Annotated in this window: 39 protein-coding genes and 1 tRNA gene (1 of these 40 running past the window's edge); 25 read left to right on the top strand and 15 right to left on the bottom strand. The window is 50.4% G+C overall.

All coding sequences use genetic code 11. The features are described 5' to 3' along the window. The 8 genes from RDO88_RS08310 to RDO88_RS08275 form a co-directional block, all read left to right on the top strand. Positions 1 to 808 carry the 3' portion of a 6-bladed beta-propeller gene (locus RDO88_RS08310; RefSeq protein ID WP_307758932.1) on the top strand. Its footprint begins 515 nt before the window's first position, so only the last 808 of its 1,323 coding nucleotides appear in the window; its start codon lies beyond the left edge, outside the window; its stop codon occupies positions 806 to 808. Between the two features lie 548 nt (positions 809 to 1,356). Then, entirely contained in the window at positions 1,357 to 1,614 is a 258-nt protein-coding gene (locus RDO88_RS08305; RefSeq protein WP_307758931.1) for a TIGR04149 family rSAM-modified RiPP, read from the top strand. 178 nt (positions 1,615 to 1,792) lie between these two features. Beyond that, positions 1,793 to 3,115: a 6-bladed beta-propeller gene (locus RDO88_RS08300; protein ID WP_307758930.1), complete on the top strand. Its 1,323-nt coding sequence runs from the start codon at positions 1,793 to 1,795 to the stop codon at positions 3,113 to 3,115. Positions 3,116 to 3,127: 12 nt separating this feature from the next. Beyond that, entirely contained in the window at positions 3,128 to 4,369 is a 1,242-nt protein-coding gene (locus RDO88_RS08295; protein WP_307758929.1) for a glycosyltransferase, read from the top strand. Between the two features lie 28 nt (positions 4,370 to 4,397). Then, positions 4,398 to 5,846 (top strand): radical SAM peptide maturase, encoded by a 1,449-nt coding sequence (locus tag RDO88_RS08290; RefSeq protein WP_307758928.1) that lies wholly within the window; start codon positions 4,398 to 4,400, stop codon positions 5,844 to 5,846. Between the two features lie 17 nt (positions 5,847 to 5,863). Continuing rightward, on the top strand, positions 5,864 to 7,090 hold the full coding sequence (locus tag RDO88_RS08285) for a TIGR04150 pseudo-rSAM protein (protein WP_307758927.1): 1,227 nt from the start codon (positions 5,864 to 5,866) through the stop codon (positions 7,088 to 7,090). Between the two features lie 16 nt (positions 7,091 to 7,106). After that, entirely contained in the window at positions 7,107 to 9,317 is a 2,211-nt protein-coding gene (locus tag RDO88_RS08280) for a cysteine peptidase family C39 domain-containing protein (RefSeq protein ID WP_307758926.1), read from the top strand. A gap of 3 nt (positions 9,318 to 9,320) precedes the next feature. Beyond that, a complete protein-coding gene (locus RDO88_RS08275; protein WP_307758925.1) occupies positions 9,321 to 10,301 on the top strand; it encodes an HlyD family efflux transporter periplasmic adaptor subunit in 981 nt (326 codons plus the stop codon). A gap of 28 nt (positions 10,302 to 10,329) precedes the next feature. On the opposite strand, the gene RDO88_RS08270 is transcribed toward RDO88_RS08275, so the two are convergent. Continuing rightward, the gene (locus RDO88_RS08270) at positions 10,330 to 11,049 is read right to left on the bottom strand and encodes a phosphoribosyltransferase family protein (RefSeq protein WP_307758924.1); all 720 of its coding nucleotides are present in this window, start codon (positions 11,047 to 11,049) and stop codon (positions 10,330 to 10,332) included. Between the two features lie 172 nt (positions 11,050 to 11,221). Between RDO88_RS08270 and RDO88_RS08265 the strand changes: the two genes are divergently transcribed. From RDO88_RS08265 to topA, 4 genes are all read left to right on the top strand, one after another. Continuing rightward, a complete protein-coding gene (locus RDO88_RS08265; RefSeq protein ID WP_307758923.1) occupies positions 11,222 to 11,749 on the top strand; it encodes an NUDIX domain-containing protein in 528 nt (175 codons plus the stop codon). 114 nt (positions 11,750 to 11,863) lie between these two features. Further along, the gene (locus tag RDO88_RS08260; RefSeq protein WP_307758922.1) at positions 11,864 to 14,908 is read left to right on the top strand and encodes a tetratricopeptide repeat protein; all 3,045 of its coding nucleotides are present in this window, start codon (positions 11,864 to 11,866) and stop codon (positions 14,906 to 14,908) included. A 14-nt stretch (positions 14,909 to 14,922) separates the two neighbouring features. Next, positions 14,923 to 16,581, top strand: coding sequence for a TonB-dependent receptor (locus tag RDO88_RS08255; RefSeq protein ID WP_307758921.1), 1,659 nt, complete (start codon positions 14,923 to 14,925; stop codon positions 16,579 to 16,581). 93 nt (positions 16,582 to 16,674) lie between these two features. Beyond that, complete coding sequence (topA, locus tag RDO88_RS08250) at positions 16,675 to 19,026, top strand: type I DNA topoisomerase (RefSeq protein WP_307758920.1); 2,352 nt, start codon at positions 16,675 to 16,677, stop codon at positions 19,024 to 19,026. A gap of 104 nt (positions 19,027 to 19,130) precedes the next feature. Here topA and RDO88_RS08245 read toward each other — a convergent pair whose 3' ends face one another. Together RDO88_RS08245 and RDO88_RS08240 are read right to left on the bottom strand one after the other, a co-directional pair. Beyond that, complete coding sequence (locus RDO88_RS08245; protein WP_307758919.1) at positions 19,131 to 21,599, bottom strand: hypothetical protein; 2,469 nt, start codon at positions 21,597 to 21,599, stop codon at positions 19,131 to 19,133. Positions 21,600 to 21,857: 258 nt separating this feature from the next. Next, positions 21,858 to 22,001: a hypothetical protein gene (locus RDO88_RS08240; protein WP_307758918.1), complete on the bottom strand. Its 144-nt coding sequence runs from the start codon at positions 21,999 to 22,001 to the stop codon at positions 21,858 to 21,860. A gap of 30 nt (positions 22,002 to 22,031) precedes the next feature. Between RDO88_RS08240 and RDO88_RS08235 the strand changes: the two genes are divergently transcribed. Continuing rightward, positions 22,032 to 22,970: a hypothetical protein gene (locus RDO88_RS08235; RefSeq protein ID WP_307758917.1), complete on the top strand. Its 939-nt coding sequence runs from the start codon at positions 22,032 to 22,034 to the stop codon at positions 22,968 to 22,970. A 78-nt stretch (positions 22,971 to 23,048) separates the two neighbouring features. Here the strand turns inward: RDO88_RS08235 and argS are convergent, their stop codons facing one another. Together argS and RDO88_RS08225 are read right to left on the bottom strand one after the other, a co-directional pair. Beyond that, positions 23,049 to 24,869 carry an arginine--tRNA ligase gene (gene argS / locus RDO88_RS08230; RefSeq protein ID WP_307758916.1) on the bottom strand — a complete coding sequence of 607 codons (1,821 nt, stop codon included), beginning with the start codon at positions 24,867 to 24,869 and terminating at the stop codon, positions 23,049 to 23,051. A 267-nt stretch (positions 24,870 to 25,136) separates the two neighbouring features. Then, entirely contained in the window at positions 25,137 to 25,403 is a 267-nt protein-coding gene (locus RDO88_RS08225; protein WP_307758915.1) for an HU family DNA-binding protein, read from the bottom strand. Positions 25,404 to 25,612: 209 nt separating this feature from the next. Here RDO88_RS08225 and RDO88_RS08220 point away from each other — a divergent pair, with 209 nt between their 5' ends. The 4 genes from RDO88_RS08220 to secDF all read left to right on the top strand — a co-directional run bounded on the left by RDO88_RS08220 (position 25,613) and on the right by secDF (position 31,450). Continuing rightward, complete coding sequence (locus tag RDO88_RS08220) at positions 25,613 to 26,347, top strand: rhomboid family intramembrane serine protease (protein ID WP_307758914.1); 735 nt, start codon at positions 25,613 to 25,615, stop codon at positions 26,345 to 26,347. Next, entirely contained in the window at positions 26,328 to 27,218 is an 891-nt protein-coding gene (locus tag RDO88_RS08215; RefSeq protein WP_307758913.1) for a rhomboid family intramembrane serine protease, read from the top strand. Before RDO88_RS08220 ends, RDO88_RS08215 begins: the two co-directional genes overlap by 20 nt. Before the next feature lie 8 nt (positions 27,219 to 27,226). Further along, positions 27,227 to 28,324, top strand: a complete 1,098-nt coding sequence (locus tag RDO88_RS08210; protein WP_307758912.1) for an endonuclease/exonuclease/phosphatase family protein — start codon at positions 27,227 to 27,229, stop codon at positions 28,322 to 28,324. A 132-nt stretch (positions 28,325 to 28,456) separates the two neighbouring features. After that, positions 28,457 to 31,450: a protein translocase subunit SecDF gene (secDF, locus tag RDO88_RS08205; protein ID WP_307758911.1), complete on the top strand. Its 2,994-nt coding sequence runs from the start codon at positions 28,457 to 28,459 to the stop codon at positions 31,448 to 31,450. A 305-nt stretch (positions 31,451 to 31,755) separates the two neighbouring features. Here secDF and RDO88_RS08200 read toward each other — a convergent pair. Next, a tRNA-Arg gene (locus RDO88_RS08200) sits at positions 31,756 to 31,827 on the bottom strand. A gap of 160 nt (positions 31,828 to 31,987) precedes the next feature. On the opposite strand from RDO88_RS08200, the gene RDO88_RS08195 reads away from it, so the two are divergent. The 3 genes from RDO88_RS08195 to RDO88_RS08185 all read left to right on the top strand — a co-directional run bounded on the left by RDO88_RS08195 (position 31,988) and on the right by RDO88_RS08185 (position 36,582). Further along, on the top strand, positions 31,988 to 33,838 hold the full coding sequence (locus RDO88_RS08195) for a 2-oxoacid:acceptor oxidoreductase subunit alpha (RefSeq protein ID WP_307758910.1): 1,851 nt from the start codon (positions 31,988 to 31,990) through the stop codon (positions 33,836 to 33,838). 19 nt (positions 33,839 to 33,857) lie between these two features. After that, a complete protein-coding gene (locus RDO88_RS08190; RefSeq protein ID WP_075318090.1) occupies positions 33,858 to 34,862 on the top strand; it encodes a 2-oxoacid:ferredoxin oxidoreductase subunit beta in 1,005 nt (334 codons plus the stop codon). Positions 34,863 to 34,944: 82 nt separating this feature from the next. Then, positions 34,945 to 36,582, top strand: coding sequence for an alpha-galactosidase (locus RDO88_RS08185; protein ID WP_307758909.1), 1,638 nt, complete (start codon positions 34,945 to 34,947; stop codon positions 36,580 to 36,582). 68 nt (positions 36,583 to 36,650) lie between these two features. Here the strand turns inward: RDO88_RS08185 and RDO88_RS08180 are convergent, their stop codons facing one another. From RDO88_RS08180 to upp, 4 genes are all read right to left on the bottom strand, one after another. Then, positions 36,651 to 38,123 (bottom strand): arylsulfatase, encoded by a 1,473-nt coding sequence (locus RDO88_RS08180; RefSeq protein ID WP_374043928.1) that lies wholly within the window; start codon positions 38,121 to 38,123, stop codon positions 36,651 to 36,653. A 193-nt stretch (positions 38,124 to 38,316) separates the two neighbouring features. Next, a complete protein-coding gene (locus RDO88_RS08175; protein WP_307758907.1) occupies positions 38,317 to 40,290 on the bottom strand; it encodes a RagB/SusD family nutrient uptake outer membrane protein in 1,974 nt (657 codons plus the stop codon). A 31-nt stretch (positions 40,291 to 40,321) separates the two neighbouring features. Next, on the bottom strand, positions 40,322 to 43,462 hold the full coding sequence (locus tag RDO88_RS08170) for a SusC/RagA family TonB-linked outer membrane protein (protein ID WP_307758962.1): 3,141 nt from the start codon (positions 43,460 to 43,462) through the stop codon (positions 40,322 to 40,324). 854 nt (positions 43,463 to 44,316) lie between these two features. Then, complete coding sequence (upp, locus tag RDO88_RS08165; RefSeq protein WP_307758906.1) at positions 44,317 to 44,976, bottom strand: uracil phosphoribosyltransferase; 660 nt, start codon at positions 44,974 to 44,976, stop codon at positions 44,317 to 44,319. Positions 44,977 to 45,086: 110 nt separating this feature from the next. On the opposite strand from upp, the gene RDO88_RS08160 reads away from it, so the two are divergent. The 4 genes from RDO88_RS08160 to RDO88_RS08145 all read left to right on the top strand — a co-directional run bounded on the left by RDO88_RS08160 (position 45,087) and on the right by RDO88_RS08145 (position 49,616). Beyond that, on the top strand, positions 45,087 to 46,196 hold the full coding sequence (locus RDO88_RS08160) for a S41 family peptidase (RefSeq protein WP_307758905.1): 1,110 nt from the start codon (positions 45,087 to 45,089) through the stop codon (positions 46,194 to 46,196). A gap of 263 nt (positions 46,197 to 46,459) precedes the next feature. Beyond that, entirely contained in the window at positions 46,460 to 48,067 is a 1,608-nt protein-coding gene (gene pckA, locus RDO88_RS08155; protein ID WP_307758904.1) for a phosphoenolpyruvate carboxykinase (ATP), read from the top strand. A 493-nt stretch (positions 48,068 to 48,560) separates the two neighbouring features. Further along, a complete protein-coding gene (locus RDO88_RS08150) occupies positions 48,561 to 48,944 on the top strand; it encodes a DUF6565 domain-containing protein (RefSeq protein WP_307758903.1) in 384 nt (127 codons plus the stop codon). 24 nt (positions 48,945 to 48,968) lie between these two features. Next, entirely contained in the window at positions 48,969 to 49,616 is a 648-nt protein-coding gene (locus RDO88_RS08145; RefSeq protein WP_307758902.1) for a nitroreductase family protein, read from the top strand. Between the two features lie 174 nt (positions 49,617 to 49,790). On the opposite strand, the gene RDO88_RS08140 is transcribed toward RDO88_RS08145, so the two are convergent. After that, positions 49,791 to 50,000, bottom strand: a complete 210-nt coding sequence (locus RDO88_RS08140; protein ID WP_307758901.1) for a winged helix-turn-helix domain-containing protein — start codon at positions 49,998 to 50,000, stop codon at positions 49,791 to 49,793. Positions 50,001 to 50,192: 192 nt separating this feature from the next. Next, entirely contained in the window at positions 50,193 to 51,995 is a 1,803-nt protein-coding gene (gene typA, locus RDO88_RS08135; RefSeq protein WP_307758900.1) for a translational GTPase TypA, read from the bottom strand. Between the two features lie 158 nt (positions 51,996 to 52,153). Between typA and rpsO the strand changes: the two genes are divergently transcribed. Beyond that, positions 52,154 to 52,423 carry a 30S ribosomal protein S15 gene (rpsO, locus tag RDO88_RS08130; RefSeq protein ID WP_021846818.1) on the top strand — a complete coding sequence of 90 codons (270 nt, stop codon included), beginning with the start codon at positions 52,154 to 52,156 and terminating at the stop codon, positions 52,421 to 52,423. 167 nt (positions 52,424 to 52,590) lie between these two features. Here the strand turns inward: rpsO and RDO88_RS08125 are convergent, their stop codons facing one another. The 3 genes from RDO88_RS08125 to RDO88_RS08115 form a co-directional block, all read right to left on the bottom strand. Beyond that, a complete protein-coding gene (locus tag RDO88_RS08125; protein WP_307758899.1) occupies positions 52,591 to 55,101 on the bottom strand; it encodes a glycoside hydrolase family 95-like protein in 2,511 nt (836 codons plus the stop codon). Positions 55,102 to 55,107: 6 nt separating this feature from the next. After that, complete coding sequence (locus RDO88_RS08120) at positions 55,108 to 55,794, bottom strand: hypothetical protein (RefSeq protein ID WP_307758898.1); 687 nt, start codon at positions 55,792 to 55,794, stop codon at positions 55,108 to 55,110. A gap of 82 nt (positions 55,795 to 55,876) precedes the next feature. Beyond that, positions 55,877 to 57,517 (bottom strand): RagB/SusD family nutrient uptake outer membrane protein, encoded by a 1,641-nt coding sequence (locus RDO88_RS08115; RefSeq protein WP_307758897.1) that lies wholly within the window; start codon positions 57,515 to 57,517, stop codon positions 55,877 to 55,879. Positions 57,518 to 57,671: the final 154 nt, after the last annotated feature.

Below are 57,671 nucleotides of genomic sequence, written 5' to 3'. Positions count from 1 at the left end.
TCGTTTCAACGATTGTTTGTATGTGAGTGGTCACTTGCCGACCTTTACGGCGAACAAGGATTCTTTATTTGCGTTTGCTGTGCTGGACAGTAGCTTTCAATTCCGGCGGATGTTCAAGAATCCTTCCTACATCGGCCGGGAAGAAGAGATTATCAAACATCAGCCGGACATGAAGAGGTTTTTCAATTATTGGCAGGAATATGCACCTAGTATTGATTTCTATGCCAACGAGCTGACTCTCAAGTTTTCAGACACCGATACTATCTATCGTTACGATTCTTCCCAAGAATGTCTGATTCCTCAGTATGCAATTAAAAGCAATGAAAAGAAAGGAGACTACGGAGCTACTCACCAATGGTTCAAAGAACGGAGTGCTTTTGACTATTGGACACTTTCCCGCTATACCCCTTCGAAAGATTTCATTTATCTGTTCGGGAATAAAGGAGGAGAAGCCTATCTCTACCGGTATGAAAAATCAAACGGACAAGTGAGTCTATTGAAGCGTAAAGGTGAAATCCGGGAACGGGTTATTCCCGGTTACAACAACAATTCTCCTTTTCGAAATTTCAGAGGTGATTTTTCATTCAACAACGACTTGTGCGGAGGAAAGTTTACAGTCAGATACCGTTCGGAAGGTAAATACTGGACGCAAGTGTTCATGCCCGGAGAAGACGAGGTGGACATAGAAAAGATTCGTACAGCAGAAGTCAAGGACGCTCCAATGCGCGACCGTTTCGTAAAGGAGCTGGAGAATCTGCGGGACAACGAGGACAGTAATCCGCTGCTGATGATTGTGACACTGAAATAGCATAAATATGAATGTATCTCTTTGAAATTGTATATGTAATTAATGTTAATGCTTGAACGTTTTAAGGAGTAGATATTGCATATTCCAAAACAAATGCCTAAATTGAAACCGAAGTATTAAAATCATATTATTATGGCTTCTATTCCCTTTAAACCAAGTGTCATTCCGATGCGTAACGATCGGGAAAGTACTTTGCGGGTTATCAGTCCCATGTTTGGGAAGTCCTGTGGGGAGTTAGAAGCACTGGCGGTGAATGAAGGTTCCGATGACGGCGGTCCGAAACGGGAGAATATGATACGTTCCTGTCAGAGAAAAACCATACAATACCCCCATCTATTTTCTTATATAAATTACCTGTCTTTACGGTATCCCCAAAACGGTCGGGATGCTTGGCTCCTAAAAATGTGACAGGTATATAGAATTTCACTTGTCAAAATTGTCTAAATAGAGGTCGAATTCCTCGAAAAGAGTCTTCTATCGTATATAACACCATCTGGGATGGTTTATATAAAAATAACCTTATTATTAACACTAAAAACGTTTCAATCATGAAAGAAATCAACAAGAAAATTAAGCTCACGCAGCTTAACAAAGTTGTTCTCAGTGAGAAGGAGCTCAACCGCTTGTTGGGCGGTGAAGAAGAGAAATGTTGCATCTGTCACGACAGAGGGAGTGCAACAATCTATGAAAACCATGATGCAAACTTGGAAGGTGGCACCAGTGGTTTGGTTCCAGGAGATGGAGGTGGAGGATGGGCTGCTGGTGCCTTTAAAGATCCTACTCCTTCGGGAAACCCTAGATCGTAAGCGTACAATCTGTGAGGAAATATAGAATTAGGATATAGAGGTAAGTAGTGTTTCTATAACGCCTTAATATCTTTGATTCTATATCCGGTTGAATGAGTCTGTTCCATAAATTTCAAATTGAATTTTAAGTTTATGGGCAGATTCTTTCTAATGGAGTAATTGTTAAATCATGATTATTATGAAGTGCTATTTTATATTGTTATTATCTATCATTTCTATAGGTTGTTCTTCTCACAAGCAAAAGGACAATCAATCCCAATCTGTCCTCCCTGTCATTAATTTGTCTGATAATATACAGGAAGTAAAGTCTCTTCCGCTCAGCGATGTGGCGGAAAGGATCGAGTTCATATCATTGGAACTAACAGACAAGTCTTTGGTTGGGGAAATCGATGGTATGTATGTAAGTGAACATCATATTTGGATAGGGCAGAATCATGATGGAAGAATTTTACGTTTTTCGCGGGAAGGCAAGTTTCTTAATAGTGTAGGTAAAAAAGGACAGGGACCTGGAGAGTATGTCCTTCTTAAACCTTATTCTCCTTTTTTGATTAATGAAAAAAGAAAGGAAGTTTATGCCATTACCTCTTTTCAAGGCGTGCTAGTCTATGATTTTGACGGGACTTTCAAAAGGAAACAAGCAAATTATCAAACTATTTACCAAAATGAAACTTGTTCTGCGGAATGTCAGTATTTCACGTTCAATGATGCATTCTTCGCCAAAGGCAGTTTACCTACTTTCTCTACAAACAAGGATTCCTTGTTTGCGTTTGCCGTGTTGGACAGCAGTTTTCAGTTCCGACGGATGTTCAAAAATCCTTCCTACATCGGCCGGGAAGAAGAGATTATCAAACATCAGCCGGACATGAAGAAGTTTTTCAATTATTGGCAGGAAATAGAACCAAGTACAGACAGCTACGCCAATGAGTTGACAATCAAATTCGCTGATACCGATACTGTTTATCGTTACGATTTTTCCCAAGAATGCCTGACTCCTCAGTATGCAATTAAAAGCAATGAAAAGAAAGGAGACTACGGAGCCACTCACCAATGGTTCAAAGAACTGAGTGTTTTCGACTATTGGAGAATTTCTGGCTATATTCCTTCGAAAGATTTCATTTACCTGTTCGGGAATAAAGGGGAAGAAGCCTATCTCTACCGGTATGAAAAGTCAAACGGACAGGTGAGGCTGTTGAAGCGTAAAGGTGAAATCAGGGAACGGGTAATTCCCGGTTACAACAACAATTCTCCTTTTCGAGCTTTTTATGGTGATTTTTCATTCGACAACGACTTATGCGGAGGGAAGTTTACAGCCAGATACCGTTCGGAAGGCAAATACTGGACGCAAGTGTTCATGCCCGGAGAAGACGAGGTGGACATAGAAAAGATTCGTACAGCAGAAGTCAAGGACGCTCCAATGCGCGACCGCTTCGTGAAGGAGCTGGAGAACCTGCGCGACAACGAGGACAGCAATCCGCTGCTGATGATTGTGACACTGAAATAAATAGGTAGAAAGATGAGATATTTGTATATTTTTGACAGCCATCAGTTTTCTTCCCAGTGCGGAGTGGGGACTTATGTAAAGGAATTGTTGAAGCTTGTATCTCCTTGGGAAGGTATGGCTGCCTATAGGGTCATGTTCAACACCCAAGCGGAGAAAGCAATGGTATGTACCTGCAAGGGAACAGACTACATTCTGATGCCCCGGACAATTCATGGCGACCCTTTTGAATGCGAGGATGACTTTTTGTCTCTCTTCGCTTCCTTTATTGAAGAGGAAGAAAATAGCATTTTTCTATACAATTACATCCCTTGTGAGAAATTCCTTCGGAAGACCAAAGCCCATTTCCCAAAGGCCAAGCATCTCTGCGTGGTACATGATTTGAATTGGACATCCCATTTGCAGGGTGATGACAAAAAACTACGCAAAATATTGGCTAGAGAGGATAGTAAAAATTTTATAGAGGCAAAAGTCAAGGATTTGTATCAAAGGGAAAAAGATCAATTTGAACTGGCCGATTGGATTGTCTGCCTGTCCGAAGACACCTTGCGGGTCCTGCGGGAAGTATATCGGATCTCCGATGAAAAAATCACCCTGATACCCAATGGCTTTGTTACGGGAAAAAGACGGATGTCCGGACAGGCCAGAAGCAAATGCAGGCAACGTTATCATTTGGGAGAACAGGAGAAGGTGTTTCTCAGTGTCGGACGTATCGGAAAGGCCAAAGGGGTCTTTGCTTTTCTGAATGCGTTCAAGGAAATTCTGAAGAAGGAGCCTGACTGTCGCTGGGTCATTGCGGGAGAGGTAGGCCGGGCGGCCGACCTTTTGCCTTGTGCACAAGAAGCGGTGACCCGCATAACCCTGGTCGGGTATGTGGGGAAAGCGGAACTTGCCGAGTGGTATCAGATGGCCGATATCGGGATTGTGGCTTCTTATACCGAGCAATGTTCGTATGCCGGTCTCGAAATGATGAGTTACGGACTTCCGGTGGTGGCTTCCGACGGTTTCGGTGTACGTTGCATGTTTCAGGATGGGGTCAATGCGTATGTGGCATCCATCGGGAAACGCGAAAAGCCCCGCCATTTTGAACAAAACCTAAGGGAAGAAGTGCTTCGGCTGTGGAATGACAAGGCCGGACAGAAAAAGTTAAGAAGCAATGGGTACCGCATCCTGCGGGAACGCTACTCATATGCCCAAATGGAAAAATTGTATCGGTCTGTTTTTGACCGTCTGTTTTCCGCCTCGCTTGATAACTAAAATGTTTACTATAAAATGAACGAATATCATGAAACCTGCAACGACCTTGATTCCGACAAAAGACCATCGGTATGTCTATTCTGACCAATTACGTTACTTTTTATTTGTACCTCCGGAATTGGAACGGATTATCAAAGAAGGTACCGTTCCTGCGGATGCCGATGATTATTATGCCCGCAAATTCCAATTTCTGAAAGAGGCTCGTTTTTTTGAAGAGACGCATACCGGTTTTCAGACAGAGTATCCCGCCGAACGGATCAAACAGAATATCGCCTGCCTGAGGCAATTGTTGATTGAAGTGACAGACCGGTGTAACCTCCGGTGCAAGTACTGCGGTTACGGAGAGCTTTACTTCAATTACGACAAGCGTGACACGCGTAACCAAAGTTTCGCCAATGTAAAGGTCTTGATTGACGAACTGGCCCGGCTATGGCAATCGGATTACAATGTCTCTTATCAGAATACAGTAGCGATCGGTTTTTACGGAGGCGAACCTTTGCTGAACATGAGACTGATTCGGGAAACCATCGCATATCTGGAATCTCTGTGCCTGAAAAATCTGAAGTTCCGGTTCAATATGACTACCAATGCGGTACTGTTGGACCGCTATATGGACTATTTGGTCGAAAAGGATTTCTTCCTGCTGATTAGTTTGGACGGTGATGAATACCAGAACAGTTACCGGACGGACAGGAAAGGGCGCTCCTCCTTTCCCAAAGTCAGGGATAACATCTTGAAGCTGAAGAATACCTATCCGGATTTCTTTGAGAAGAATGTACACTTCAATGCAGTACTGCACGACCGGAATTCGGTGGAAGGTTGCCTGAACTACATTCATGAGACTTTCGGGAAAGCTCCTCGCATTTCGGAACTGAACACAAACGGCATCGCCCCGGAAAAGCTAGAAGAGTTCAGAAAGATGTTCAACTCACGTTATGACGGTTTTCGAAAAGTCTTGGAAGAGCAACCGGAAATCAAAGAAAAATTTGAAATGGAAGATGCCGCTTCCATCGAATACCATTCTGTCATCATGAACTACGGCGGAAATAGGTATAAGACGTATGTAGATTTGTTCGAACCGGTTGCGGAGAAAAAAATAATTCCGACGGGGACTTGCCGCCCTTTCGAACGCAAGTTGTTCCTGACCGTGAACGGGAAAATCCTACCTTGCGAACGAATTGGACAGGAACATGTATTGGGCTGGGTGAAAGATGGCACCGTACAACTGGATTATGAAGCCGTTGGAAGGTATTACAGTTCTTTATATCAAAAGATTATCAGGAACTGCATACATTGCCAGTTGAAAAGAAGTTGCGGACAATGTCTGTTGTTATTGAAAGAAAAAGACGGTAAACTGACGTGTCCCTACATACAGACGGACGAAAGGCTGCGTGCAACTTTTTCCGCCTTCCTGTCGTATGCAGAAAAGAATCCCGGCGACTATGAACGGCTGTTGTCCTCCATTATTGTAAGTTAATCCAAACATTGTCTGTCATGAAACACTGGTTTTATCTGGAACCCTATACGTTCCTGTTCCGCAACGGCCACGAAGCGGTCGTTTACAATACTTTGAACGGGGCTTACCTGAAATGTCCCGAAGTACCCGAAATCGAGCATATTCTGGACGTGTGGGACGACGCGGCCAACGGCTATGGAATCCTGCTGGACGAGACAGACCTGAAAAAGCAGACGGTACGTGACTTTATACACGAAGTGAGGGATACTTTTTCGGGCGACTGCGTGGAGCACGTGTCGGGCACGGCATTGCCTTATCTGTTCAAACCCACTCTCTTCCTGAACGTGGAAATCCGTGTGAAGGAAGAGAAGGAGAAAACATCACTGGGAGAACACATTCTGGAGAATCTGAACGAAGTGACTCTCTTCTTCTCCGGAAAGTGCAACAAGGGATGCAGGGAATGCTCCGCCTATTTCCGGCAAATGGATCATTGCACCGTGTTCGAGAGGGAAGAGGAACTTCCGCGGGAAACGTATGTCCGCCTTCTCAGGCAACTCCAGCAGACCGGCATACAGAAAGTGAATTTCTGTGCAGGAGGAGACCCGATCGCGAATCGGAAATGTGTTTCGCTCCTGTCCGAATTCTCCCGGTCAGCGTTCAAAAAGCATCTATGGCTGGACGGTGCCTTCCTGAATGATGCGTACATCGATTTGAGTCAAGCGACCGACAGCGTGCTGGAGGTGTCGGTATGTCCGTCCCGGGACGGGGACTGGACACGCTGGATTCAGGAATGGCAGTATCCCGGCATCCGGTGGAAAGTACTTGTGACGGACGAGGCGGACATGGAACGCATCGCCCATGCGGACATCCCGGAAACGGTATCCATGCAGATTTATCCGTTCTTTACCGGAACGAACTGGGATTTCTTCCGGGATTATGTATTTGTCAACAAAGAAGACCTGTTGGCGGAACCGGTCAGCCGAAAGACAATTTTCCGGCACCGGGCGTTGAACGACCAGTTCTTCGGCAAACTGTACCTGACCCCCGAAGGAGATATCTATCCGAACATGAACGGACATCCGTTGGGGAATATCCGGGAAATGGCCCTGAAAGAGGCTGTATACAAGGAAATCGCGGAGGGGGCATATTGGCTGAAAACCCGTCATGAGGCTGAACCTTGCAGGAACTGTGTGAACAGAGACCTGTGCCCGTCCATTTCCAATTATGAACTGGTGACGGGAAAGACGGACTTGTGCCGCATCTGAAAGAAAGGGGGCAGGAATGAACCGTTTCTCTTTCCCTCATTACGCCCAGCTTGACTCCATGGACTGTGGCCCGACCTGCCTCCGCATGATAGCGAAGTACTACGGGCGGAGTTATGCCTTGCAGACTCTGCGGGAGCGGAGCTACATCACGCGGCAGGGCGTGTCCATGCTGGGCATCAGCAAGGCCGCGGAGAGCATCGGGTTCCGCACGCAGGGGGTGCGCATCACGCTGGAGCAACTGGTGGAGGAGATGCCGCTGCCCTGCATTCTACACTGGAACCAGCGGCACTTCGTGGTGTGCTACGGCATCCGGGGGAAGGGAAGGAAAAGGAGGTTCCTGATAGCGGACCCGGCCAAGGGAAAGTATGAAATGGACGAGGAGGGGTTCCGCAAATGCTGGGCCGTGACACGGGAGGGCGGCGCGGAGAGCGGAACGGCACTGGCGCTGAGTCCCACGCCCGAGTTCTTCGGGATGGAGGACGACCGGCAGAAACAGGAAAAAAACTTGGGATACTACCTGCGCTACCTGTCGCCCTACCGGGCGCAATTGCTGCAACTGGTGACGGGCATGCTGCTGGGGAGCGTGTTCGCGCTGATACTGCCCTTCCTGACACAGGCGGTGGTGGACCAGGGCATCAGCCACAACAACCTGGACCTGATAGGGCTGATACTGGTGGCGCAACTGGTGCTGGCCGTGACGCAGACGGGGGTGGGGTTCCTGCAAAGCTGGATCTCCCTGCACATGAACACGCGCATCAGCATCACCCTGATATCCGACTTCCTGATGAAACTGATGAGGCTGCCCCTGCACTTCTTCGACACGAAGCACATCGGGGACATCCTGCAACGCGTGGGGGACCACAGCCGCATACAGACCTTCATGACCGGAAACACGCTTGCCACGCTCTTCTCCTTCTTCAACTTCATCGTGTTCGCCTGCATACTGGCCTGGTATGACCTGGCCATCCTGGGCGTGTTCCTCGCGGGGAACACGCTTTATGCACTCTGGATTGTGTTCTTCATGCGTTACCGGCGGCGGCTGGACAACGCGCGCTTCGCCCAGGCGGCCGCCAACCAGAGCAACATGGTGCAGATGGTGACGGGCATGCAGGAAATCAAGCTGAACAACTGCGAGAGGCAGCAGCGGTGGCTGTGGGAGAGCATACAGGTGAAGCTTTTCCGGATAAGCATCAGGAGCACCGCACTGGGGCAGGCGCAACAGGCGGGGTCGCTCTTCTTCAGCCAGACCACGGGCCTGCTCATCTCCTACCTGTCGGCGCGGGCGGTGGTGCAGGGTGAGATCACGCTGGGCATGATGATGTCCGTGAGCTACATCATCGGGCAGCTGTCGGCACCCGTCAGCCAGGCCATCGGCTTTGCGCAGTCGCTCCAAGATGCCAAGATCAGCCTGGAGCGGCTGAACGAGATACACAACCGGGAGGACGAGGAACAGGCGGCGGGGGAACGGCTGGACACGCTGCCCGACTACGACGCGCTCCGGCTGGAGGGCGTGTGCTTCAGCTACGACGGGGCGGACAGGGACTACGTGCTGGACCACCTGAACCTCACCGTGCCAAGGCACAGGGTGACGGCCATCGTGGGGGCGAGCGGGAGCGGCAAGACAACGGTGGTGAAACTGCTGATGGGCTTCTATCCGCCCGTCAGGGGACACGTGCGGGTGGGGAACACCGACCTGGGCGACCTGGACCCGCACCTGTGGAGGGCGCATACGGGGGCGGTGATGCAGGACGGGTTCATCTTCTCGGACACGATCGCCCGGAACATCGCGGTGGGCGTGGAGGAGATAGACAAGGAACGGTTGCTCCACGCCGTGGAGACTGCCAACATACGGGAGTTCATCGAATCGCTCCCGCTGAAGTACAACACCCGCATCGGCATGGAAGGCAACGGCATCAGCCAGGGACAGCGACAACGATTGCTGATAGCCCGGGCCGTCTACAAGAACCCGGAGTTCCTGTTCTTCGACGAGGCGACCAACGCGCTGGACGCGAACAACGAGCGGGTCATCATGGAGAACCTGAACACATTCTACCGGGGGAAGACCGTAGTCGTGGTGGCCCACCGGCTGAGCACGGTGAGGCACGCGGACCACATCGTCGTGTTGGACCGGGGCAAGGTGGCGGAACAAGGCACGCACGAGGAGCTCACGGAAAAGAAAGGTGCTTATTATACGCTGGTGAAGAACCAGCTGGAACTGGGAGGATAGGCTATGGAAAAGGAGCGGAAGACGGAAAATGACATCGAACTCCGGAGCGAGGAGTTCCAGGAGGTGCTGGGGCGGATGCCTTCGTGGATGCTGCGGTGGGGCATGGGCCTGCTGGCGGTCGTGGTGGTCCTGTTGCTGGCAGGAAGTGCCCTGTTCAGCTATCCGGACACGGTAAGTACGGTCTTCACACTGACTACCCAGGACCCTCCCGCCTACCTGCCGAGTAAGGCGGGAGGACGGATAGGCCGTCTGTACGTGCAAAACGGGCAGGCGGTGAAGCGGGGGGACTGCCTGGCTACGCTGGAGAGCACGGCCCGCACCGAGGACGTGCTGTACCTGCACGAACGGTTGAAGGCGTGGAAACGGGAGGGGGCCAGGCCGGAACTGGCCGACCGGCTGCTGACGCGAAACCTTCCCCAGCTGGGAGAGGTGCAGGGTGCCTATTCCTCCTGCCTGACGGCCTGGGACAACTACCTGCAACACATGGGGGAGAACCGCAGCTACGAGACGCAGCTGCTGAACGCGGTGGCCCTGCTGGACGCCGCCCTGGCCGAATGGGAAAGCACCTATCTGCTGACGGCCCCGACGGACGGGACGGTGGCCTTCATGCAGCTGTGGAAGGAGAACCAGCTGACCACGGCGGGGGAGACGATGTTCGTGGTCGTTCCGCAGCGGGAGTCCGCCCCTGTGGGCAAGGCATCGCTGCCCATGCAGGGGTCGGGGAAGGTACGGGTGGGGCAGCGGGTCGTCGTCCGGCTGGATGCCTTTCCGGAACAGGAGTTCGGCTTTCTGGAGGGGCTGGTGGAAAGCATCTCGCCCGTGCCCGACGAGGAGGGGAACTTCGTGGTGGAGGTGGCCTTGCCCCACGGCCTGAAGACCCACTACGGCAAGGAACTGCCGGTGATGAAGGTGATGAGCGGCACGGCGGATATCGTAACGAAGGAAAGGAGCCTGTTGCAGCGGATATTGAAGATAAAAAGGTGACAGTCATCAGAAAAACTTCAACGTATGGTCACATCCCCGCCTTGGCCAGTGTCAGCACACTGATACGCAGCCCCTCAATACCTGCAAAGGCATCGGCACAGGCGGTTATGGTAGAGCCTGTGGTCAGCACATCATCAATCAGCAGAAGATGCTTGCCGGCATAGCGTTCCGGATGGTCTACCCGAAAAATGCCTGCCACATTCTCCCAACGCTCGTAGGCAGACTTGCGGGTCTGGCTTTGCGTATGCACCTGCCGCCTCACTGCCGAGACATCCACCGGAATGCCCGTCACAACCGAAAGCCCTTCTGCCAGACACTCGCTCTGGTTATAGCCACGCTCCCTGCGCTTGAGCGGATGCAGCGGCACTGGGACCAGGCAGTCTATCCCATCGAAGAAGCCGCTTACCTTCAGTTCTTCGGCCATGAACCGCCCCATGATGCGCCCCACATCCTTGCGTCCGCCATACTTCAACAGATGCAGGATGTGACGGAAATCGCTCCCTTTGTGATAGAGGAAAAACGAGGTGGCACGCTCCAGCGGCACCTTTCCCCAGAATTCTTTCTCTACCGGATTGTCGCGCAACAGATGCCAGTTCGTACGGGGCATGTCCATGTTACAGCGGAAGCAAATGCCCTCTTCACCTTCCATCAGCCGCGTGCCACACACGACGCACATCCGCGGGAACAACAGATGAAGCGCCGAACGGAGCCAAAGGCCTATCGAACGTCCAGCCAACACTCTTTTCATATCTTCCGATTTTTCTTTTTTACAATTCTTCCTTCCGGCGGATGTAACCCGCCGTTCCTACTAAAAACAATCAAAAGTACAGGTTTGGCATACATTTACCAAAGAAAATGGAAGAAGATTTTACGAATTGCTTACCTTTGTGTCCGATATGGAACTTAAAGACTGATATTCAATGGCAGAACACCCTCTTTCCCAATTCAGGTATTGTCCCAAGTGCGGTTCTTCCCGCTTCGACATACACAACGAAAAGTCCAGGCAGTGTGCCGACTGCGGATTCGTTTATTACTTCAACCCCTCATCGGCTACAGTAGCCTTTATCGTCAACAGCCGGGACGAACTGCTGGTGTGCCGTCGTGCAAAAGAACCGGCCAAAGGGACCCTCGACCTGCCCGGCGGCTTCGTTGACCTCTACGAAACAGGCGAAGAGGGCGTCATACGCGAGGTGAAGGAAGAGACCGGACTGCAGGTAGTACGCACCCGCTATCTTTTTTCGCTACCCAATCTTTACGTATATTCGGGGTTCACGGTCCATACACTCGACATGTTTTTCTGCTGCGAGGTGGAGGATACCCTGCACTACAAGGCGATGGACGATGCCGCCGCCCTCTTCTTCGTGCCGCTGAAAGACATCCGTCCCGAAGAGTTCGGACTTGGTTCCATCCGCCGCGGACTACAATTATTTCTGGACAAACGCCCCTGAGATACTAAAAAACATCAACAGAGCAAACAAATGACGGACAAAAAACGTACTTTTGTATGCGACGGTTATCCGAACAGAACCCAAATAACATACTAATTTCCTATTTGAAAGACAATGAAACACCGATTTTCACGCATATTATGCACCGCCCTCTGCTGCGCTCCCCTATTGGCCGCAGCACAGACACACGGGCAAGGCACTACGCCACAGCAACTCTTCCGCGAAGGGAAAAACCTGTTCCAGCAACGGGCCTACTCCGCCGCCATCGCCCCCCTGCAGTCCTACATCCGGCTGACTGATGCAGACGGCAACCAGCCTCCACAGGCTGGCGACCGCCAGGAGGCTGAATACATGCTGGTGTGCGCCGCTTACGAGACCCGCGATTCCCGGAGCAACGAGCTGTTGCGGGCTTTTCTGGAAGAATATCCCGACACGCCCCATGCCAACCGCATCCAGGCACTCATAGCCTCCAACTATTTTTTCCAGCAGGATTATGACAACGCGCTGGCCATGTTCAACTCCGCCGACCTGGAAAAGCTGGCCGACGAAGAACGCGACGACATGACCTACCGCAAAGCCACCTGTTACCTGAAGACAGGCAACGTGCAGGAGGCCGCCATCTGGTTCGAGACCCTGCGCAGCACCAGCTCCCGCTACGAAGCAGACTGTACCTACTACCTGGCTTACATCCGCTATACCCAAGGACGCTATGACGAAGCCCTGAAAGGTTTCCTCGCCTCGCAAGGCAACGCCAAGTACGAAACGCTGGCTCCCTACTATATAGCCGAAATCTACCTGCTGAAGCAGCAATACGACAAGGCCGAGATTGTAGCGCAGAACTATCTGTCGGCCTATCCCAATGCCTCCTACGTAGCCGAGATGCACCGCATCGAGGGTTCGGCAGCCTACTACATGGGGCGCTACCAGAAAGCCGTGGAAGACTTCAAGGCTTATACGAACAGCCTCAACGGTGAAAGGCCACGGCGCGATGCCCAGTACATGTACGGTCTGTCGTGCTACCACTGCGGTATCTATACCCAAGTGCCGCAACTTCTGGGCGATGTGACCACAGCCGACGATGCCCTGTCGCAGAATGCCTGGCTGCATCTGGGTCTTGCCTACCTGAAGATGGCCGACAAGAACAAAGCCCGCATGGCCTTTGAACAGGCTGCGGCCTCCAACGCCGACGCTACGGTCAAGGAACAGGCCGCCTACAACTACGCCCTGTGCATCCACGAGACATCCTACTCTGCCTTCGGCGAATCGGTCACCGTATTCGAGAAGTTCCTCAACGATTATCCCAACTCACAATATGCCGACCGTGTAAGCGACTATCTGGTGGAGGTCTATATGGAAACCCGCAGCTATGATGCCGCCCTGAAGTCCATCAACCGCATCCAGTCGCCCACACCGGCCATCCAGAAAGCCAAGGTGCGCATCCTCTTCCAGCTGGGTACGCAGTCTTTTGCCAACGCCGACTTCCCCACAGCCATCGATTACTTCAGCGAATCGATTCGCACAGGGGCCATTTTCGGCCGGCAGGGAATGCAGGAACAGGGTATGGCCGCCTACTGGCGAGGCGAATCCTACTACCGTCTGGGACAAATGCAGCAGGCTGCCGATGACTTCAACCGGTACCTGAAGAACTCGCCCGACCGCAGCAGCGAGATGTATGCGCTGGCCTATTACAACCTGGGCTACATCGCTTTCCACAAGAAAGACTATACCACGGCCGAAAACCGCTTCAACAGCTACATCCAGCTGGAAAAAGGTGAAAACCCGACAGCGCTGGCCGATGCCTACAACCGTTTGGGCGACTGCTGCCTGCACGCACGCCGATTCGACGAGGCCAACCGATACTATACCCGTGCCGAAAGCATGGGAACGGCATCGGGCGACTACTCCTTCTACCAGTTGGCTCTGGTAGCCGGCCTGCAGAAAAACTACAGCACCAAAATCGACCTGCTCAACCGCCTCGCACAGAAGTATCCCACTTCGCCCTACGCCGTCAATGCCCTTTACGAGAAAGGACGTTCGTATGTGCAGAATCAGGAGACCCGTGACGCCATCGCCACCTTCAGCGAACTGCTGTCCAAGTATCCCGACAGCCCGATAGCCCGCAAGGCTGCCGCTGAAATTGGTCTGCTCTACTACCAGAGCGAGGACTATAACCGCGCCATCGAAGCCTACAAGCTGGTAATCACCCGCTATCCCGGCAGTGAAGAAGCCCGTCTGGCCATGCGCGACCTGAAGTCCATCTATGTGGACGCCAACCGCGTAGACGAATTTGCCGCCCTGGCCTCGCAGATGCCCGGACAGATTCGCTTCGAAGCCAGCGAACAGGACTCGCTGACCTACATCGCAGCCGAGAAGGTCTATATGAAAGGCGACATCCAGCCGGCCAAGACCAGCTTTGAACGCTACCTGCAAAGTTACCCGGAAGGCGCCTTCGGCCTGAACGCCCATTACTACCTGTGCCTCATCGGCAAGGAACAGAAGGATGACGATGCCGTTCTGCTCCATGCCGGAAAACTGCTGGAGTATCCTGACAGTCCGTATGCCGAAGAGGCCCTGCCCATGCACGCCGAGATCCTCTTCAACCGCCAGCAGTATGACCTGGCCCTGGCCGACTACAAGCAGCTGCAGGCCCGCGCCACCAACGACAGCCGCCGCCAGCTGGGTGCTACCGGCGTACTGCGCTGCGCCGTGCTGCTGAAAGACGATGTGGAAACCATCCATGCAGCCACCGCCCTGCTCGACGAAACCAAGCTCTCGCCCGAACTGAAGAACGAAGCCCTCTACTACCGTGCCAAGGCATACCTCAACCAGAAAGCCTGGCAGAAAGCCGTAGCCGACCTGAAACCGCTGGCCGAAGACACCCGTACCCTCTATGGTGCCGAGGCCAAATACCTGCTGGCCCAATACCTGTACGACAACGGGGACTATGCCGCTGCCGAAAAGGAAGTACTTCAGTTCATCGAGCAAAGTACACCGCACGCCTACTGGCTGGCACGCAGCTTCGTGCTGCTGTCCGACGTCTATGTGGCGATGGACAAGAAGCTCGACGCCCGCCAATACCTCCTCAGCCTGCAGCAGAACTACCAGGCCGACGACGATATAGCCGGTATGATTGAAGAACGATTGGAAAAACTGAAATAAACCCCTTGACAAAGATGAAAACGATACAATATCTCTTGGGAGGCATGTGCCTGGCCGCCCTGCCCGTAGCCCTGCAGGCACAGGAACAGAAAAAAGACACGACCCTGGTACGTACCGTGGTAGTGGAACAGGAATACAATCCCGACATTATGGATGCGGCGAAGGTCAACGTACTGCCCCGCGTCGAACCTCCTGCGGTCAGCAAGAAAGCCGTGGCCTACGACGAAAAACTGATGCCCGCCACCCGCATACCGGCCGGCCTCATGCAGCCCTATACCGGACAGGAAGCACAAGAGAAAGCGACTGCCGGCTATGCACGCCTGGGCTATGGCAACAACAATAACCTGGACCTGCAGGCTGCCTACCGGTTCGCCCTGACGGACCTAGACCGGCTGAACCTGCAGCTGGGCATGGACGGCATGAATGGCAAGCTCGACATGGGCGAAGGGCAGGAGAAGTGGAAGTCGCGCTATTACCGCACTCGTGCGGGCGTAGACTACCAGCACCGCTTCCGCAACCTGGACTTCAATCTGGGCGGCCACTTCGGGTTGAGCAACTTCAACTTCATGCCCGGATGGGAGGACAGCAAGCAGAAATTCACCGCCGGCGACGTGCACCTCGGCCTCCAGAACCGCAACAAAGACCTGGCACTGGACTATGCCCTGGAAACCAACCTGCTGCTCTACCAGCGCCAGCATGACCCGGCAGCTGCGGATGCCGGCGAAAGCCTGGTACGCACCAAGGCCGAAGTGAGCGGCGACATCTCGGACGGGCAGCTCATCCGCATCGGTTTCTACATGGACAATGCGCTCTACCGGAAAGCCGAATTTGACAACTGCACATCCATCGGACTGAATCCGGCCTACCGCTTCCACAATGACGACTGGCAGCTGACGCTGGGGGCGCATGTCGACATGGCCTTCGGGTTCGGCAAGCAGTTCCGCGCCGCTCCCGACGTACAGGTGCAGTACAACTTCTCGGACAGCTACCTGCTTTACGCACAGGCCACCGGCGGCAAACGGCAGAATGACTTCCGCCAACTGGAAAGCTACAATCCTTACGGCCAGCTCTACAACCAGCTCGACGCCACCTACGAACAGCTGAACGCTGCCATCGGCTTCAAGGCCAGTCCTGCCGACGAGCTTTGGCTCCACGTGTATGGTGGTTATCAGGACCTGAAGAACGACCTTTTTGTAGGGATCGACTACTCCGTAGGAGGCCCCGAATCCAACTATCGCCTACTCCTCAACCAAGCCGATGCCCGCAACATTTACGTAGGTGGTGCGCTGGACTACAGCTACAAGCAGCTGTTCGGTTTCCATGCCTCGGCCGTCTACCGCAACTGGAGTACTCCGACCGAGGAAAGCGCCGCATACGCCGAAAGCATGATACTGGGCTTCAAGCCTGCCCTCGAAGCAGATGCACGGATAGACGTACAGCCTCTGTCGGCTCTGCGCTTTTCGCTGGGTTACCGTCACATCGGCCGCAGCAAAGTGGAAGGTGAACGTGCCGACGCCGTCAGCGACCTCTACCTGTCGGCCCACTACGAGCTGTTCCGCAACATTCTGGTATACGCCCGCCTCAACAATCTGCTGAATAAGGATTACCAGTATTACGAAGGCTGTCCCGCCCAAGGCATAAACTTCCTGGGAGGCGTCAGTTTCCGTTTTTAGCTTTTTTTCTTTATATAATTAAGGTGGGGAAATTGTTTTTTCCTACTTTTGCGGGCGGAATCTGCGGGGCACGTCCGCAATAAACAAGAATTTATGCAGAAGAATTTAGTCATAGTCGAGTCACCGGCCAAAGCCAAGACCATCGAAAAGTTTCTGGGGAAGGACTACGAAGTCCTCTCCAGCTATGGTCATATCCGTGACTTACGGAAAAAAGATTTCAGCATCGACGTCAACAACCACTTCGAGCCGCAATACGAAATCCCGGCAGACAAGAAGAAGCTTGTTGCCCACCTGAAGGAGGAAGCCGCCAAGGCCGAAACCGTCTGGCTCGCATCCGATGAGGACCGCGAGGGAGAGGCCATCGCCTGGCACCTGTACGAGGTGCTGGAGCTGAAGCCCGAACACACGCGGCGCATCGTCTTCCACGAAATCACCAAGAACGCCATCCTGCGCGCCATTGAGAACCCGCGCCAAATTGACCTAAACCTGGTAGACGCCCAGCAGGCACGCCGCATCCTGGACCGTATCGTAGGTTTCGAATTGTCGCCCGTCCTGTGGCGCAAGGTGAAACCCGCCCTCTCGGCCGGCCGTGTACAGTCAGTGGCCGTGCGCCTCATCGCCGAGCGTGAACGCGAGATTCAGGCCTTCCACAGCGAAGCGGCCTACCGTGTGACGGCCGTCTTCCCCGTGCCCGACGCCAACGGCAAACTGGTGGAAATGAAAGCCGAACTGGAACATCGTTTCAAGACCAAGGAAGAGGCACGCCGTTTCCTTGAGAGCTGCAAGGATGCCACCTTCACCATCCGCGACATCGCCACGCGCCCGCTGAAGAAGAGTCCCGCTCCCCCCTTCACCACCTCGACCCTCCAGCAGGAAGCAGCCCGCAAACTGGGTTTCTCGGTGGCTCAGACGATGATGGTGGCACAGAGCCTCTACGAATCGGGACACATTACCTACATGCGTACCGACTCGGTGAACCTCTCCGAGCTGGCCATCAACGCCGCCCGTGAGACCATCACCGCCAAGATGGGCGAACGTTACCTGCACTCGCGCCATTTCACTACCAAGACCAAAGGTGCACAGGAGGCTCACGAGGCTATCCGCCCCACCTACATGGAGAACGTCAAGATAGAGGCCACCGCACAGGAACGCCGCCTCTACGACCTGATATGGAAACGTACGCTGGCCTCGCAGATGGCCGAAGCCGAACTGGAAAAGACAACGGTGACCATCGGCCTGAGCAACACCGGCGAAGAATTTACCGCCGTGGGCGAAGTCGTGAAGTTCGACGGTTTCCTGCGCGTGTACCGCGAGTCGCACGACGATGAAGCCGAGGGCGACGACGTGGCCGGCCTGCTGCCTCCGCTCACACAGGGACAGACGCTGGACTACAGCAACGTGACCGCCACCGAACGCTTCACCCTCCAGCCGCCCCGCTACACCGAAGCCAGCCTGGTGCGCAAGCTCGAGGAACTGGGCATCGGACGTCCGTCTACCTACGCGCCCACCATCTCGACCATCCAGCAGCGCGAATATGTGGTGAAGGGCGAAAAGCCGGGTAAGGAGCGCAAGTACGACGTACTGACACTGGAAAAAGGAAAAGACATCACCGAAGATACCCGCACGGAGCTGACCGGTGCCGAGAAGTCCAAACTGCTGCCGACCGACATCGGCATGGTGGTGAACGACTTCCTCACCGAGTACTTCCCCGACATCCTCGACTACAACTTCACGGCCACCGTCGAGAAGCAGTTCGACGAGATTGCCGAAGGCGAAACGAAGTGGACCACCGTGCTCGACCGCTTCTACCACAAGTTCCATCCCTCGGTAGAGAAGACCCTCGCCGCCAAGAACGAACACAAGGCCGGCGAACGCTTGCTGGGCACCGACCCCGCCAGCGGCAAGCCCGTATCGGTAAAAATCGGCCGCTTCGGCCCCGTGGTACAGATAGGTAGCGCCGACGATGGCGAGAAGCCCCGCTTCTCCCGCCTGGAGAAAGGCATGTCCATCGAAACCATCACGCTGGACGAAGCCCTGAAGCTCTTCCGCCTGCCCCGCACACTGGGCGAATACGACGGAGCCGAAATCAAGGTAAGCAGCGGCCGCTACGGTCCCTATGCCCAATGGAAGACGATGTTCGCCTCCCTGCCCCAAGGAACCGATCCGCTGACCGTCAGCCTGGACGAAGCCGTGGCCCTCATCAAAGAGAAGCAGGAAGCCGAAGCCAAGCGCCACATCAAGAAGTTCGACGAAGAGCCTGAACTCGAAATCATGAACGGCCGCTACGGTCCCTACATCGCCTACAAGGGCAGCAACTACAAGATACCCGAAGGCATCACGCCCGAAGACCTCAACCTGCAGGCCTGCATGGACCTCATCAAGCTGCAGAGCGACCCTGACAAACCCAAGGCACGCCGCGGCAAGACGGCCCGCAAAAAGGCATAAGGCCTACAGCCCTATAAAATACGGACGGCGCAGAAGATAGGAAAGGGAGCTTATTCCCTTTACTTTTCTTCTGCGCCGTCCGTGTTTTTTATTCCGTTTGCAAATTATTCATAGACAAGCCATGCCGTAGCCTGTGTATCTGCATCGGATACGAATCGTATCCAACGGGCCTGCAGCTCGTCCGGAAGAACAACCTTCTTTTCCTTGCCCGGTTCCATCTGATACGTTTCGTATACCATCCAGTCACCGTTACCGGTCGGGTCTACTTCTACAGTCAGCTTGACCACCTTATCCGATTCCTGTTTCAAGGTAAGGGTCTTCTTGTCGTAGAAGGCAATCAGGTACGGATCCGAAGGAACGTTTGCCTTTACCTTCGTCTCTTTCCAGGGGCCACCCTGTCCTACGGGCTTGCCCATCTCCCAGAGGTCGTCGATGGTTCCTACCCATACTGCAGCCTTGCCGTCTTCCGAAACCACCACATGCGGATTGTCTTCCGCATCTTCCGGAGTAACACCTGTCATCACCAGCATACCCCGGTAGGAGGCATAGTCATTGATGAAGAATGGATGTGTGGCAACGGGGCGTATCTTGGCATAACCGTCCGCATTCTCGGCCGGCAATTCATAAAATGTTCCCATACAGGAAAACAGGTCACGTTCGGTAGCCACCTCACGGCAGATACGCAACTGGCCGTTGTCCGTAGGCCTACGGTATTCGTCTGTTCCCAAGGGCAGACGCCAGCGACGGCCGGCATCGTCGATTATCAGAATAGAACCTTCCTCCATGGTGATTACCGACTGCGGGATGGCAAACTTGGATTTGATGAATCCGGCAGTTTTGGAATCCTCCTTCTTGACCAGCTTGAATTCCTCGCCCATTTCATAATAGCCGCCTTCGGTCATCCGACCGTCCTTGTATTCATTGGCAACGAGTCCCAAAACCCTTCTGTTGTCACCCAAACCGTACAGAATACCTCCGATATAGGATGAACCGTCCTTCCGGGCCAATCCGTTGAACATGGAAGCGGGTCGTGTCTTCCGGTTGTCTTCGGAAGTATAGTTGAAGCTGATGGTTATACGGGTGTCATTTTCAGCCTTTACACGGATCCATTCACCCTTCTCGTTCTTGTCAAAAGTGATGTAGGCCGACTTTCCTGCGGGTACCTGAACGCTTCTGAGCGTTTTCCATTCCCCGTTTCCTTTGACATCCACTTCGAATACGAAGGATGTGTTCTGTTTGCCTTCGTTCCTGATCCAGGCGCATTTCTTGTCCCATCCTGTGAAGAGGAACGGTTCGGAATATTCTCCGGCCTTCACCTGTTCTCCGGCCCAGACGGCTCCCTCAGCTGTGGCGGGTCCCAGTTCGTCGGGCTTTGTCAGGCTGGTGAACCACAGGTTGGAGTTGGACTGTCCGGGGCCTTCAATGTCTCCTTTGGCCTTGCGCTTGTTCAGGAATTCCTTCTGGGCGGAATCATCGCATCCGAAGACCAACTGGTCGTTCCAGCGTGTGAAGTCACCGATAACCTTCAGATAGGCCGAACGCGGGCGGATACCCGCCGAAGTTTGGGCTGTAAAGTTTCCGGGGAAACGCCAGAAAAGGCCATGCATGGTCATCAGGTAATCGGGATTGCTTTCTGTACCCACGTTGCGGATGCGTGGCCATTCCGTGTTCCAGCCGTGTGCGCCGTCATAACTGTGGCTTGCTTTTGGCAGGCGGTAGAAGCTCCATCCTTTCTTCGCGTCACGTACACCCAGCAGAACGGACTTGTGGTCCCATCCGGTTGCCCAGATCGGATCCGTTTCGGGATTGGCATTGCCATAAATACCGCCGGGGCCGGTCACTTCCACGAACTGGTTGCGTCTGACAACCTTCCAGTTCTTGCTGTCCCATTCGGCCAACACACCCGACTCCGCATCAAAACGGCTCATCGCTTCCCTCGAATTTTCGCCATTGTTGCTATATACCGCAACTCCCTGACCCGAGTAGAAACCTTTCCCGTGGGCACCCGGCAAGAGTTCGTTGACATGGGAAGCGCCCCCTCTTTCCTTGGGCAGTACATTTCCGTCAAGATACAACGTATCGACCGCCAGGGTATGGACATCCACGCTGTAGAAACCCTCTTCCATCGTGGCATAATAGATTTTCCCAGCAGGAGTCGTCAGATGGCGGGCGTTGCCCGTATGCCGTCCCGGCATCTTGTCATAAGGTATCACCCTTACTTTTCCGGTAGAGTCAACGGCATAAGGACCGATAAAGAGTTGCCGGCTTTCAGCATGTATCATGCGGTTGGCAGGTGTTCCGCCTATACTTTCATCATGTACTATTTGTTTGTAGTCAGGAGTGATTTCATATAACTTGTCTGACGAGCCTTTGGGCAAGTGGGGACCATAGGTGATAACCCACAAGCGCCCAGCCCAAGGAACTACGGCTCCCGTACCACATTCGCCTTCGTTGTTATAGTAAGCAAGTTTCGGATAAATACCGGATATCGAATCAGTATCATGGACTCCTCTCTGAGCAGTTGTACAGCCCAAGATACTTCCACAAAGTAACAACAGACAAAAATTCTTCATACCTTAACCTATATTATATTACACCAAAATTTCCGCTAACAGATATGCTCCGTCCTACCTGTAAAATTTTTATAATAAGTTCTATGAAAATGATGCCACATCTACAGATAATCAGGAAACATACCTCTTTTTGCAAAGATAGGGGTCTTTCTCTTTGCACGCCACATTCTGACGGAAAACTTTCCGCTTTTCCACCAAAGAAGAATAATTAATCTGCAAGCAATATCAGTTCTATTAAAAAGAAAGCAATGTTTTCTCTCAAAAGAAAGAATGTTTTGTACCAGAGAAAGCAATGTTTTGCAGGAAAACAATGCCGAGGCTGAAAACAGGAAAGGCAGCAGAACCATACCGATAAGGGACATAAAGCACACCAGAACCTTGCAGATTTCCTCTTTTCTCCATACATTTGTGTTGTAGAAAAAACATTCTGCCATGAAACAATCCATACACATCTTACTCCTATTGGGCGTTCTAGCCTTTTGCCCCCGCACGGCCACAGCGCAAAAAGAAAGGAATGCAGCCACAATCGACTCACTGCTCAAGGTGGTTCTGCACAACGACCAGAAAGTGAGACACAATTACAATCAAAGCCATGACCCGAAAGAAAAGGAGGCCTATTTGCGCCAATGGGACCGAACCGACTCCATCAACCAGTCGATAGTCCTGCCCATCGTCGACTCCATCATCAACGGTCGGCTTGAAGGCCTGTCGGACAACAGTTGGAGAGCCTGTTTTATGGTGCTGCAACATGCCGATTCCCCCACTCAACTCAAATACCTGCCGTTCGTAACCGAATACTACCGCAAGGGCCATATCCTGAACTACGAATATCTGATTTATGTGGACAGAATCCACGCCAACCAACGAAAGGCGCAACCCTTCGGCAGCCAAAGCGCCGAGTTCCCCAACGGAAAACGCATCTTTCTCCCCATGCTTTCCAAAGCCAAGCGCGACTCTTTGCTACAGACACTCGGCATCGCTCCCGAGAGCGTACAAATCAGAAATGGAGAATTCACGTTTACCTCCACCATAACAGATGCATCCCTCTCCGCCCTCTCCGCTTTCCAAAGCCAACCTACGGACACCTGTACAACCCGGCAAGAGGTCAGCTGGCTCGAACTGGAGAACAATGAAAAAGGCTTCATTCTGATGGTCAAAACCAGCCCTTCCCGCCCCCAAACGGGAAACATAAAAATCTATGCCAACCAACAATACAGAGGAACAACGGACAAGGACGGTCTCCTCATGTTCAAAACCGACAAAAAGGAAGACATCCGATCCCTGCGCCTGATTTCTTCTGACGGAAAGGAATGGACACATACGCTGAAACCCTTCTCCCAAGAACAAGATTATATCATAGAAGGTATCTGACAGAAACAATAAAAAAAAAGGAGCGCACCCACACGATGCGCTCCCCTGCTGAAAACTATATCAAATAAGCACTACGGCTTACATACGTTCGGGAACTTCGATGCCCAACAGGCCCATGCCCAGACGGACTACCTTGCCCACCTCGCGCGACAGGGCGAGACGGAACACCTTGACATCGGCATTCTCCTCGCGCAGGATGCTGAAGTCGTGGTAGAACTGGTTGTACTCCTTCACCAGGTCGTAGCAGTAGTTGGCAATGCCTGAAGGACTGTAGTCCTCGCCTGCCTGCTTCACCACGCCGGCAAAGTCGGCCAGCATCTGAATCAAGCCTTCTTCCTTCGTGCTCAGCTCGATGCCCGAATGAAGCTGCTCGGGGATGGTGATACCTGCCTCAGCCGCCTTACGCAGGACGGACTGGATGCGGGCGTAGGTATATTGGATAAAAGGACCGGTGTTACCGTTGAAGTCGATGGATTCCTTGGGATTGAACGTCATGTTCTTGCGGGCATCCACCTTCAGGATGAAGTACTTCAGCGCACCCAAGCCCACGATGCGGGCGATGTCGTCGGCCTCGGCCTGCGTCAAGCCGTCCAGCTTGCCCAGCTCGCCGCTGGTTTCCTTGGCGGTGTTGATCATCTCTTCCATCAGGTCGTCGGCATCGACTACCGTACCCTCGCGGCTCTTCATCTTGCCTTCGGGCAGTTCCACCATGCCATAGGAGAAGTGTACCAGGCTCTTGCCCCACTCAAAGCCCAGACGGTCGAGGAGGATGGACAGCACCTGGAAGTGGTAGTTCTGCTCGTTGCCCACCACGTAAATCATCTTGTCGATGGGATAGTCGGAGAAACGCTGTTCAGCCGTACCGATGTCCTGCGTCATATAAACAGACGTACCGTCGGCACGGAGCAGCAGCTTGTGGTCGAGGCCTTCGCCCGTGAGGTCGGCCCACACGGAACCGTCTTCCTTGCGGTAGAAAAGGCCCTTCTCCAGTCCTTCGAGCACTTTCTTCTTGCCTTCGAGATACGTATTCGATTCATAATATATCTTGTCGAAGCTGACGCCCATCATCTTGTAGGTCTCGTCGAAACCGGCATATACCCAGTCGTTCATCTTCTGCCACAGGGCACGGACCTCGGGGTCGCCAGCCTCCCACTTCACGAGCATCTCGCGGGCTTCCTTCATCAGGGGCGATTCGGCTTCGGCCTTGGCCTTGGCTTCTTCCTCGTTCATGCCTTCGGCCTGATACTTGGCCATCAGCTCCTTCACTTCAGCCTTGAAGTGTTTGTCGAAAGCTACGTAGTAGTCACCGATGAGGTGGTCACCCTTCTTGCCACTCGATTCGGGCGTCTCACCGTTGCCATACTTCAGCCAAGCCAGCATGGACTTGCAGATGTGGATACCGCGGTCGTTCACGATGTTGGTCTTCACCACGCGGTTACCATTGGCAGCAATGATATTGGCCAGGGCGTTACCCAGCAAGTTGTTACGTACGTGTCCCAGGTGGAGAGGCTTGTTGGTGTTGGGCGACGAATACTCAATCATCACCAGCGGTGACTGTTCCGTAGCCTCAGTCAATCCGTAATGAGCATCGGCCTGAATGCCGTTGAGCAGTTCGATCCATGCCGACGAAGCAATGGTAAGGTTCAGGAAGCCCTTGATGACGTTGAACTTGGCCACGAGCGAAGGCTCGTTTGCCAGCAGGTATTCACCGATTTCCTGTGCCGTCTGCTCGGGGCCCTTCTTCGACATACGGAGGAAAGGGAACACGACCAGCGTCAGATGTCCTTCAAATTCTTTCTTGGTTTTCTGCAACTGCACCTGTGCGGCAGGCACGTCCTGCCCGTAGAGTGCTTTCAGTCCGCTGATGACGGACGCTACCAGTTTCTGTTGTATATCCATAGTTTCTAATTATTTCCTGCTGCAAAGATAGTGCAAACCGAGAGAAGTACAAAAGATGAAAACATTGTTTTCAGCTTTTTACTGCCGAGGTGCAGCCTGTCTTATCCAAAGACAGTGCAAACCGAGAGAAGCGCAAAACGGAAAACGAAGTTTTCACTCCCCCTTAACATCCGAGAAGCGCGGGTTGCACGATTGCCATATTCCCAAGAACAGATGGCCATCCCTGCAACCCGCGCCTCCCCCAAAAACGAAATGGGGCCGCGGACGTTATTCGAACGTCAATTCGCTTCCCGGCTTAAAGCGGACAATCTTCTTAGCCGGAATCTCAATAGCTTCCTTGGTCACCGGGTTGATGCCCATACGGGCAGCTCTTTCGGCTACGGAAAATGTACCGAAGCCCACCATCGACACCTTTTCACCTCTTTTCAAAGCATCGGCAATTGCATCTACCAATGCTTCCAAAGCCTTCGCAGCCTCGGCCCTCTTCATTCCGGTACCTGCGGCCATCGCACTAATCAATTCTGCCTTATTCATGATCTTTCTCCCTTAAATTTAGTGTTAGATTAAAAATGATTTATCCGAAACCTATCTCTACAAAAATAGGACAAATATCCTGAACATCAAATAAAAAAGAAAGAAATGTCTCGCATAAAGCTGAAAAAGAATCAACAGAAAATCATTTTTCTGTTGTATAACAGAATTTATTCGTATTTTTGCGACAAAATGTATCAAGCGATTCCGATATGAACAATATTCCAACCGTTACAAAGAACTTACTGATTATCAACGTCCTGATGTTTTTCGGCACATTAGTTGCCCAAAGTTATGGTATCGATCTGGCCAACTATCTGGGGCTACACTTCATACTCTCCGACCGCTTCAACGCCGCACAGCTCATCACCTATATGTTCATGCATGCCGGATTTACGCATGTATTCTTCAACATGTTTGCCGTATGGATGTTCGGACGCATTCTGGAACAGGTCTGGGGACCCAAACGTTTCCTGACCTATTACCTGCTGTGCGGTATCGGTGCCGGACTGATACAGGAAGCGGTAACAGCCATCCGCTACTTCAGCATCGAGTCAGGCATGAGTCCCGATGCCATCCAGGCAGTATGCGAACAGGGTTCCCAAGCCTTGCAATCGAACATGAACTTTGTAGATCCCGCAATGGCCAGTCTGAATCTGGTAGTCAACTCATCGACCGTAGGCGCATCGGGAGCCGTATATGCCATCCTGCTGGGATTCGGCATGCTGTTTCCCAACCAACAGCTGTTCATTTTCCCGCTTCCTGTCCCCATCAAGGCCAAGTATTTTGTCATCGGATATGCTCTGATTGAGCTTTATTCAGGTCTGGCCAACAGTGCCGGCGACAATGTGGCTCACTTCGCCCACCTGGGAGGAATGATTTTTGGATTCATATTAATTATGTACTGGAGAAAAAAGAATAGAGGAAATGGCTACTATTATAACTGATTTGAAAGAGAAGTTCCGCAGAGGCACCATCTGCCTGCAACTGATATATATCAATGTGGCCGTTTTCCTACTGGTAACGGTCTGCGGCGTCTTCCTGCAACTGTTCAACCAATCACTGGGCGAATGGCTTGTCTGGCTGCAACTGCCCGCTTCCTTCAGCCGCTTCATCATACAGCCATGGACGCTGCTGACCTATATGTTCATGCACGCCGGCATCATGCACATCCTGTTCAACATGCTTTGGCTCTACTGGTTTGGCCGGCTGTTCCTACAATTCTTCTCCGCCAAACACCTGCGCGGAGTCTATCTGCTGGGAGGCATCTGCGGCGGACTGCTCTACATGGTTGCCTACAACGTCTTTCCCTATTTTCAATATATGATAGAAGGTTCCTTCCTGTTGGGAGCCTCGGCTTCGGTACTGGCCATCGTGGCCGCCACGGCATATCGCGAGCCCAACTATCCGATACCACTCCTGTTCATCGGAAACATCAGGCTGAAATATCTGGCTCTGGTCGTCATTGGTACGGACCTGCTTTTCCTTACTTCGAGCAATGCCGGCGGGCACATTTCCCACCTCGGAGGAGCCTTGGCCGGAGTTTGGTTTGCCGCCTCCCTGAGCAAGGGAACAGACATCACAGCATGGATCAACCGTCTGCTGGATGGCATCAGCGGAATATTCAGCCGCCGTCCCCGCAAACCGAAAATGAAAGTACACTACGGAAGTAACCGCCAGAAAGACTACGAATACAACGCCCGTAAAAAAAGCCAGTCGGACGAAATCGACCGTATATTGGACAAGCTGAAAAAGTCGGGATACGAAAGCCTGACGGCTGATGAAAAGAAGAGCCTGTTCGACGCCAGTAAACGATAACCACGCACATGAAACTCTTTCGACACGTCGCCACTTTCGTCATCGGGTCAGTCAACGCCCTCATCACGGCAGCCTTCCTGCTTACGGCCTACAGCCCTTACTTCCAGCCCGTAGAACATCCCTTACGTTCATGCCTGGGACTGGCCTTCCCTATCTTTCTGTTCATCAACGTGGGATTCCTCTGCTTTTGGCTGATTGTACGTCATTACAGACTGGCCATCCTGCCATTGGCCGGCATGTTGTTGTGTTATCCTCAGATACGTACCTATATACCGATTAACTTCCACACGGAAAAGGTGCCGGAAGGCAGTCTGAAGATACTTTCGTACAACGTAATGGGCTTCGACGGATGCGTCAAGAAGGAAGGGAAAAATCCCATCCTCACTTACCTGCAGGAAAGCGGAGCCGACATCATCTGCATTCAGGAATATGCCACATCCGGCTCACCCAAACACCTGACACAAAAGGATATTGACAAGGCCCTGAAAGACTATCCGTACCATCGTATCGACAAGTTGGGAAGTACCCGGTCGAACCGCATGGCCTGTTACTCCAAATATCCCATCCTTTCAGCACGGGGGTTGGAGTATAAAAGCAGTTATAACGGATCAGTGGCCTATGAACTGAAAATAGGAAAAGACACACTGACTCTTATCAATAATCACCTGGAGTCGAACAAACTGACCAAAGAAGACAAAGTGGTCTACGAAAGCATGCTGGCAGCGCCCGAACGCGACAAGGTGGAAAGCGGAGCGCGCCTGCTGCTCGGTAAGCTTGCAGAGGCATCGGCTCTCCGTGCCCCCCAGGCCGACGCCATCGCCCAAGCGGTACAAAAGTCGGCCCACCCTTACATCATCGTTTGCGGCGACTTCAACGATACCCCCATCTCGTACACCCACCGTGTAGCAGGGCAGCAGCTGGACGATGCCTTTACTCAGTCGGGGCAGGGCTTCGGCATCTCGTACAACCAGAATAAATTCTACTTCCGCATCGACCACATTCTGGTCAGCCGGAACATGAAAACATACAACTGTACAGTAGACAACCGCATCAAAGATTCTGACCACTACCCCATCTGGTGCTACGTCAAAATGCAGGCAGAATAAACAGGCCAGATGCAACGGGATTCAAAAAAATAATGCCGCAAAGTAATATATTGTGAAAAAAGAACTATATTTGCAGCCTTGTAAATACGTAGAAATTAATTAATAAAGTAATCATAATAAACTAAAAGTAACATGCAGAACAAAGGATTTGTAAAGGCTTTTGCCATCCTGCTCACCTTGGTGTGCGTGTTCTACTTATCGTTCTCTTTTGTTACCCGCCACTACACAAACAAAGCACGGGAGATAGCCAACGGAGATCCGAAAGTAGAGCAGAACTACCTGGACTCGCTCGCCAATGAGAAAGTATGGTTATGGAACTGGAGCCTGAAAGATTGTAGAGAGATGGAAATCAGTTTGGGTCTGGACCTGAAGGGTGGTATGAACGTCATCCTCGAGGTTTCCGTACCCGATGTCATCAAGGTTTTGGCCGACAACAAGACGGACGAAAACTTCAACCAGGCACTGGCTACAGCAGCCCAGCAGGCCACAACCAGCCAGGATGACGTCATCACACTGTTCATCCGCGAATATCACCGCCTGGCTCCGAACGCCCCGTTGGCACAGCTGTTCGCAACCCAACAACTGAAAGATAAAGTCAACCAGAAATCGACCGACGCAGAAGTCGAAAAAGTACTGCGCGAAGAAGTAAAGGCTGCCGTGGACAACTCTTACAATGTGCTCCGTACACGTATCGACCGTTTCGGTGTGGTTCAGCCCAACATCCAGAGCCTGGAAGACAAGATGGGACGTATCATGGTAGAACTCCCGGGTATCAAGGAACCTGAACGTGTAAGAAAATTGTTACAAGGTTCTGCCAACCTGGAATTCTGGGAAACTTACAACTCCAGCGAAATTGCTCCTTACTTCCAGTCGGCCGATGCCAAACTCCACAGCATCCTGACAACTACAACCGACAGCGTAGCCGCTCCGGCAACAGCCGAAACGACTGCACAAGCAGCTACCAGCACAACCGACAGCCTGGCTGCTGCGCTGAAAGGAGAAAGCACTGCCGCACAGGAAGCCGACCTGGCCCAGTACAAGAAAGACCATCCGCTGATGGCCATCCTGCAAATCAACCCCAATGGAGGTCCGGTTGCCGGTTATGCATTGGCCAAAGATACGGCTGAAGTCAATCGCTATCTGACTATGCCTGCAATACAAGCAGAGTTTCCGAAAGACCTCCGCCTGAGATGGGGTGTATCAGCAGCCGCATTCGATCCCAAGAAACAAACTTACGAATTGTATGCTATCCGTTCAACTGAACGCAACGACCGCGCTCCATTGGAAGGTGACGTGATTGTAGATGCCAAGGATGACTTCGACCAATATGGTAAGCCCTCTGTAAGTATGTCTATGAATACCGACGGCGCACGTCGCTGGGCGCAGCTGACCAAGAAAGTGGCTGTTACGCAAGGTTGTATTGCCATCGTATTGGACGGTTACGTATATTCTGCCCCCACCGTATCCAATGAAATCACCGGCGGTAACTCACAAATCACCGGTCACTTCACTCCCGAAGAAGCCAAAGACTTGGCCAACGTGTTGAAGTCCGGTAAGATGCCTGCTCCGGCACACATCGTTCAAGAAGACATCGTAGGTCCGTCTCTGGGACAGGCTTCCATCAACGCCGGTATCATTTCGTTCATCGTAGCCCTCGTACTGCTGATGATTTACATGTGCACCATGTACGGTTTCATCCCCGGTATGGTAGCCAACGGCGCACTGGTATTGAACATGTTCTTCACACTGGGTATCCTTTCATCCTTCCAGGCCGCTCTGACCATGTCTGGTATCGCCGGTATGGTGCTGTCACTCGGTATGGCGGTGGATGCCAACGTGTTGATTTACGAACGTACGAAGGAAGAGCTCCGTGCAGGCAAGGGTGTGAAGAAAGCCTTGGCTGACGGTTACTCCAACGCCTTCTCGGCCATCTTCGACTCCAACTTGACTTCTATCCTGACGGGTATCATCCTGTTCAACTTCGGTACAGGTCCTATCCGCGGTTTCGCCACGACACTGATTATCGGTATCCTGATCTCGTTCTTCACCGCCGTCTTCATGACCCGCCTGGTTTACGAACACTTCATGAACAAGGACAAGTGGTTGAACCTGAGCTTCTCAACTGGTATTTCGAAAAACCTGATGCAGAATGTACACTTCAACTTTATGGGCCGCAACAAGATGTGGTTCACCGTTGCTTCCATCATCGTAGTTGTCTGCCTGGGCTTCCTCTTCACACGCGGATTGAGCCAGAGCATCGACTTCACAGGTGGACGTAACTTCAAGGTACAATTCGAGCAGACAGTAGAACCCGAGCAGGTACGCGAACTGATTGCCGGCAAGTTCGGTGACGCTAACGTCAGTGTAATTGCCATCGGTACCGACGGCAAGACTGTACGTATCAGCACCAACTACCGCATCCAGGAAGAAGGCAACAATGTTGACTCTGAAATCGAAGCTTACCTGTACGAAACGCTGAAGCCGTTGCTGACACAGAACATCTCACTGGAAACATTCATCGACCGTGAGAACCATACAGGTGGCAGTATCATCAGTTCACAGAAGGTAGGTCCGAGCATTGCCGACGACATCAAAGTATCGGCCATCTGGTCTATCGTACTGGCTGTGATTGCCATCGGTCTGTACATTCTGCTCCGTTTCCGCAACATCGCCTACAGTATCGGTTCGGTAGCCGCTCTTTGCTGTGACACCATCGTCATCCTGGGTGCCTACTCCATGTTCTGGGGCATACTTCCCTTCTCACTGGAAATCGACCAGACGTTTATCGGTGCCATCCTGACCGCTATCGGTTACTCTATCAACGATAAGGTGGTTATCTTCGACCGTGTGCGCGAATACTTCCACCTGTATCCGAAACGCGGCAAGTACCAGTTGTTCAACGACTCACTGAACACAACACTGGCCCGTACCATCAATACCTCACTGAGTACATTGATCGTGTTGCTGTGTATCTTCATCCTGGGTGGTGATTCTATCCAGAGCTTTGCCTTCGCCATGATTCTGGGTGTTGTATTCGGCACATTGTCTTCACTGTTTGTCGCTTCTCCTATCGCCTATACACTGATCAAGAAGAATGCGGACGAACCGAACGAAGAAAAGAAATAAGCTGATTGTTTCGATATGACAACGACGGGGACGCTTCACAAAAGCGCCCCCGTTTTTTTATGCCATGAGCCGTGTTTCTTGAACAACACCTTCCCCTCCTTCCAACGAAGCACTGCATGAGGAAGTAAGGAAGTGCTTCGTCAGAACTCAAGAAAGCACTTCGTCAGAAGCCAAGGAAGTGCTCCGTCAGTACCATACCCCGCATCGGCTGGAAAAATGAAACCAAACTCTATAAACAGAGCATAAGAACAAAAAACCACACAAACAATAAAGGGATGCCGGTCCGAACCAGACATCCCTTTATGTAGCCCCGAGGGGAATCGAACCCCTATCTAAAGTTTAGGAAACTTCTATTCTATCCGTTGAACTACAAGGCCGTTTAACTAAAATTCTGCAAACAATTGCAAGAACAGGTCGCAAAGATAATACTTTCTGTTGATTTTCCGAAAAAAGTTTTGTTAATCCGATTAACTTTCCGACATTTGCGAACTGCGTTGAACGCATATCCATAAAATTAACCTAAGAAAATCGTAAGTTATGGCAAACGACATGATGGTCAAAGACCTGGACGAAGTGGTAGTACGCTTCTCCGGCGACTCCGGCGACGGAATGCAGCTCGCCGGCAACATCTTTTCAACAGTTTCGGCTACGGTAGGAAACGACATCAGTACTTTTCCCGACTATCCGGCAGATATCCGCGCCCCGCAAGGTTCACTGACGGGTGTCTCCGGCTTCCAAGTTCACATCGGCGCACAGAAGGTATATACACCCGGTGACCAGTGTGACGTACTGGTCGCCATGAACGCAGCCGCACTGAAGACACAATATAAATTCGTCAAACCCAACGGTACGATTATCATCGATACCGACGCTTTCCAGAAGTCTGATCTTGAAAAGGCAGCCTTCCAGACCGAAAACCCCATCGAAGAAATGGGCATCAAGCAGGAAGTCATTGCCGCCTCCATCACGACGATGGTGAAAGACTGCCTGGCCTCAACGGGCATGGACAACAAATCCATCCTGAAATGCCGCAACATGTTCGCCGTCGGTCTGGTGTGCTGGCTCTTCGACCGCGACCTCAAGATAGCCGAAGACTTCATCCGCGAAAAGTTCGGCAAGAAGCCCCAAGTGGCCGAAGCCAACATCAAGGTCATCCACGCCGGCTGGGACTACGGACACAACACACACGCTTCCATCGCACACGCCACCTGCCGCATCGAGAGTAAGGTAAAGGTGCCCGGACGCTACATGGACATCACCGGCAACAAGGCTACAGCCTACGGCTTCATCGCCGCTGCCGAGAAAGCCGGACTGAAACTGTTCCTCGGCTCCTACCCCATCACTCCAGCCACGGATGTGCTGCACGAACTGTCCAAGCACAAGTCACTGGGCGTGATGACCGTACAATGTGAAGACGAAATTTCAGGTTGCGCCACCGCCATCGGTGCCTCGTTTGCCGGCGCACTGGCCGTAACCTCCACCTCGGGCCCCGGTGTATGTCTGAAGTCCGAAGCCATGAACCTGGCTGTCATTACCGAGCTGCCGCTCGTGGTGCTCGACGTACAGCGCGGCGGTCCTTCCACAGGCCTGCCCACCAAGTCGGAACAGACCGACCTGTTGCAAGCCCTCTTCGGCCGTAACGGTGAAAGCCCCATGCCTGTCATTGCAGCCACATCGCCTACCAACTGTTTCGATGCTGCCTATATGGCCAGCAAGATTGCCCTGGAGCACATGACTCCCGTCGTGTTGCTGACCGATGGTTACGTAGCCAACGGCTCAGGTGCCTGGAAATTGCCCAAGCTGGCTGAATACCCGGCCATCAACCCGCCTTATGCGCCCGCCGACATGAAGGACAACTATACACCCTACCGCCGTAATCCCGAAACCGGTGTCCGCTATTGGGCCATCCCCGGTCAAGAAGGCTACACGCACATCCTGGGTGGTCTGGAAAAAGACAGTAATACAGGTGCCATCTCCACCGATCCGGAGAACCATAACCTGATGTGTCACCTGCGTGCCGAGAAGGTTGCCAAGATTCCCGTGCCCGACGTTCAGGTACAAGGCTGTGCCGACGATGCTGACCTGCTTATCGTAGGTTTCGGCGGTACATACGGACATCTCTATTCGGCTATGGACGAAATGATCAAAGCTGGCAAGAAGGTAGCCCTGGCGCACTTCAGCTTCCTGAACCCGCTGCCCAAGAACACAGAAGAGGTACTGAAACGCTACAAGAAAGTAGTGGTAGCCGAACAGAACCTGGGACAGTTTGCCGCCTACCTGCGCATGAAGGTAGACAATTTCACTCCTTACCAATTCAACGAAGTGAAAGGACAACCCTTCGTCGTAGCCGAACTGGTCAAGGCATTCAACGAAATCATCAACCAATAAAATCGAGGAGGACACAATTATGAACGAATATACAGCTAAAGACTTCAAGAAAGGACAACCCCGTTGGTGTCCGGGCTGCGGCGACCACTTCTTCCTGGCCTCCCTGCACAAGGCCATGGCCGAAATAGGCAAGGCTCCGTGGGAAACAGCCGTCATCTCGGGTATCGGATGCTCCAGCCGTCTGCCCTATTATATGAATACGTATGCCATGCAGACCATCCACGGCCGTGCGGCCGCTATCTCGACCGGTGCCAAAGTCACCAATCCCAATCTGGCCGTCTGGCAGATTTCAGGCGACGGTGACGGGCTGGCCATCGGCGGCAATCACTTCATCCACGCCGTACGCCGCAACATCGACCTGAACATGATTCTGCTGAACAACCGCATCTACGGTCTGACCAAGGGACAATACTCGCCGACGTCGCCCCGCGGCTTTGTCAGCAAGTCATCGCCCTACGGCACTGTAGAAGATCCTTTCCATCCCGCCGAACTGTGCTTCGGTGCACGCGGACGTTTCTTCGCACGTGCCGTAGCCACCGATGCTGCCGGCACGGTAGAAATCCTGAAAGCAGCCTACAACCATAAAGGTGCCGCCGTCTGCGAAATCCTCCAGAACTGCGTCATCTTCAACAACGGTACGCACGACTCTGTTTACAACAAGGAAGGACGCGCCAAGAACGCCATCTATCTGGAACACGGCAAGCCGATGATTTTCGGCGAAAACCGCGAATATGGCCTGATGCAGGAAGGTTTCGGCCTGAAAGTGGTGAAGTTGGGCGAAAACGGCATCACCGAGAAAGACATCCTGGTGCACGACGCCCACTGTATGGACAACACCCTACAGCTGAAACTCGCGCTGATGGAAGGGCCGGACTTCCCCATCGCCCTCGGCGTCATCCGCGACGTGGACGAGCCGACCTATGACGAGGCCGTACATGCCCAGATTGAGGAAGTGAGCGCCAAGAAGAACTATCACAACTTCGAAGAGCTGCTGATGACCAACGATACTTGGGAAGTAAAATAAACTTCTCTTCCTAACCGAAGATGCCATCTTGCCAACCGATAAGATGGCATCTTTATTTTTTTAATCCCTCACCCATTTAGCCATGAAACATACATTATTTACCAATGTCTGTACCTCTCTATTTATTTTTCTGACAGCCGCCACGTCCATCCAGGCTCAAAGACAATCTACAATAGTTCCTCCCATCATGGGCTGGAGTTCGTGGAACACCTACCGCATCAACATCAGTGAAGACCTCATCAAACGGCAGGCCGAAGCCATGATTTCACTCGGGCTGAAGGATGCCGGCTACAAATACATCAACATCGACGACGGTTTCTTCGGGTACCGCAACGAGAAAGGGATACTACAGACACATCCCGAACGTTTCCCCAACGGTGTCAAGTGTGTGGCCGACCACATCCACCGCCTCGGACTGAAAGCCGGTATCTACTCCGATGCCGGAGCCAATACCTGCGGCTCGCTTTGGGATGCCGATCTCAATGGGGTAGGCGTCGGCCTGTACGGCCATGAGAAGCAGGATGCCGACCTTTACTTCAACCAATGGGGTTTCGACTTTATCAAAATAGACTATTGCGGTGCCGGACAGCAACTCGACCTGGACGAACGTGAACGGTACACTGCCATCAGCAAAGCCATTCGGGAAGTATGCCCGCGCGACATCTCGGTCAACATCTGCCGGTGGGCCTTCCCCGGTACCTGGGCACGCGACCTGGCCCGTTCGTGGCGCATCAGCGGCGATATATCGCCCCGTTGGAGTTCCGTGAAATCCATCATCCGGAAAAACCTCTACCTATCTGCTTATGCAGGAGGCGGACACTATAACGACATGGACATGCTGGAAATAGGCCGCGGCCTGACACAAACAGAAGAGGAAGTACACTTCGGGATGTGGTGTCTCATGAGCTCTCCGCTGCTCATCGGATGTGACCTGACGGCTATCCCAGACGCCTCCCTGAAACTACTGAAAAACAAGGAACTGATAGCGCTCAACCAAGATCCGCTGGGCCTCCAGGCCTACGTGGTGCAACACGAGGGAGAAGGATACGTGTTGGTGAAAGACATCGAACAGCTACGTGGTAATGTGCGTGCCGCCGCCCTTTACAATCCGTCGGACAGCACATGTGCCTTCCACGTTCCGCTGGACCTGCTTGAATTGGGCGGGAAAGTGAAAGTGCGCGACCTCGTGAAGCAAAAAGACGAAAAAGCAATCCGAGAATACCTGTCGTACACCTTACCGCCGCACAGTGTAAAAATTCTGCGCCTCAAGGCAGAACAGCGCCTCGAACCGACCCGCTATGAAGCCGAATGGGCTTACCTTCCTCTCTACAACGACCTGGGCAAACAGAAACGCATCATCAGCCCCCAACCCTTTGAAGGAGCTTCGGGACGAATGATTGTGACCCACATCGGCGGAAGCAAAGACAACTACATGGAATGGAGCAACGTCCATAGCGACAAAGGGGGCAGCTACACACTGACCATCGCCTACCTGCCTCCCGAAGCGGGGAAACGAGAAGTGAACGACCGCCTCATCGAAGTAGAAGTAAATGGACACGCCTACGCTCCCATCAAGAAGCTGGCGAAGAACCGCTCCGAAGGTATCTGTACCGTCAGCCTGCCCGTCCGACTGGAACCCGGCCGCAACACCATACGTCTGGGCAGCGCCTACACCTGGACACCGGACATCGACTGCATCACGCTCGAACCACAATCCTAAAGGAGGATAATGAAAGAAGGCTGCGTTCGTGAGCGCAGCCTTCTTTCATTATATCATCTGTCTTTCCATCAGGGCAATGTTACCTTGAACAACTCGCTCGGGCGGTGTTCGCGATGAATGATTCCTACCATCTGCTCCACAATATCGGGATGCTGGGCAGCTATGTCATGATCTTCGTGAACGTCTGCTGCCAAATCGTAAAGATGAGTTTTCCCTTTCTTCACAACCAGTTTCCAGTCGCCCATACGCACACCAATCTGGTCTGTTTCATGGAATTCCCAATACAGAAAGTCATGCTTCTGCTGCTTATCGTCCTGCCCCAGCATCGTCGGAGCGAACGAGATGCCGTCGAAGCAATCGCCCTCCAACTTCTTGTTCAGATACTTTTTGGGGAACTTCTTGTCGCCTATCAGCTCGCAGAACGTAGGCATTACGTCGTAAAAGGCCAGCTGGTGGTCGTTTACCGTACCGGCAGGCACATGTCCCGGCCAGCGTACAATGAAGGGAATGCGGATACCGCCTTCGTAGCACTGGCGTTTCAATCCGCGCAACTTGCCATCGCGCCCGAAGAACTCGGGATCGGCACCGCCTTCCTCGTGAGGGCCGTTGTCGCTGCTGAAGATGACCAGTGTATTCTCGTCCAGTCCCTTCTCCTTCAGTTTGGCCAGAATCTCGCCCACATAAGCATCCAGACGGGTAATCATGCCCGCAAACTCGGCATGTGTATGCACCACGGCATTGTAGCGCGAACCTTCGCTACCTCCCCACGTCTTGTCCACGAAAAACTTCTTCTTATAAGCCTTCAGGATTGAGTCGTTGGGCTGGGCCAGTTCGGCGTGGGGCAACGTATAGGTAAAGAAACCGTAGAATGGCTGCTTGCCGTCCTGCTTGTCGAGCCAGGCCAAAGCCTCCTGATGAATCATGTCAGCCGAATACTGGGGGCGCTTCTTATAGTCGTCGCCATACATCGGATAGCGGATGTTGTCGTCCATCGTGACACGGATGGTAGCCGTATCACCCTTCGACTTGCTGTAACGGTTCAGGAAGTTCGGATAGTACAGATGGGCCTGGAACTGGCAGATGAAGCCATAGTATTCGTCGATGCCGCGCTTGTCGGGCGTGGAGCACGAACCTTCGTAACCGCCCGCCCACTTGCCGAACATACCGGTGGTATAACCGTTCTTCTTCATGATTTCGGGCAAGATGATGTGATCGGGATCGTAAGGTTCCTGGCCAACAACGGTATATTCATCGTTGTTGCCATATTTCATCAAAGAGGCATTGGTCCAATACTCTTTGTTTCCACGTACATGCCCGTGTCCCGAATGCTGCCCCGTCATCAGTGATGCACGCGACGGCGCACTGACAGGACTGCCCGCATAGGCTTGCGTAAAGAGCATGCCCTCGGCCGCCATCCGGTCCAGATTGGGCGTCTGGATATACTTCTGACCATAGCAGGCCAGGTCGCCGTAACCCATGTCGTCACACAGAATAAAGATGATGTTCGGTTTGTCCGAATCAGGTTTATCAGCCGCCAACATTACTGAAGGACAAGCAACAACGGCCAAAGCAGCCGAAGGAATAAAATGAACAATCTTTTTCATAGAATCATATTTTGAAGCGTAAAGATACAGAATATTTTGGAAAAACAGACAATGGGCGCAGATGATTTTGAGAGAACGACCTGCCCATTCATCTACGCCCAAAGTGTTACAAAATCTTCATTACCCTAAATCAATCTTCTCCACCTTTTCCCCAACCCGGGTTTTGCGTCAAATCAGGATTAAGAATAAATTCATCAGTCGGTACCTGATAGAGATAATATTTATCATCCCAACCTTTTCCTTCAGCTTGGGGATCATTGAACAGATACAAGTACCCCTCGGTCATCGAACCGTTTTGTCCGTCAGAAAGTCCTGTAGATTCATTGTAAAGTGTCATACCCACAGACTGTGCAAAACTCTTTGATGCCCAAATACCTTTTGCGGCACGGTTAAGGAACCAGGGAGCCATACGCCAACGGCGTATATCATAAAAACCAAAACCTTCGCCCATCAGTTCTATAATACGTTCACGACGAACTTCCCATAACAAGGCCGGTACTCGAATTCCTGCATCATTGCCGGCTGGATAATAGTAAGGCCGTTCAGGATCAAAATTATCATCAATCTCGGACACAATCATATCGGAAACACCTGCACGTCTACGCAGCAAGTTGATACTCTTGTCCGCTTCTGTTTGGGTAAATTGTCCCAATTCGGCCTTGGCTTCCGCATAATTCAACAACGTTTCTTCGATCTTGAAAATCGGCTTATCGGCTACGTTCAACTGGCCATTGTTAAAGTTTTCTTCCCAGCAACAATACAATTTCCAAATATAATAACCGGATCGACATTGTACAAAAGCACCACCCGTACCGATTCTAGGAATTTCAGGTACCAATGAAGCAGACCAGTTCTGCGCCGGCAAACGCTTCATACCAACACCCGGATTGCTGCATGAATAATTTTCACCCATTATATCTATATATTCGCGATCGGCAGGATTGTCTGTATATCCCCATGATGCATTCGGATTCTGGGCCGGTTTGTTAGCTCCATTTGCAATCACCTTATAAGGAGGCATGATGGTATGATACATACGAGGGTCACGATCACGGAACACATCATACATCGTAGCATTCCCATGATAATTGGATGCAACGTTATGAATAGGTTTGCCATTCTTCATCAAATAAAGATCCACCGTATTCTGGTTCATCTCAATGTCCGATGAAGAAGTATGCTCTACATAGCATCCACCTTGCACTGGATTTACTCCTGAAACATATGATTTATAAAGGATGATTCCCGGCACATTACCCAAATCGTCCGTTGTCCACATTTCACCATAACCTGCTCCCGGCTGCCCGTCTGTACCCGTATAAAGCGTAGGATAAGCCGCCATCAATAGTTCTGAAACGCGGATACACTCATTCAGATATTTTTCTTCATCACCCAGTCCATGATATTTACGCCACGTACCTTCACGCAATGCAAAACGGGAAATAACGGCTCTGACACAATCCACATTGATCGTATTCTCTCCATCTTGCGATTCAAAATCACCTATGTGCTCTTCGGCCCATTTCAGACGTTCCAGTACCATATCGGCAACCTCCTTACGGTCCCTACGTCCTTCGTAAATTTCAGGTGAACTTTCGCTCAAAACCTTGTCCACCCAAGGTACATCACCAAAACGGTCAATCAACTCCATATACCAATACGAATGGAAGAAGTATCCCACCGCTTTCCAATGGTCCTTCTCAGCATCGCTCATACCAGAATCATCCAAATGCGAAAGCATGATATTGACACGACGAAGTACACCGCTAAAATCCCAACCGTTACCCGAGGCCGTACTACCTTTGGTCTGATAGGCAAACTGGTTAAAACCACTCGGGCTGCGATAATTCAGATATCCGGCATCTGCATCGCCTGTGTATTGCCCGCCACCATTACCCCAGCCATTTCCGGCAAAAGAAGTACGGATTGTTGTATTACTGAAAATCTCGTAACAAGGCCACATGAAAGCCTGAAAATTATCATAATTCTGGAAAGCGTTTTCTTCCGTCGGTGAAGTCACCGGATATTTTTCCAGAAAGCTATCGTTGCAACCAGTCAAGGCCAATCCACCCAGCAAGGCTGCGCATATCATTATTTTTTTCATTGTAACGTCTTTATTGAAAAGGTTAATACATTTATAAGGTTACATTCAAACCGAAGGAAACCGTACGGAAATTCGGATAATTCCAACTCAGGGTTTCAGGATCTATACCCTTGTTCAACGATGTGAAAGTTGCCAAATTCTCAATACTTACAAAGGCCTTCAACTGAGACAGCTGGACCTTCTGTATCCATTGTTTGGGGAATGAATAAGATAACGTAACATTCTTGATGCGCAGATAAGAAGCATCAGACATGTATTTGTCAGACGTGCGATAGTTCGAACTCATGTTTCCATATCCGTCGTAGATACGCGGGAATTCAGCATCAGGATTGGCACAAGTGTAGTCACCTCCAGCAGCATCAACCGGACGCCAATAGTTCTCTGTCCCTTCATAAAGCGGAATGAACTTAAAGTCACCATACATCGGGAAAGTCAACACGTTGGCAATCCAATAATCACGTTTACCTGTACCTTGCAGGAAGACACTCAGATCAAAACCTTCATAGCTTACTCCCAGATTAATGCCATACAGATAACGGGGAAGATAATTTCCAATCCGCTCACGGTCACCCGGATTCTCCAGTGTTCCGTCACCGGCGTAAATCAGATTCTCACCCATTTCATCATCCCGCAGATTCTTGAACTTCACATCACCCGGACGCGGATTGGCACCGTTTATACGTACTACACCGTCCTTCAATTGCCAGGTCTGTGTATCTACGAAATCATCTACCGTATAAAAACCGTCAAACAGATATCCCCAATATTCACCCAATTCCATTCCTTCATAATAGGTCCTGAGGAGTTTGGACTCGTTGCTGTCATATTTAGTAATCACACTCTTGGAATCGGACAGATTAAAGCCTACCCTATAAGACCACTTTCCAATCTTGTCACGCCAGTTCATGTTCAGTTCCCAACCACGGGTACGCATGTCAGCCGTATTTTGTGTCGGCGCAGAAGCACCCACTACTGCCGGCAACTGCATTCCGGGAGCCAACATACCCTTCGTGTCACGCTGATACCATTCAAAAAGACCGCTCAAACGATTGTTGAACAAAGCAAAGTCGATACCGATATTGGTAGTACCCACCTTCTCCCACGTAAAGTCCGAACGGACCAGACTGGGTAACGAGGTAATAGCTGTAACAGGCGCACCATTGATCAACCAACCCGTATATTTGTTGTTCACACTCATAGCAGGAACAAAAGAGTAGGCTGCAATATTCTGATTACCAATAAGTCCATAAGAACCACGAATCTTCAACTGGTCGAGCCAAGAAGATGCACCGGCCATAAAGTCCTCCTGAGCCATATTCCAACCGACCGAAACAGAGGGGAAAAAGCCAAAACGAGAATCTTTGGGGAATTTGGACGAACCGTCATATCGGCCATTCACTTCCAGCAGATACTTGCCTTTATAGTCATAGTTCACACGGAAGAAACCACCACGAACCGCATACTCGGTATAATAATCATTCGCGGTCAACGTACCTGAACCACCACCTAAAGATGGAATCTCGGGGATTGACTGGGTATAAGAATAAACATCGACCGTTTCCTGATAGCTGGACTCCTGGTTGAAACCTGCCATCACTTTGAAATGATGATCCTGAGCCAAGTCAAAACTATACGTACCATACAGGTTGATGGCATTATAGTCTGTATATTGCTTGTACTTGCGCAGATAGTCGTTACTTGGGGTCGTATCGGCTCCACCCTGAATGGAAGTCATCTGCACACTACCTGTATACCAATGATAGTCGTACATATTCTTATCATAAGTATACTCGAAGGCTATTTCAAGCCCCTTCAGAGGTTTTAAGATCGATTTCAGAAAAATACGCGGGTTGTCGTTGATGTTCTTGTATGGATTGGCCGTTTCAATCTGGTTACGCGACGTGAAAAAAAGCAGATTATCATCATTACCCAATCCGTATCCTTCGGGCATCGAACCTTCCGGATAAAAAGACGGCAGACGGGTACTCCACAAGCCTCCACCTTGGGAGACAACCATATTACGCTTGCTATGAGCATAACTTAATGTAGCTTCCTGAGTAAACCACTTGGTAATGTCCGCCGAAATGAAGCTGCTGACATTCATACGGGTATACTTATCTTTGTCAGAATAAAGCACACCGTCCGTATCAACCAATCCGGCTGAAAGACGATAGCGCAAGCGTTCTGTACCTCCACTTACCGAAAGGTTATGAGTCTGCTGGAAACTGGTTTCCATCATATTCTTCATCAAGTCCTTTTCATTGAGGAAATACAAAGCTCCGTCGGTATCCTTGTAAATACCGTCACCTTTGGTTTCGATAGACGAAGGATTGGCTTTATACTGGGCCAACAAATCCAACCAACGGTCTACCTTGGGAGCTCCCAACGACCAATAGTCATTACCCGAAGCCTCCTGGTAAGCATACAGATAGGTTTCCAACGAAGTCTGCTTGGGCAGATTGACGGCATTGGCAAAAGCAAAGTTGTTGTTGTAGTTCAGCTGGAAACGCTCACCGCTCTTGGGCCGTTTGGTTGTCACCAAAATAACGCCACCGGCAGCACGGGCACCGTAGATGGCCGACGAAGCGGCATCCTTCATCACCGTAATGGATTCAATATCGTCGGGGTTCAGCATATCGATGTCGCCTTCCACGTTGTCTATCAAGACCAATGGAGCGATAGACGAACCCGAACCAATCGAATAGGCTCCACGAATCTGGAACGAACGGCTTTCGCCCGGAGAGTTACCGTTGCTACCTACAAACAGACCGGGAACCGCACCCTGCAAGGCATCGGCAGCTTTTGTCAGCGGACGTTCACCCAGCACGTCGTCCATCTTGACGGTAGTAACGGCACCCGTCAGGTTGGCTTTCTTCTGAGAACCGAAACCTACAACCACCACTTCATCCAAAGCCTGCGCGTCTTCTTTCAGAACAATGCTCAATGGCTTTCCGTCCCATGTAACGGTCACCGTCTGATAACCCACAAAGCTGATTTCCAAAGTAGCGCCACGGGCTACGTTAGGTATCACGAAATTACCGTCGATATCGGTAATACTTCCTGTACCGGCCCCCTGAACTTTCACCGAGGCACCAATTACAGTTTCACCATTGGCATCTTTAACAACGCCTTTACATTCACCATTCTGCTGGACGATTGCATTGTCTGCCATAGATACGTCCGCAAGAATCGCTCCGAAAGGAACAGCCGATAGCAAAAGAGACAGTCCTATCGGCTTCAACTTTTTCAGGATTTCATTCATAACATTTCAATTGAAAGATTAACTAATCTACTCTAAAAATACAACTTGTATATATTGCTATAATTTAAGACTATACAATATCCAAGGTCAACATCAGCATTCAACTATGTGCAAAGATAAGAATTCTTGTTGACATAACAAAACAATAGAACTTATTTTTTAATAATTAGACGAAACATGCCTCCTCAAAGCACACCATGAAAACAAAAGAGAACAAGCCACACCATATTATATTATAAAACGATAACTGTACATCAGTCAAGTAACTATATACAGACTGATATCATTATTGACAATCTGACACTTTGCATCCGTAAGTGCCCGAGAATCGCCTGTTTCGGCCCGCAGGAAGACCGTGCGGCAAACGACGAAGCGGGAAGCGCCTTTCCCGCTGACCAACAGCCGGATAGCGAAATCCTTACATTTGAAAGAGAAGTTAAAAAACGAAAAAAGGGCAGAAAGAGGCCTCATCAAACGCTCTCACAACGAAAAAGACGGGAAAAAACAGACAAAAAAAGCCGCTTTTCCACAGAAAAGCAGCCTTTTTCTGATACGAAACATACGACCTGACGCCGCAAAACATACAATCTGCCGACTGAAAACATACAATCTGATGCCTCAAAACCTACTTCGGGAGGCTCAAAAAGGGAGTTTCACCCCGCTCTCCGCCTCTATTTCGTCCCGCCCGAAGAAGGGAGGAGTCAGCCAAACAAAGGCATTCCGCGCATTCTGTCAGGTATTCAAGAGAGAAAGACGGCAAAATGTCAAAGCTTGTCTCCGTAGGCCAAGTCGCCCGCATCGCCCAAGCCGGGCACGATGTACGAGCGCTCGTTCAGTTCGGGGTCGATGGCGGCACACCAAAGCGTAACGTCGTCGCCGGGGAAAATCCGTTGCAGATGCTCCACACCCTGACGGCTGGCGATGACGCAGGCTATCAGCAGACGGGCCGGACGTCCCTTGCTCAGGAAAGCACGATAGGCCAGCTCCATGCTCTCGCCCGTAGCCAGCATGGGGTCGACGAGCATCAGCGTCTTCTGCGTCAGGTCGGGCGTGGCAATGTATTCGATGTGTACATCCAGCTCGCGGCACTCCTTATCCTTATAATAGCGGTAGGCCGACACGAAGGCATTGCCGGCACGGTCGAACACATTCAAGAATCCCTGATGGAGCGGCAGGCCGGCACGGAAAACGGTGGCAATGACCACATCGTCGTCGGGCGTGCTGGCCGGCGCCACGCCCAGAGGCGTCTGCACCTGCTTTACCGAATACGTCAGTTCCTTGCTCATCTCGTAAGCCATCAGCTCGCCGATGCGCTCGATGTTGCGGCGGAAGCGCATGCGGTCGCCCTGAATGTTCACGTCGCGTATTTCGGCCACGTACTGGTTCATCACGGTGTTGGTCTCAGCAAAATTGATTACTTTCATAGTGTTTTTGTTTATTCCGAATGCAAAAATACGATTTTCCCCGTATATACATCCACTTGCTTGGAGGAAAACGTTATCTTTGTCACAGAAACATATAAACACAAGGAAAGATGAGAAAGACATTCATGCGAAACGAGAAAATCAAATTACTATTCTTCTATGCACTGCTATTCTTTATCTATACCTCAGCAGCCGGACAGGAAAAGATTTCTTCAAACGCCGATTTGGCTGAGTTTGATTTTGGCGTCCGGGAATTGGAAACCAACTATGTGGGATTTCCCACTTTGGTGACAGAGCAAACCCGAGATCAATATGAAGCACTAAAAGCCCGTTGCCGCCAGCAAGTGGACAAACAGGGACGAAAGTCCTGGGAAGCTTTAGGCGAACTTTATGCCTGGTTTGGCGATTTCCACTTACGGGCAGGCGGCTATTCCCAGCCCTACATGCGGAAAGTACCCACGTATGAAGAGATGAAAGAATACAACCCCACCAAAACCTTCCGGAAAGTGACTGACCATACCTTCCTCATCCGTTTCCCATCGTGCATGGGAGATGACCCGACACTGGAATGGGTACATCAGTCCATTGACGCCTACCTGACCTCAGGATGCGAGAATCTGATCATTGACATCCGAGGCAACGGCGGAGGAACCGATGAGATATTTAACCCCTACGAAAAACTGCTGTACGACCGGAAGGGTTACGTGGACGGGGTTGAAATACGCAACACACCCGCACACATCGCCGAGCTAGCAGATATCGAATTGGATTGGCTTCAGCAAGTGGTGGAAAACATGAAAAAGTCGCAAGAAGAGTTTGTGGCCATGACACCCAGACAAGTAGCCATCGCTTATGATACGATTTTCCCACGTCCCCGCCAGGCAGCACTTATTATAGACGGCCAAGTAGCCAGTGCTGGCGAACAAATGGTGCTGAATCTGCGGTCATGCAGCCAACGTACTACCATTTACGGACAAGACAACACGAAAGGATGCCTTGATTATTCAAACTGCCGCGGAGTTAATCTGCCCCAATCCGGCATTACTCTTTATATTCCCATGACACGTTCCTGCCGCCTGCCCGACAACGGTGTCGACCAGACGGGGATTGCTCCCGACGTACGCATTCCGTTACCCCTGCCCGAAACGTTGACGGACAACGTGGACGAATGGACACGATGGGTAGCCAAGGAACTGGAAAAGAAGCCCAGTTCACTTTAAAAGCCCCCAGCTTCAAAAAAAAGACAAGTTTTGCAACATTCAGTTAGCAGATATTGTTATGGATTTATAAAAGAGCGGGAATTAAAGAAAAATTTCTCCAATCGGGCATTTCTTTCCGAAGAAAATCGTACTTTTGTACGCGGAAAACAAGGGGGAGCCCTTCGGAGGCCGTCCGCCGGACGCGACGAACGTAACTCCTTGTAAAGCTTTAAGGTAAAAAGAGATTATTCACTAAAATACCAATTTTTAAAATCTTAAAACAAATGGCAAATTTAGATTTAAGCAAGTACGGTATTCAAGACGTAAAGGAGATTCTCCACAACCCGTCTTATGAAGTATTGTTCGAAGAAGAGACCAAATCAAGCCTCGAAGGCTATGAGAAGGGCCAGGTAACAGAACTGGGTGCTGTGAACGTAATGACTGGTATCTATACCGGACGTTCTCCTAAAGATAAATTCTTTGTAATGAACGAAGCCAGCAAGGACACTGTATGGTGGACTTCTGACGCTTACAAGAACGACAACAAGCCTTGCTCTGAAGAAGCATGGGCCGACCTGAAGGCTAAAGCCGTTAAGGAATTGAGCGGCAAGCGTCTGTTCGTTATGGATACATTCTGTGGCGCCAACCCTGCAACTCGTCTGAAAGTACGTTTCATCATGGAAGTTGCTTGGCAGGCTCACTTCGTAAAGAACATGTTCATCCGTCCGACAGAAGAAGAACTGGCTAACTACGGCGAACCTGATTTCGTATCATTCAACGCTGCTAAGGCTAAGGTTGACAACTACAAGGAACTGGGTCTGAACTCTGAAACAGCTACTGTATTCAACCTGAAGACCAACGAACAGGTTATCCTGAACACTTGGTACGGTGGTGAAATGAAGAAGGGTATCTTCTCTATCATGAACTACCTGAACCCGCTGCGTGGTATCGCTTCTATGCACTGCTCTGCCAACACTAACATGGAAGGCACTGACACTGCTATCTTCTTCGGTCTGTCTGGTACTGGTAAGACTACTCTGTCTACCGACCCGAAACGTAAACTGATTGGTGACGACGAGCACGGATGGGACGACGAAGGCGTATTCAACTACGAAGGTGGTTGCTATGCCAAGGTTATCAACCTCGACAAGGAAAGCGAACCCGATATCTACGCTGCCATCAAGCGCGACGCTCTGCTGGAGAACGTAACAGTTGACGCCAACGGCAAGATTGACTTCGCTGACAAGAGCGTAACGGAGAACACTCGTGTTTCTTATCCTATCTACCACATCGAGAACATCGTTAAGCCCGTATCCAAAGGTCCTCACGCTCATCAGGTAATCTTCCTGTCTGCTGATGCCTTCGGTGTATTGCCTCCGGTATCTATCCTGAACCCGGAACAAGCTCAGTACTACTTCCTGTCTGGTTTCACCGCTAAGTTGGCCGGTACAGAACGTGGTATCACTGAACCGACTCCGACATTCTCTGCTTGCTTCGGCGCAGCCTTCCTGAGCCTGCACCCGACTAAGTATGCAGAAGAGCTGGTTAAGAAGATGGAGAAAGTTGGTGCCAAGGCTTACCTGGTTAACACTGGCTGGAACGGTACTGGCAAGCGTATCTCTATCCGCGACACTCGTGGTATCATCGACGCTATCCTCGACGGTTCTATCGACAAGGCTCCGACAAAGGTTATTCCTTTCTTCGATTTCGTTGTTCCTACCGAACTGCCGGGCGTAGATCCGAAGATCCTCGATCCTCGCGACACTTACGACTGCGCTTGCAAGTGGGAAGAGAAGGCAAAAGACCTGGCTGGACGCTTCATCAAGAACTTCGAGAAGTTCACTGGCAACGAAGCTGGCAAGGCTCTGGTTGCTGCCGGTCCGAAACTCTAATCGACTCGATTCTATCCATTATAAGAAGAGGACGCACTCCTGCGGGGGTTGCGCCCTCTTTTTTATGTCCAACATACGTAAGAACAAGCCGCCACCGTGCCACTTCCCGACTTTCCCTCACCGAGGGAAAAGGTTTCCCCTTTAAAGAGAAAGGCTTTCCCTCGGTGAGGGAAAGCCTTTCCTCGTATAGGAAACAGGGTAAGGAAAACGATTTCGTTGATAATCAGCTGCCTTGCTCATCCCCTTACAAGGGTACAGCTCAAGAGGATGAATCTGTATCTAAATGAAGTGAGGCTATTTTAACTCCCCTCCTTCTGGAAGGAGGAGAGTCTCAGATACCTCTATTTTAATACATCCTCTTCCTCCTCTCACCTTTCACTGTATTTAAAGAATATAGGAGGTGGCTCGGCACAAAAAATTAAGTAAACTTATTTTTTCTGCTCTCGCCTTTCGCTATATTTGCAAACAAATAGTTCCTAAAACACGTATGCGTATGAAGAAATACATCCTACCCCTGCTTGCCGCCGGCATCCTCAGCCTGTCGGCCTGCCAGTCGAAAAGCAGCCGCATCGACGACCTGAAAGACTTTGTGGAAGAAATCCAGAAGGACGGCGAAGACTACACCCAGGAACAATGGGAGAAAGCCAACAAAAAGTTCAGCCAGCTGCTCGACAAAATCAACTCCTACGAAGACCTCAGTGAGGACGAACTGAAGGAAGTGGCCAAGCTGCAAGGCCAGTATGCCGCCACCGTCTTCAAGAACAGCGGAAAAGCCATCATGGAACAGATGGAGAAGGCCGGTGCCGTGCTCGACGGCTTTCTGGAAGGCGTAGACCAGGGGCTGGACGACAACAACGAAGAAGACGAAAACAAATAAAACCAACCTACAAAACGAACGATTATGAAACTATTGAAAGGACTCTTGAGCGGGCTTTGCCTGTGCACGGCCATCGGCTGTACGGCTCCCGCCTCACAGAAGGAAAACGTAGCGGCCGCCGAAGGCCTCAGCCAGTCGGAAGCCGTCATCAAGACCATCATGGAACGCCGCAGCATTCGCCAGTACAAGCCGCAGGCCGTGAACCGCGACACGATGCAGACCATCCTGAAGTGTGGCATCAATGCCCCCAACGGCATGAACAAGCAGTCGTGGGAAGTGCGTGTGGTAGACAATCCCGACTTCATCAACGGCGTGACGGAACTCTACAAGAAGGCCAACCCGAAAGCGGCCGAAGACCCGTCGTTCAAGAACATGTTCCGCAACGCCCCGACGGTGATGTTCATCGCCAACGACCCGTCGTACGACTGCTCGCAGATAGACTGCGGCCTGCTGGGCGGTAACATGATACTCGCGGCGCAGTCCATGGGCATCGGTTCGTGCTGCCTCGGCGGTCCCGCCCGCTTCATGAAGTCGCCCGAAGCGGCCGAATATCTGAAGAAGCTGAATTTCAGCGAGGGCTATGAGCTGCTCTACTGCATCGCCTTCGGCTATCCCGACGAAGCGCCCGCAGCCAAGCCGCGCAAGGCTGAAAAAGTACAGTTTATTGACTAAAGAGACACCCCTACGCACGGAAGCCGGAGACGAAGCACTGCATGCCGCTCCGACGAAGTGCTTCCTGAGGGTGCAACGAAGTGCTGTATGAGGATATGACGAAGCACTTCCTGAGCAGGTGACGAAGTGCTTCGTCAGGCCCTCAGGAAGTGCTTCATTGTTTTACCCGGCCCATCAGGCAGGCAGGCGGTAATAGACGGCACGGCTTTCGCTGTACTGCTCTACCTTATGTTCGCGCATCAGCTGTGCCAGCGCCAGGCAGAGGTCTGTACTGGTCAGATTGCAAAGCTTCTCCAGCTGGTCGAAGGTACAGCGTGTATAATAGGCCAGCACATCGTATACCTTCTGGCTGTTTCTTTTGACAAATTGCAGGTTCAGGTTCATAAGTTTCTCCTTTCTTTTTATAGATTTGCCTCATCGGCTGAGACAAAGTAACGCATTTCCCTGCAAAAAGCAATTACCCTTTAGTACTTAAAAGTATTCTTTTGGTCACTTTTTGTGAAAAAGAAAGAGGATGCCGGAGGGAAATTTTCCCATCCGGCATCCTCTTTCCTATATGAAGGTAATGTATCAATATCAGCCTCTGTTGGCACGCTTGCGCTCCAGTTCGTCCAGGATGACCTTGCGCATACGCATGGACTTGGGCGTTACCTCTACATATTCGTCTTCCTTGATGTACTCCAACGCTTCCTCCAGCGAGAACTGTACGGGCGGAATGAGGCGCGCCTTCTCGTCCGAACCGCTGGCACGCATGTTGGTCAGCTTCTTCGACTTCGTGACATTCACCACCAGGTCATTGTCGTGCGAGTGCTCGCCCACCACCTGTCCGGCATACACCTCTTCCTGCGGGAAGATGAAGAACTTGCCGCGGTCCTGCAGTTTGTCGATGGCATAAGCAAAAGCCGTTCCGCTTTCCATTGCAATCATCGATCCGTTGGTACGGCGCTCAATCTCGCCCTTGAACGGCTGATACTCCTTGAAACGGTGTGCCATGATGGCCTCGCCCGCACTGGCCGTCAGCACGTTGGTACGCAAGCCGATGATGCCTCGCGAAGGCATGTCGAATTCCAGATTCACACGCTCGCCACCAGCCGTTTCCATCTTCACCATCTCACCCTTGCGGCGTGTCACCATATCGATAATCTTGCTGGCATATTCTTCGGGGACGTTCACCGTCAGTTCTTCCACCGGCTCACACTTCACACCATCTATCTCCTTGAAGATTACCTGCGGCTGGCCCACCTGAAGTTCGTAGCCCTCGCGGCGCATGGTCTCGATCAATACGGAGAGATGGAGCACGCCACGGCCCGAAACAATCCACTTGCCATCCTCCTCGCTCTTCTTCACGCGTAGGGCCAGGTTCTTGTCCAACTCCTTCATCAGACGGTCGTGGATGTGGCGCGACGTCACAAACTTGCCCTCCTTGCCGAAGAACGGAGAATCGTTGATGGTGAAGAGCATGCTCATCGTCGGCTCGTCGATGGCAATAGGCGGCAGCGGTTCGGGGTTCTCGAAGTCGCAGATGGTGTCGCCGATTTCAAATCCCTCGATACCCACCAGCGCACAGATGTCGCCCGAAGATACCTCGGCCACCTTCACGCGGCCCATACCCTCGAATGTATGCAGTTCCTTGATTTTGGTCTTGATGATGCTGCCGTCGCGCTTGGCCAGAGACACGTTCATGCCCTCGCGCAACGTACCGCGGTGCACGCGGCCCACGGCAATACGGCCGGTATAGGAAGAATAGTCCAGCGACGTCACCAGCATCTGCGGCGTACCTTCCAGCTGCTGGGGAGCAGGAATATTTTCGATGATGCAGTCCAGGAGCGGCGTGATGTTGTCCGTCGGCTTCTGCCAGTCGGTACTCATCCAGTTGTTCTTGGCCGAACCGTAGATGACGGGGAAGTCCAGCTGTTCTTCTGTGGCATTGAGGCTGAACATCAGGTCGAACACCATTTCGTACACTTCCTCGGGGCGGCAGTTGGGCTTGTCCACCTTGTTCACCACCACGATGGGCTTCAGGCCAATCTGAAGCGCCTTCTGGAGCACGAAGCGCGTCTGCGGCATCGGTCCTTCGAAAGCGTCGACCAGCAGAATGCAGCCGTCGGCCATGTTGAGCACACGTTCCACCTCGCCGCCGAAGTCGCTGTGTCCCGGAGTATCAATAATGTTGATTTTGGTGCCTTTATAGTTGATGGAAACATTCTTCGAGAGAATCGTTATCCCTCGTTCGCGTTCCAGGTCATTGTTATCCAGCATTAATTCACCCGTGCTCTGGTTGCTGCGGAAGAGGTTTCCGGCCAGAAGCATCTTGTCTACTAGCGTCGTCTTGCCATGGTCCACGTGGGCGATGATGGCAATGTTTCTAATGTTCTGCATATAATACCTATTATTTTCTGGTCTGCAAAGTTACAACTTTTGCCCTATATATGTGGTATCCAGAAGAAAAAAATACTGAAACTCATTGCCATATCAAAGATAATGCCTACCTTTGCAGCCTCGAAAGAGAATATTATCAACCTTTTAATTAAAACATTATGTATTTAGACGCTGCTAAAAAGCAAGAAATCTTCGGCAAGTACGGAAAGTCTAACACTGATACCGGATCGGTTGAGTCTCAGGTAGCATTGTTTTCCTACCGTATTGCTCGTCTGACTGAGCACATGAAGCTCAACAGAAAGGATTATAGTACTGAAAGAGCTTTGACCATGTTGGTAGGCAAACGCCGTGCGTTGCTCGACTACCTGAAGGCCCGTGACATCGAACGTTACCGTGCCCTGGTTAAAGAACTCGGCCTGCGTAAGTAATCTTACCTCGGCAAAAAATTAAAAGAGCGGGGAAACTTCGGAAGAGGTTTCCCCGCTCTGCTTTTGTGCTGTCCTGATCAATCTCTATACCCTTGAGAGTGTCTCAAAAATAGTTAAGTCAAAGTATATTAACAATAGTCAGCAATTTTGTCCCTATTAGGAATGGGTTATTCATTCGGATTATGCCATCCACTGAATTTACCAATCACACGATTTCCCAACCGTTTTACTTTTGAATTTGCCTTGCCACTGTATATCACCTGGTGCTCAGCAACAGGAACAGCAGCATTCGTAATCACATATTCAACACCCTTTTCTGTAGGGAAAATAATTACCCCTTTATCATCAATCTTACATTTTACATTTTTATTTTCAGCAACATTCAACACTTGTATATCCAACGTCTTCCACGGATTTTGAACCCTACAAATATTACCCTGAAGACTCTTTATACCGATACTGGAGACCAATGCTTTTTTATCCCTACGCGATGAAACGACAAAGCCTCCCCGTGCCAATAATGTAAAAGCCACCTCCGTTGTATCCCACTTCGCAGGAATGGCAGGAAACACGCGAATCTTATTTTCATGACTCTGCAACAACATTTCATTGACAGCAGTCGCATAATTGCTGATTGGCTCCATTCCGCATTGGAAAAATGCTTGCGAACGAATAATGTGACTATGATTAAGCAGATCATGCCGCGAATTCAAATCATAAATATTGTCGGGATATCCAGTCACATTATGCATCAGCCCCTGAGGATACATCTGATGGATTTTTATTCCATTCACAATATACTCCAAGGCCTTGTCTCCCAAGCCCATTCGAGCCGCAACTTCAGGAATAGGATAATGAGCATTTGCATCGCTCCTACAATTTGCCAGATTAATAACAGCCTGCCCAATTCGCGTATGAACACTGTCTATACCAACTAAATTGGCAGGAAATGCCGCCAAGCCACCATTCGACCATATCCAAGGAGTATACCGTTCGGCCGTATAGTACTCTTCGGCAGGAGCAATAGTTTCGCCACAAGTTTCGTATTGTTCAAATCTTATTTTCCATAAATGCCGCAATACATACTTCCATCTTGATATCATTTTTTTATCTACTCCAAGCACCGATGCCGCCTTAATACAGTTCCTAAAAAGCTGCTCTATACAAATTCTGTCAGTAATGGCATTCTTTACATGATCAATCGAAGCCGATTCATATACAGACGAATAAAAGAAATATTCCTTCTTTTGTTTATCCCATTGCAATTTGTCCAAATAAAAATTGGCTGCCTTTTTCATGAAAGGATATGCTTTATTCTGAAGGAAATCCCTATCACCTGTAAAATCATAATAATCCCAAAACAAAGATGCTATTTGTGAGGCCGGCGTATAATTGTTCTTCATGTCACCACGATCTTTACTATCTTGATGACCGTTAAAACAATGCGCCTCAGTAATCAACAAAGCATTATCATTTGCACCTTTTTCTTTTGCCAGACTTTCGGCAAAAGGAATCATCTTGAAGTAAGTATTCAAATACGGAAGCATCAGCTGGCAATCATTCTGAGCACATAGCCCCCAATATTGTTGCTGGGTATTCCAGTGATGGGGGGTTACCCAGTTCATCACGTCCCGATTCCAACGCCATAAGCCTCCGTTAAATGCGACAGGGAATTCACCTTGTGAACCGGCAGCCATCAAATATCGGCGCAAATAATAAATATTCTCTACATAGTCATCCCCCAGCTTCACAAATGAATTGGACCAAAACTTCTTATACCAAGTATCCTTTTCTTTCCGAAGATAGTCTATGCCTTCCGCTTCCGCACTATCCAATAAGTCTTTAGCAGCCTGTTTAGGATTCTCATTCTCTCTATCTGTCACTACACTTATCAGAAGTGTAAAGTTGGAACGATCCGTTTCCTGCTCCGACCGATGTCGGTTCACAACTTCGGCAGACTTAGGCTTCTCCAACATACGGCATGCAACAACAAAATGCAAACCTGCACCATTCTCTTCAAGAATCAGATCCCTTCCATCCCAGGAAGAATTGGTATTCCCAACACCCACATGTACATCTTTGGGGAAATAACCTGAATACCAACCAGCAAAAGCCCTACTGCCTATCCTCTCCAAAGAGACCGTTGCCAACGACTTTTCTCCAAGCGTTTTATCCAATGTATTCTGGCATTCTACCACCCAAATGTTCTTCTGCGAAGCCAACCACGTCCGAATATATGTATCAGATACAGCAGACGTCGACTTATAAGTGACTTCACCATTCTTTATGGACAAACGTCCCTCAAAATCCTTCAAATGAATCCAGCTAAAGACAGGAGTTCCAAAATCAATTTTGATACGGGCTGCATGTTTCAGAATGGCCGTATTACCTTCGTCTGCTCTTAGATCGGTCCATAAATCATTCTTATTGATCTGTATCTCTATGCCATTATCATGATTCCAAATCATCCCTCCCATATTTCCATTTCCCATAGGGAATCCTTCCGCCTCGAGTTGAGTGGGCGAAAGATAAACGATGTCATGTTTGGACAGATAATTTTCATCTACTTCAAAAGGAGAAGACTTCATGTCCAAAAATTCATAATTCCGATTTTCTTGCGCTTCAACCCATCCTCCACAAAGAGCAAACAGCACAAACAATATATATCTACAAATCATAACAATTTAATCATGAAATTTATATTGGACAAAATCATACAATCCATAATTTTCCTGCTGAGGAATATGGTCACCTATGAATTTCAGATTTTCCACACTACAGAATATATGAAACTTTATTTCATCGCCAAATTGTAATTGCGATTCATGTTTCTTCTTCCCATCAATATACCATGTGGCATAATATTTCTTATCTTTAAGGGTCAAATCAATCTCAAATATATGCCAGCCAGTCTTCAACTTAACAGGAATGGAAGAATAAGGAAAATCTTGCGAAGTCATATAAGCAATCATTTCATTGGATCTGGCCTTAAGTTGCTCTCTTACTTCTTTTTTCCCGTAGCCTACCTCAAAATCCAATTCATGATGATCGTCACAATAAATCCAGGAGCCTACACTTGCTTGGTCACCCTCGCCCATTTGAGGGATATATGTCTTCCATTTATATCTACCAGAAGTGTATTTCTTCTCTACCGTATGAATTTTCTTACGGTCCCAAGAGTTTGCACGTGTATAAATTTTCAAAATCCCGTCTTTCAGCAAACACTGATTATCCGGATTATCATCTTGATGGCCATAAGCCCAGCCATCCAAAGTTTCAAAAGTCCATTTCTGATTATTCTCTTCCTGCGAAAAGCTATTTGTAAAACACAAGCATAATAACAGACTCAAAAATATAGGTTTTATTCTCATTTTAAAATCAGTTAATTCATTATCAAAATAAAAAAGTTTCCACTTCGCCCATTAAACGAAGTGGAAACTTCAGTTTAAAACATTACCACAACGGATTCTGTACAAGACTTGGAGACTTCACCACTTCATTATGTGGGAACGGATACAGATACATTGCACGTACCCATTGATTTTTACGGACATTCTTTCTTTGATAGAATGTTCCGGGATCGTCCAATGGAAGATCTTCACCATCGACATTCATTCCCCAGAACTGCGTTTGATCGGCTTCCTGACCAGGATCACAAATCATCCAACGCCGAACATCAAAATAACGCTGTCCCTCTACATAGAGCTCAACCTGTCGTTCTCTACGGATAGCATAAGCCTGCTTTTCATAATCACCGATAACTCCCGTTTTTTTACCAGTAGCTTGCAATTCCTGATAACCGGGAATCCCAGCCCTTTCCCTAACCTTATCCAAATACTCAATAATGGCAGGGTCTTTAGGATTAATTTCATTGCAAACCTCTGCATAATAAAGATAAAAATCTGCCAAACGAAGGATAATGGAAGGACATGCGTGTACGCGCAACCAGTCTCCCTGCGGGAAACAATCTTGTGAGGTACGCTTATACAACAAATACCCTGTATAATGTTCGCGGAAAGCAATATAATTAGAGTTATTACCACTCTTCGTAAAATCGACCTGCCATCCGTCTTCCATTTGAATGTGCCAGCTCTTTCCCTGATAAGTAATGGCATTATAGAAACGAGGTTCACGATTAACATACATATTGAATATATGCTTATCTATCTGCGGTTTTTGATAAGCACATGGATTCTCGATATCCGTAAAACCAGTTTCATTATATTCCGGATCCTCGTGAATATCCAAACCATTCCGTGTGAAGAACGCATCAACGTAGATTTGCGAAGGAGCAATGCCGCTAAACCCATCGTAGATGGCTGTAGGACGACAACGACGGTTTCCTTCACTATCCACATTCATGTGCTGAGAAACGGTAGTTGCCCAAATGATTTCCTGATTATACTCTTGAAACAAACGATATACCGATTGATTAGGATCTTCATTTTTCCCCGATTCATCATAGGCCTTAAATAAATCATAACCATTCGATTTTGCAAAGTTCAAGAAGGTTTCTAGATGTTTCTTTGCGGTTTCCCATTTACCGGGGTCCTTATCCGGGAACAACCGTTTGCCATCCTTGTTCGTCAATTCCAATGCCTCCTTGTATCCGCCATTAAACAAAGGACTGGCAGCATAAACCCACAATTTAGCCCGCAGAGCCAACACAACAGCTTTAGTCGGACGAACCATCTCATTCATATTATATTTCAATTTACCATCAGGACCTTTCTGCATCAAAGTTTGAGGCAATTTATCCTCCTCCAAAATCTCTGCATAAAGATTATCGATGAAATTGATCATTTCATCCACTGAAGCACGCGGATAATCAAATGCAGTAACCGAGGGGTCCTCCAGCTTATCCAAAATAGGTACTGGACCGTAAAGTTCAAATAACGAAAAATAACCATATGCGATAAAGAACTTGGCCTCCGCTTTCATGCGATCGACCTCTTCTTGCGTCAGATGTTCTTTATCAGTAGCCACACCAATAGGCTTAACATTTTGAATAAACAACTGAGCCTGACGAATATATTTATATACATCATTAAACCGATGATAAGGGGCATTACTGGCATTAAATCCATTAATCATTACTGTCTTTCCCGTATCCCAGTTGGTAGCTACCTCACCTGATAAAATAGCCCACGGATTACCAAAACCATTTGCGCGAAATATATTTGTATAATCTGATCAATAGTTCGTTAAAAATTCGCCAAGCCTAAGCGGCTCTGGCAGTAAATAAAAT

The organism is uncultured Mediterranea sp., assembly GCF_902493215.1.
In the GTDB taxonomy this organism is placed as follows: domain Bacteria; phylum Bacteroidota; class Bacteroidia; order Bacteroidales; family Bacteroidaceae; genus Bacteroides.
Note: the sequence above shows the minus strand (reverse complement) of the source record. Positions and strands in the feature narration are given on the sequence as shown.

Coding starts and splice junctions, on each gene's coding strand:
- RDO88_RS08305 (WP_307758931.1), top strand. CDS start 1,357: ATGAAAGAAATCAACAAGAAAATTAAGCTCACGCAGCTTAACAAAGTT.
- RDO88_RS08300 (WP_307758930.1), top strand. CDS start 1,793: ATGAAGTGCTATTTTATATTGTTATTATCTATCATTTCTATAGGTTGT.
- RDO88_RS08295 (WP_307758929.1), top strand. CDS start 3,128: ATGAGATATTTGTATATTTTTGACAGCCATCAGTTTTCTTCCCAGTGC.
- RDO88_RS08290 (WP_307758928.1), top strand. CDS start 4,398: ATGAAACCTGCAACGACCTTGATTCCGACAAAAGACCATCGGTATGTC.
- RDO88_RS08285 (WP_307758927.1), top strand. CDS start 5,864: ATGAAACACTGGTTTTATCTGGAACCCTATACGTTCCTGTTCCGCAAC.
- RDO88_RS08280 (WP_307758926.1), top strand. CDS start 7,107: ATGAACCGTTTCTCTTTCCCTCATTACGCCCAGCTTGACTCCATGGAC.
- RDO88_RS08275 (WP_307758925.1), top strand. CDS start 9,321: ATGGAAAAGGAGCGGAAGACGGAAAATGACATCGAACTCCGGAGCGAG.
- RDO88_RS08270 (WP_307758924.1), bottom strand. CDS start 11,049: ATGAAAAGAGTGTTGGCTGGACGTTCGATAGGCCTTTGGCTCCGTTCG.
- RDO88_RS08265 (WP_307758923.1), top strand. CDS start 11,222: ATGGCAGAACACCCTCTTTCCCAATTCAGGTATTGTCCCAAGTGCGGT.
- RDO88_RS08260 (WP_307758922.1), top strand. CDS start 11,864: ATGAAACACCGATTTTCACGCATATTATGCACCGCCCTCTGCTGCGCT.
- RDO88_RS08255 (WP_307758921.1), top strand. CDS start 14,923: ATGAAAACGATACAATATCTCTTGGGAGGCATGTGCCTGGCCGCCCTG.
- topA (WP_307758920.1), top strand. CDS start 16,675: ATGCAGAAGAATTTAGTCATAGTCGAGTCACCGGCCAAAGCCAAGACC.
- RDO88_RS08245 (WP_307758919.1), bottom strand. CDS start 21,599: ATGAAGAATTTTTGTCTGTTGTTACTTTGTGGAAGTATCTTGGGCTGT.
- RDO88_RS08240 (WP_307758918.1), bottom strand. CDS start 22,001: ATGGAGAAAAGAGGAAATCTGCAAGGTTCTGGTGTGCTTTATGTCCCT.
- RDO88_RS08235 (WP_307758917.1), top strand. CDS start 22,032: ATGAAACAATCCATACACATCTTACTCCTATTGGGCGTTCTAGCCTTT.
- argS (WP_307758916.1), bottom strand. CDS start 24,869: ATGGATATACAACAGAAACTGGTAGCGTCCGTCATCAGCGGACTGAAA.
- RDO88_RS08225 (WP_307758915.1), bottom strand. CDS start 25,403: ATGAATAAGGCAGAATTGATTAGTGCGATGGCCGCAGGTACCGGAATG.
- RDO88_RS08220 (WP_307758914.1), top strand. CDS start 25,613: ATGAACAATATTCCAACCGTTACAAAGAACTTACTGATTATCAACGTC.
- RDO88_RS08215 (WP_307758913.1), top strand. CDS start 26,328: ATGGCTACTATTATAACTGATTTGAAAGAGAAGTTCCGCAGAGGCACC.
- RDO88_RS08210 (WP_307758912.1), top strand. CDS start 27,227: ATGAAACTCTTTCGACACGTCGCCACTTTCGTCATCGGGTCAGTCAAC.
- secDF (WP_307758911.1), top strand. CDS start 28,457: ATGCAGAACAAAGGATTTGTAAAGGCTTTTGCCATCCTGCTCACCTTG.
- RDO88_RS08195 (WP_307758910.1), top strand. CDS start 31,988: ATGGCAAACGACATGATGGTCAAAGACCTGGACGAAGTGGTAGTACGC.
- RDO88_RS08190 (WP_075318090.1), top strand. CDS start 33,858: ATGAACGAATATACAGCTAAAGACTTCAAGAAAGGACAACCCCGTTGG.
- RDO88_RS08185 (WP_307758909.1), top strand. CDS start 34,945: ATGAAACATACATTATTTACCAATGTCTGTACCTCTCTATTTATTTTT.
- RDO88_RS08180 (WP_374043928.1), bottom strand. CDS start 38,123: ATGTTGGCGGCTGATAAACCTGATTCGGACAAACCGAACATCATCTTT.
- RDO88_RS08175 (WP_307758907.1), bottom strand. CDS start 40,290: ATGAAAAAAATAATGATATGCGCAGCCTTGCTGGGTGGATTGGCCTTG.
- RDO88_RS08170 (WP_307758962.1), bottom strand. CDS start 43,462: ATGGCAGACAATGCAATCGTCCAGCAGAATGGTGAATGTAAAGGCGTT.
- upp (WP_307758906.1), bottom strand. CDS start 44,976: ATGAAAGTAATCAATTTTGCTGAGACCAACACCGTGATGAACCAGTAC.
- RDO88_RS08160 (WP_307758905.1), top strand. CDS start 45,087: ATGAGAAAGACATTCATGCGAAACGAGAAAATCAAATTACTATTCTTC.
- pckA (WP_307758904.1), top strand. CDS start 46,460: ATGGCAAATTTAGATTTAAGCAAGTACGGTATTCAAGACGTAAAGGAG.
- RDO88_RS08150 (WP_307758903.1), top strand. CDS start 48,561: ATGAAGAAATACATCCTACCCCTGCTTGCCGCCGGCATCCTCAGCCTG.
- RDO88_RS08145 (WP_307758902.1), top strand. CDS start 48,969: ATGAAACTATTGAAAGGACTCTTGAGCGGGCTTTGCCTGTGCACGGCC.
- RDO88_RS08140 (WP_307758901.1), bottom strand. CDS start 50,000: ATGAACCTGAACCTGCAATTTGTCAAAAGAAACAGCCAGAAGGTATAC.
- typA (WP_307758900.1), bottom strand. CDS start 51,995: ATGCAGAACATTAGAAACATTGCCATCATCGCCCACGTGGACCATGGC.
- rpsO (WP_021846818.1), top strand. CDS start 52,154: ATGTATTTAGACGCTGCTAAAAAGCAAGAAATCTTCGGCAAGTACGGA.
- RDO88_RS08125 (WP_307758899.1), bottom strand. CDS start 55,101: ATGATTTGTAGATATATATTGTTTGTGCTGTTTGCTCTTTGTGGAGGA.
- RDO88_RS08120 (WP_307758898.1), bottom strand. CDS start 55,794: ATGAGAATAAAACCTATATTTTTGAGTCTGTTATTATGCTTGTGTTTT.
- RDO88_RS08115 (WP_307758897.1), bottom strand. CDS start 57,517: ATGATTAATGGATTTAATGCCAGTAATGCCCCTTATCATCGGTTTAAT.